We start from the raw sequence: 54,922 nt of genomic DNA, 5'->3' as shown, positions 1-54,922 counted from the left end.
GATGAACAGGATGGAGGTGCCGGTGTCGGCCTGAAGCCGCCGCATCAGGTCGAGGATCTGCGCCTGGATGGTGACGTCGAGCGCGGTGGTCGGCTCGTCGGCGATCAGCAGGGTGGGGCGGCAGGCCAGCGCCATGGCGATTATCACCCGCTGGCGCATGCCGCCGGACATCTGGTGCGGGTATTCGTCGATCCGCCGGTCCGCCGCCGGGATGCCGACCATTTTCAGCATCGCCAAGGCCGCCGCGCGGGCGGCGGGCCGGTCGAGCTTCTGGTGCAGGCGCAGCGTTTCGCCGATCTGGTCGCCGACGGTGTAGACCGGGTTCAACGAGGTCATCGGCTCTTGAAAGATCATGCCGATCTCGTTGCCCCGGATTTTGCGCATCAGCGATTCCGGGGCCTTGGCCAGATCATGCACCGAGCCGTCGCGGCGGCGGAACAGGATCTCCCCTCCGGCGATCCGGCCCGGCGGCGATTGGATCAGCCGCATGGTCGACAGGCTGGTGACGGATTTGCCGCTGCCCGATTCACCGACCACGGCCAGGGTTTCGTTGCGGCGGACGGTGAAGGACACGCCGTCCACCGCCTTCGACACGCCCCGGTCGGTGGCGAAGTGGGTTTGCAGATTGCGGATGTCGAGCGTGACGTCGCTGTCGGTGAGCGTGGCCATCGGCGTGCCTTCCCTTGTCACTGGTCCTGGTCGCACGGTTCAGCGGGTGCAGCCGCGCGCGGCGACCGGCCATTCGCCGATCAACTCGCCGCCGCGCGTCACCGCCATGGCGTCGTGCAGGTTGGTGACGACGCAGACATGGTTCGGCAGGATGCGCACGCGGTCGCCGATGGCGGGCTTGACGGCGCAGCGCGACAGATCGACGACGGCGTGCTCCTCGTTCACGCGGGTGATGACGGCGTCGGGGTAATCGAGGATCAGGCCGAAGCCGTCGCCCACCGACGGGGCCACCCGGTCGCTCGACAGGGTTTTCGATCCGCTGTCGAGGATGGCGCGGTCGGGTGTGGGGCGGCTGACGACGGTGGCGCGCACATGCACGGCGCACTCGTCCAACGTCGCCACCCCGGCCCCGACGGTGGCGCGGTCCTGATAGATGTAGGTGCCGACGCGCAGTTCGGTCACGCCGGGCAGGCTGTGGGTGTCCCAGCAGCCGGGGGTTCCGCCGACCGACACGGTGGTGATCGGAATCGCCGCCTGCTCGAACAGGGTGCGGGCGGCGGTGACGAAGGGGACGGTCTGCGGGCCGCGCGGGTAGGTCATCAGGCCCCGGAAGGCGAGCGGGCCGTTGCCGTGGGCGCGGCGGGCCAGCGCCAGCGCCTCGTCCGGCGTCTGCACGCCGCAGCGGCCATCGCCGCTGTCAAATTCGATGAGGATGCCGATCTCCACCCCGGCCTGATGGGCGGCGGCGGCCACGGTGTCGAGCGCCACGGCGTTGTCCAACGACACGGTCAACCGGGTCTTGCGCGCCAGTTCGGCCAGCGGGGCGATCTTGGACGCGCCGACGATGGGGTAGGTGATCAGGATGTCGGCGCACCCGGCCTCGGCCATCACCAGGGCTTCGGAAATCTTCTGGCAGGTGATGCCGGCGGCCCCCAACTCGATCTGGCGGCGGGCGAATTGCGGCAGCTTGTGGGTCTTGATGTGCGGGCGCAGCGCCAACCCGTGCTGGTCGCAATAGCGCTGCATCTTGGTGAGGTTGTGCTCCACCCGGTCGAGGTCGATGACGGGAACGGGGGTGTCGAGATCGTCAACGCGCATGGCGGGCGGCTCCGGGGATCGGGGAAAAAGCCCCCCTCGCAAAGGGGATCTGGGAACCGCGAGGGGGGTGGAGGAGTGGAGATGTTACGCCGACGGCAGCACGGCGACGCAGTCGATTTCGACCTGGATGCCGTTCAGCACGCAGCCGATGGTGGTGCGGGCGGGCGGAGCGTCCGGGAAAAACTCGGTGTAGAGGGCGTTGTATTCCTGGAACCGCCCGAGATCGCTGAGGTAGCTGTTGACCTTGACGACGTGCGCCAGATCGGTCCCGGCGGCCTTCAGGATGATCTCCAGATTGCGCAGGGTCTGGCGGACCTCCTCGGCGAAGGTCGGCGGCAACTCACCGGTCTCCGGGTGGTGCGGCCCCTGGCCCGAGACATAGACGAAGCCGTTGGCGATGATGGCGTGGCTGTATTGGCCGGCGGGCTTGGCACCCTTTTCGGCGAAAATCGGCTGACGGTTGGTCATGAATCCTCACAGGTGAAAAAACGGTGAAGGGGTTGAGCGCTGACGGGATCAGCGGGCGGCGCGCGTCAGCGTCTTGCCGGGGCGCGCGCCGGTCGGTGCGCCGTTGCGCCGGACAAAGGTTCCGGCGACGAGCACGTCGGTGACGCCGTGGGGCGGCTGCGTCGGGTCCTGGAAGGTCGCGCGGTCGCAGACGTCGGCGGTGAACAGGGTCAGGTCGGCGGTCAGGCCGGGGCGCAGCAGTCCGCGCGTGGACAGGCCAAAGCGTTGGGCTGGAACGGCGGTCATGTGCCGCACCGCCTCCTCCAGCCGCAAGCCGCCCTCGCCCCGCTGGGCGCGGGCGAGGTAGCGCGGGAAGCTGCCGAAGGCGCGCGGGTGCGGTTTGCCGGTCTCGCGCGGCAGCCCGTCCGACCCCAGCATGTGCAGCGGGTGCGACAGGGCGGCGTCGAGGTCGCCGGTGTCGAGCTGGAACATGACGATGTTGGTCTGGCCCCGGTCGGCGGCGATCAGCCAGGCCAGCGCGTCGAACGCGGCGGTGCGGCGGTCGTCGGCGATCTCGGCCAGCGAACGACCCTCCAGCGGGCGCAGATCCTCCGCACCGACGCCACCGATCCGCACATTTTCCCAACCGATCAGGCGGATCTTGGATTCCCAACCGGGATCGGCCGGGGCGTCGCCCTCCTCGACCGCGCGGCGCAGGGCGGCGCGGTTGTCGGCGTCGGCCAGCCGGGCGAGCAGCGCCTCCACCCCACCCGCCAAGGCCGAGGGCGGCAGCAGTTGCAGGATGGTGCTGGACCCGGCGGGGTAGGGGTACATGTCGAAGCTGACGTCCACCCCGCCCTTGCGGGCGATCTCCAACCGGTCGATGGCGCGCGGCAGGCTGCCCCAATAGGGCCGCCCGGCGGCCTGAAGATGGGACAGCAGGCCGCTGGCCTTGCCGCTGGTCAGCAGATCGACGAACTCGTCCACCGAGGCGATCAACCCGCCCTCGTAGGAGCGGACATGCGCGGTCAGCAGCGCGCCGTGGGCGGCGACCACCTCGGTCAGGCGCAGCAGCTCCGCCCGGTCGGCCCAGGCGCTGGGCGGATAGACCAACCCCAGCGACAGGCCATGCGCACCCTGCGCCAACTGGTCGGCCAGCAGGGCGGCCATCGCCTCCCGCTCCTCCGCCGTGGCCGGGCGGTTCTGCCAGCCCATCACCGCCAGACGCAGGGCGGCGTGGCCGACCAGCGAAATCAGGTTGATGGCGACCCCGCGCCCGTCCACCGCCGCGCGGTAGGCGGCGAAATCGGCGAAGCTTTCCTCCGGGGCGACCCGACCCAGCAGGTTGCCGAAATGCTCGCGCAGGGCGTCGGCGCTGGCCGGGCGCTGCGGGTACAGCCCGAAGGAGCAGTTGCCGACCACCACCCCGGTCACGCCCTGCGCCACCTTTTCCGGGCGGTCAGGCTGGCGCAGATAAACGAGGTCGTCGTGGGCGTGGGCGTCGATGAAGCCGGGGGCGAGATAACGCTCGTCGGCGTCGATCACCTCGGCGTCGCCCGCCTCCAGGTTGGGGCCGATGGCGGCGATGCGGTCGCCCTCGGTCAACAGGTCGGCGCGAAACCAGGGCGCGCCGGTCCCGTCGATCACGCGGGCGTTGCGGATCAGGATGGGGCGCATCACGACACCTTTTGCAGGCGGGGGTCGAGCGCGTCGCGCAGCCCGTCGCCGACGATCTGGAGCGCCAGCACCGTCAGCACGATGGCCAGACCGGGGAACAGCACCAGCCAATCGGCCTGTTGGAAATACTGCTGCGCCCCGGCGATCATGTTGCCCCAGGTCGGCGTCGTCGGCGGCACGCCCACGCCCAGGAAGGACAGGGCGGCTTCGGTCAGGATGGCGTAGGCGAAAATGAAGGTCGCCTGGACGATGATCGGCGAGATCAGGTTGGGCAGGATGTGGCCGAAGACGATGCGCGGGGTGGAGGCCCCCAGCGCGGTGGCCGCCTCGACATAGGGCATCTCGCGCACCACCAGGGCGGCGGCGCGGACGACGCGGGCCACGCGCGGGGTGTAGACAATGCCCAGCGCCAACACGACGTTGTAGAGCGACGGCCCCAGTCCGGCCATGAAGGCGATGGCGAGCAGAATGTCGGGGAACGCCATCAGCGCGTCGGTCAGCCGCATCACCGCGCCATCCAGCGCGCGGACATAGCCCGCCATCAGCCCCATCAGCGTGCCGAGCGTCACCGCGACCACCACCACCAGCAGCCCGACCAGCAGCGACAGTTGCGCCCCCTGCATGATGCGGGACAGCACGTCGCGCCCGAATTCGTCGGTGCCGAACAGGTGCCCGGCGGCGGGCGGCTTCATCCGGTTGAGGATGTCCATCTTCATCGGGTCGTAGGGCACCAGCCACGGGGCCAGCGCGGCGATGGCCAGGATCGCGGCGAGGATGGCGAGGGCGACGACCACCAGCGGGCGGCGCAGCAGTTGGCGCAGCAGCAGCGCCATCGGCGACCGGCCTTGCGCGGAGGATCCACCGCCAACGGCGGGGGCGGCGCTGGGAAGGCTTGCCATGACGGCCCCCTTTCTCAGTAACGGACGCGCGGATCGACCACCGCGTAAAGCAGATCGACCGACAGGTTGATGAGGACGTAGATGCCCGAGACGACCAGCAAGGCCCCCTGGATCACCGGGTAATCCCGGCGCAGCACGGCGGACACGATCAGGTTGCCGACACCGGGCAGGCCGAAGACGGTTTCCGTCACGATGGCCCCGGCGATCATCACGGCGGCGGTCAGGCCGATCACGGTCAGGATCGGGATCATCGCGTTGCGCAGCGCGTGTTTCAGCACCACGACCAGCGGCGACAACCCCTTGGCCCGCGCGGTCCGCACGTAATCGTCGCTCAGGACATCCAGCATGCTGGTGCGGGTGAAGCGCAGGATCAGGGCGGAGTTGGGGATGCCCAGCGCCACGGCGGGCAGCACCAGATGGCGCAGCCGTTCCCCCAGGCTGGCGTCGGGCGGGCCGTAACCGGCGACCGGAAACCACGGCAGATCGACGGCCAGATACTTGATGAGCGTCAGGCCGATCCAGAAGCTGGGCACGCTGGCGGCCAGCATGGCGATGCCGATGGCGGTCTGATCGACCCAGCGCCCGCGCATCGCCGCCGACAGGATGCCCACCGGCACGCCGATGGCCACGGCGATGCTGACCGACATCAGCGTCAGCAGGGCGGTCAGCTCCGACCGTTCGGCCAGCGCCTGGGCGACCGGGCGGTTGAGGAAGATCGACTCACCCAGATCGAAATGGGCGATCTGGCCGAGATAAATGAGGAATTGGCTGTAGAGCGGCTGATCCAGCCCCAAACGCCCGCGCAGGGCGGCGATGTCGTCCGGGGTGGCCGACGATCCCAGCATGACGGCGGCCGGATCGCCCGGCACGACGCGGGCGATCACGAAGACCACCGCCGCGACGATCAGCATGACCAGCATCATGCCGGCAAGCCGGCGTGCGACGTAAACAAACATGGCTGTGGTCCCGTCTGTGCGCCGCCCCCTGACCACCGAAGCGGACGGGGGGCGGCAGGGCGTGAAGAAAACGGCCCTCAGTTCGACAGTTCGGCGTTCCAGAAGAACGGCCAGGGGGCCGGGGTGTAGCCCTTCAGCTTGTCGGTGGCGGCGGCGAGGTTGTAGAAATCGCCGACCTTGATGCTCGGCACTTCGGTGTAGAAGCGGTTCTGCAAGGCCACCCACTTGTCCTTGCGGGCGTTCGCGTCGGTTTCGCGGTTGAAGGCGGCGAGCGCGTCGCGCTTCTCCGCGCTGTCCCACCAGCCGGGGTAGCTGGGGTTCAGGACGGTGATGAGCGAGGGTTCCGGCACGAAGGTGTGATAGGTGAAGAAGGCGTCCCACGCCTTTTCATCGCCGCGCTTCTGCAGCAGCGTCGCCCAATCCAACACCTGCAAATCCACGGTGAAGCCCGCCGCCTGCAACTGGGCCTGGGCGACCAGGCTCATCTTGTAGAGGAAGTCATACTGGGTGGAGGTCATGATGCGGATCGGCTCGCCCTTGTACCCCGCCGTCTTGCGCAGTTCGGCGGCCTTCTTCGGGCTGCCCTCGCGGTAGGGCTTGGCGCTGGCCGCATCGTAATAGGGCGTGCCCTGGCTGTAGATCGAGCCTTCGGCGGCGAAGAAGGCCGGATCGCCGAAGCCCGCCAGCATCATGTCGCCGGGGCCGACCGCCGCCAACACCGCCTGGCGCAGCGTCTGGTTGGCCATGACGCCGGTCTTGGTGTTCATGATCATCAGCGGGAAGCCGAAGGGCTTGACGATCACCGGCTTGACGCTGGTCGAGGTCTTGAAGCGGCCCAGCATTTCGGCGGGCAGGCTGTCGGCGAACTGGTATTGACCGGCCAGCATTCCGGCGACGCGGGTGGCGGCGTTGGGGACCGGGACGAAGCGCACCTCGCCGATCTTGGCCGCGCGCGCGCCGCCATAGCCGCTCGCCGGGCCGGTGGGGGAGGCGTAGCCGTCGAAACGAACCAAACGGATGTGCTGGTCGGGCTTGTGCTCCAACAGCTTGTAGGGGCCGGTGCCGACGAACTGCTTCAGGGGCGCGGCCCCATCGATGACGCTGCGCGGCACGATGGCGGCGGCCCCGTTGCTCATCGCCAGCAGCGACAGCAGCGGGGTGTAGGGATCCTTCAACGTCAGGGTGACGGTGGTCGGGTTGGTGACGGTGATGGCCTCGATCATCGGCGCGACGCTCTTGCCGCGCGGCGACAGCTTGGTCCAGCGCTCCAGCGACGCGGCCACATCCTCGGCGGTCATGGCGCTGCCGTCGTGGAAGGTCACGCCGCTGCGCAACGGAAAGGCGTAGCTCTTGCCGTCCGCGCCGATGGTCGGCAGGGCGGAGGCCAGCAGCGGCGTCACCTTCCAATCGGCGTCGAAGGTGTAGAGCGTCTCGAACACATGCTGGGTGATGATGCTGACCAGATCGGAGGTGACGCCGACGGGGTCGAGCGTGGGCGGTTCGCCAATCGTCGCCACCGTGACGACGGAGGACGGCTGTTGCGCCAGCGCGACGCCGACCGGTGTGGCAAAGGCGCTGGCCAGCAGCGTGGCCCCCAGCAAGGTGGTGTGCAGGCTACGGGTGAACGGCTTCATCGAGACTCCCCTCCGCGTGATGGACCGGCGCTTGAGGCGCGGTGTGCGTGCCGTCCGGCGCTTCCCTGGTCGTCCGTTTCGGTCTTGCCGCCCCGCTGGAGCGATAATCCGATATTTCGGACATTGATCTTGTATTCCGGACAAGCAGACGGTATATCGGACAAAGAGCGCTCGCAAGCCGAAAATGCGCGTGCTAAGCAATAAGCGTCAGCGTCCCGTCACAGCCGGGACGGGGCGGCGGATTCACGGGTGGCCAGCGGGACGGGTGGCATGACGGCGGAACGGGTGATGGACAAGGCAGCCGGGCAGGCAATGGGGCAGGCAACCGCGACCGGGCGTGCGCGCGGCATCGACCGGGTGATCGCGTTGATGGAGCATCTGCACCGGCTGCGCGCGCCCGCCCGCATCGCCGACATCGCGCGGGACACCGGCACGCCGCGTTCCACCGTCTATGAGCTGGTGAACACGCTGGTGGAGGCGCGCTGGCTGGAAACCCGGGACGAGGACGGGACGGTGTTTTTCGGTCCGGCCATGCATTATTACGGCAGCGACTACCTCAACAGCGTCGATCTGATCCGCAAGGCCCGGCGCGAGGTGAACCATCTGGCCGAGGTGATCGGCGAGACGGCGCAATTCTGCATGTTGGACGGGAACAAGTATCTGGTCGTGCTGAACGAGCCGGGGCGGCGGATGTTCCGCATCAGCTCCGACATCGGCATCAAGGTGCCGATCCCCTGGACGGCGTCGGGCCGCCTGCTGGTCGATCACATGGGGCCGGACGAAATCCGCGCCTTCATCCCGACCGAGGATTTCACCCTGCCCGACGGCCGCCGCATCGTGGAGGAGGAGTTCCTGCGCGACATGGCCGCCGCGCGCGAGGCGGGCTATGTCCGCACCACCGGGCTGGTGGACCGCTTCACCACCTGCATGGCGGCCCCGGTGCGCGACACCCAGGGCCGATGCATCGCCACCATCTGCTTTGTCGTTCCCGCCGACACCGACGCCGACCAGCAAAACGCGATGATCGACGCGCTGAAGGACAGCGCCGGCAAGCTGTCGATGGCGCGGTGAGGGGGCAAGGGTGAGGGGGCGCAGGATGAGCAACCACCACCGCTTTTGGCGGGATCCGGCGCTGCCGCATCTGGAGGCGCGCTTCATCGACGGTGGGCAGGGTGTTTGTTACGGTTGGCACAGCCACCCCAGCTTTTCCATTGGGTTGGTCTGCGGCGGCGTCAGCGAGTTCCGCATCGACTCGAAGTGCCACAGTGTCTCGTGTGGCTCCACCGTGCTGATGAATCCGGAGGAGGCCCATGCCTGCAACCCGCTGGACGGGCAGGCGTGGTCCTATCGGATGCTGTACGCCGATCCGGCGTGGCTGGCGGCGGTGGAAGGGGAGGCGCGGTTCCGGCCCTTCGCGCCCGCCTTGAGCCGGGATCCGGCGCTGGCCGACGCGCTCGCCCGGCTGTTCATCCGGCTGTTCGATCCAACGTTGAGCAGCGCCGACAAGGACGCGGCGGCGCGATCCTTCTTCGGCGGATTGCGGGACAGGTTGGGCGGGGGCCTGGACCATGAACCGCAGGGTGGCGACCATGCGGCGTTGGCGCGGGCGGCGGATTTCATCTCCGCCCGTTGCACCCAGCCTCTGCGGCTGGCCGACATCGCGGCGCATTGCGGTCTGTCGCCCTCCTATCTGGTGCGGGCCTTCAAGGCGCGCTACGGCATGACCCCGCACGCCTACCAGATCAACCGGCGCATCCAGTTCGGCAAACAGGAGTTGCGGCGCGGCCGCTCCATCGTCGATGTGGCGTTGGAGGCCGGATTCGCCGATCAGGCCCATTTCCAGCGCGCCTTCAAACGGCATGTCGCCGCCACGCCCGGCCAATATCTGCGTCGGGCGTGACGGCGGCGAACCGGACAGCGCGGATCAGACGGCCAGCCCGATGGGAATGGCGCTCGCCGCGAGCAGGCTGGCCATGACGCGGTTGAACAGGCGCATCCGTCGCGCATCGGCCAACAGCGGGCGCAATCGGGCACCGGCATAGGCCCAGACACCGATGGACAGACCGCAGACAACGGCATAGACCGCCGCCAGACTCCAGAGCCGCGCCGCATCGTCCCCGGCGTACACTCCGGCTCCGGCCAACGCGGCAACCCAGGCTTTCGGGTTCAGCCACTGCATGGCGGCTCCCTGCCAGGCGGACGGGGCGGGCGGTGGATGCCCCGCCGCCACCCCGCCGCCGCTGGTCCACAATGCCCAACCCATCCACAGCAGGAATCCGACTCCCGCCCAGCGGGTGAAGGTGGCGACGAGAGGCCACCCGCGCAGCAACTCGGCAAGCCCCATTCCGGCCAGAACCAGCAGCAGGACAAATCCCAGCGTGGAACCGGCGACCAGTGGCAAGGTGGCGCGCAGGCCGTGGGCGGTGCCGCTGGACAGCGCCATCACATTGACCGGGCCGGGCGAGATCGAGGTGGCCAGGGCAAAACCGGCCATCGACAGATACAGCGTCATCATCACCGCCGCCCTCACGTCAGCAACGGCAGCGAACCGGTCAGCGAGCGCACCAGCGTCGCCGGTCCGTGCAGGCAGAGGCCGCGATACCGCAGATCCCCCCGCCGGGTGGCGGCAAGCCGTTGGCGGTACTCGTCGTAGTTCTTGGCGCGCTGGGCAACATCGGTCATGCCGATCACGCCCAACCCATCGCCCTCCCGCTCCGCCGCCAGCTGCCGAAGCGCGCGCAGCCCCTCGGCGTCGGAAACCAGGATCGGCATCACGATGGTGGTCAGGCCGGGATGGCCGGTTCCATCGGCGTCCCGCAGATCGCATTCCACCAGATCGGGACGCGCTTTTCCAAGCGACATCGCCAGCGCGGCGGCGGTGTTGGCGATCAGGCCGGGGGGCAGGGTGTGGTCAATGATGAAGGCGCAGCGCGTCACGTCCGGCTTCCTGTGTTGAACAAGGGGGCATGCCGGTCAGTGTCGCTGGGCGCAGGTCAGCGGTATTGAAGGAAATTACCCCGAACCAGCGGAACGGTGCCGGACCAGGATGGGGATCCGAATCATGGTTTGGCGGCCTTGGGAACGCCTTTCCGTGAGTCAGCGGTTTTGCCCGCCGGTATGAGTCAGCTTCACCTCAGACTGGCATCACGCCCTCAGACGTGCCCTCAAAGGTGAATGAACACGGACAAGGTGGTTCTTGATCCGTGTTCATTCGCGAGTCGGGTGCGTGATGGGCGTGACGCGTGCGCGTCGATCGCGGCGCGTTATTGAACGACGATGCGCGGCGCGGCGCGACCGCCGCCGCTGATCTTGTCCCACAGGCGGGCGGCGATCCGGCGGTAGGATTGGGCGTGCTCCGACTCCGGTTGCGACACCACGATCGGTTGACCCTGGTCGGAGGTTTCGCGGATCGACAGGTGCAGCGGGATTTCGCCCAGGAACTCCATGCCCAGATCGTCGGCTTCCTTGCGGGCGCCGCCGTGGCTGAAGATGTCGGTGCGGTGGCCGCAGTTGGGGCAGCAGAAATAGCTCATGTTCTCGATGATGCCCAACACCGGCACATCGACGCGGCGGAACATGTTCAGGCCCTTGCGGGCGTCCAGCAGGGCGATGTCCTGCGGGGTGGAGACGATGACCGCCCCGGCCAGCGGCACTTGCTGGGCCATGGTCAATTGCGCGTCGCCGGTGCCGGGCGGCATGTCGACCACCAGCACGTCCAGATCGCCCCAATTCACGTCGCGCAGCATCTGCTGCAGCGCGCTCATCACCATCGGGCCGCGCCAGATCATCGGCGTGTCTTCGGCGACCAGGAAGCCCATCGACATCACCTTGATGCCGTAATTCTCCATCGGCTCCAGCCGCTTGCCGTCGGGGCTGCTGGGGCGGCCGGAAATGCCCATCATGCGCGGCATCGACGGGCCATAGATGTCGGCGTCGAGCAGCCCGACCTTGCGCCCGTTGGCGGCCAGCGCGAGCGCCAGATTGACCGAGGTGGTGGATTTGCCGACCCCGCCCTTGCCCGACGCCACGGCGACGATGTGCTTGACGCCGGGAACCAGCGCCTTTTGTCCCTGGGGACCGCCTTGGGGGGCACCTTGGGGGCCGCCCTGCGAACCATGGCTGTGGCCGCCCGGCCCGTGGCTGTGGCCGTGATGGCCGCCTTGGCTTTGCGCGGCGGCCTGGGGGGCGGCGCGGTGGGCGGTGAGCATGGCGGTGACGGACAGCACGCCGGGCAGCGCCTCCACCGCCTTTTCGGCGGCGTGACGCACCGGTTCGGCCTGCGCCCCGCGTTTGGGATCGACCTCGATGGAGAAGGCGACGTGGCCGTCGCGCACCACCAGACCCGACAACATGCCCAGGCTGACGATGTCGCCGCCCCGGTCCGGGTCGATGATGGTCTTCAGCGCCGCCAGAACTTGCGCTTCGCCGATCTGCGCCATGGTTGAAAACTCCGCTGGGTTCCCGATATTTGGCAGGACATCCGATGGTGGACGCGCCGATCCGAGAGGGGAGCGGCACTATAGGACCGTCGGACAAGAATGGTAAAGAGATCGGCGGACGCCGAGCTTTCCGCAGCGAGAGCGCCACAACAGGGGAATGACGCGTATGCCGTGGAACAATCAGGGCGGTGGTGGGCAGGGCGGGGGCGGTGGCCCCTGGGGCACGCCTCCCGGCAACAACGGATCCAACAACGGCGGCTCCAACAATGGCGGGCCGGGCAACCCGTGGGGTCGTCCGTCCGGCGGCGGTGGCGGCGGTGGGCCGCAGCCGCCCGACCTGGAGGATTTGCTGCGCCGTGGCCAGGACCGCCTGCGCCGCGTGATGCCCGGCGGGTTCGGATCGGGCCGTGGGGTCGGCATCGGCGTCGGCATTCTGGCGCTGATCTGGTTGGCCAGCGGCATTCACCGCGTGGAGGCGGACGAGCAGGGCGTGGTCATGCGCTTTGGCGAATGGGTGCGCACCGAAGATCCGGGCCTGCGTTACCGCCTGCCGTCGCCGATTGAAACGGTGCTGCTGCCCAAGGTGACGCGCGTCAACCGCATCGAGGTCGGCTATCGTTCAGCCGGTGACACCCGGCGCGCCGACCGCGACGTGCCCGACGAATCGCTGATGCTGACCGGCGACGAAAACATCATCGACATCGATTTCACGGTGTTCTGGGTCATCAAGGACGCCAAGAACTTCCTGTTCAAGATCCGCGAGCCGGAAATCACGGTGAAGAAGGCCGCCGAAAGCGCGATGCGCGAGGTGATCGGCCGCACCGAACTGCAACCGGCCCTGACCGAAGCGCGCCAGCAGATCGAAAACGCCACCCGCAAGCTGCTCCAGACCATGCTGGACGAGTATCAGGCGGGCATCGAAATCACCCAGGTGCAGTTGCAGAAGGCCGACCCGCCCGCCCCGGTGATCGACGCGTTCAACGATGTGCAGCGCGCCCGCGCCGACCGCGAACGCGCCCGCAACGAGGCCGAAGCCTACCGCAACGACATCATCCCCCGCGCGCGCGGCGAGGTGGAACGCCTGGTGCAGGAGGCATCGGCCTACCGCGAGCAGGTGGTCAGCCTGGCCCAGGGTGACGCCGAACGTTTCCGCAAGGTCTATGAGGCCTACGCCCTGTCCAAGGACGTGACCGCCAAGCGGATGTATCTGGAAACGATGGAAGAGATTCTGCGGGGCCGGAACAAGATCATCGTCGATGGGGCCAACCAGGGCGTCATCCCTTATCTGCCGCTGAACCAACTGTCGCCGCACGTCGCCCCCGCGCCGCGCCCGGCGGCCCAGAACGGTCAGGGGGCCACGGCGTCGCCCGGCACCCAGACCCAACCGGCCAGCCGCTGAGGAGGAACGCATCATGAGTCGCTCGCTCGCCGCCATCGGCTTCGGCATCGCCGCCCTCGGCATCATCGGGTCCGCCTCGCTCTTCACCGTCAACGAGGCGCAACAGGCGTTGGTCCTCCAGTTTGGTGAACCGCGCCGCGTCATTTCCGAACCCGGCCTGAAATTCAAGCTGCCCTTTGTCCAGGAGGTCCGCATCCTGGACCGCCGCGTTCTGGATCTCGACCCGCCGGTCGAACAGGTCATTCTCGCCGACCAGAAGCGGTTGGACGTGGACGCGTTCGCCCGTTACCGCATCCACGACCCGCTGCGCTTCTACCAGACGGCGGGGACGGAGGCGGTGGCGGAAACCCGCATGAACGCCACCGTCAATTCCGCGCTGCGCCGCGTGCTGGGCAATGTCACCGTCATGACCGTGCTGTCGGAAGACCGCGCCAAGATCATGTCGGACATCAAGACCCAGGTGAACGCGGAGGCCCAGCGCTTCGGCATCGAGATCGTCGATGTCCGCATCCGCCGCGCCGACCTGCCGCAGGAAACCAGCCAGTCGATCTTCGCCCGCATGCGCTCCGAACGCGAGCGCGAGGCGTCGGAGGCCCGCGCCCAGGGTCAGGAACAGGCCCAGCAAATCCGCGCCCGCGCCGAACGCGAACGCACGGTTCTGGTGGCCGAGGCCCAGCGCGACGCCCAGATCCTGCGCGGCGAAGGCGACAACACGGCCCTGAAGCTGATCGCCGAGGCGACATCCAAGGATCCGGATTTCTACGGCTTCTACCGGTCGCTGGAAGCCTACCGCAAGGCGTTGAACAAGGACGACACCACCATGGTGCTGTCGCCGAACAGCGAGTTCTTCCGCTATTTCGGCAAGCCCACGCCGTAACCGGCCATGGTCTCCGCCCCCGTGTTCGGCGACGCCGGAACGCGGGGGCGCGTCTTTGTGTGATGTTTCTGGTTCCGCATGACTTTTCTGGACCGTTCCGCCCTGTTGCGGCCATACTCCTGGCCCAACATGGGGCCGACATCGTCGGAACGGTTCGTCATTCCGTTCATGAATTGGCCGGACGTCTGGCAGGGAGAGCAGAGTTGAGTCGCACACCGATATCCGAACGCCGTGGCCTGAAGGCGGGCGTTTTCCCGGCAGCCGCCGCTCTCCTGCTGGCGTTTTCCGCCGTGGTCGCTGCCCCCGCCGTCAGCGCGGCCCAAACCACCGTTGCGCCCTCGCGCGCCGCTGCGGTCGGCAGCTTCGCCGATCTGGCGGAAAAGCTGCTGCCGGCGGTGGTGAACATCTCCACCACCCAATCGGCACCGCAGCGCCAGCCGGGCCAGCGACCGGAGGTCCCGCAATTCCCGCCCGGCTCGCCGTTCGAGGATTTCTTCCGCGATTTCTTTGATCGCCAGCAGCAGCAGGACCAGCCGCAGCGCAAGGCGACCTCGCTCGGCTCCGGCTTCATCATCGACGCCAAGAACGGCTATGTGGTGACGAACAACCACGTCGTGCAGGACGCCGACGAGATCACCGTCATCCTGCAGGACGACACCAACATCAAGGCGGAGCTGGTCGGCAAGGACAGCAAGACCGACGTCGCCCTGCTGAAGATCAAGACCAGCCATCCGCTGGTCGCCGTGCCGTTCGGCGACAGCGACGCCATGCGCGTGGGCGATTGGGTGCTGGCCATCGGCAACCCGTTCGGCCTGGGCGGGTCGGTGACGGCGGGCATCATCTCCGCCCGCCAGCGCAACATCGACGCCGGTCCCTACGACGATTTCCTGCAAACCGATGCGTCGATCAACCGGGGCAACTCCGGCGGGCCGATGTTCAACCTGAACGGCGAGGTCATCGGCATCAACACCGCGATCTTTTCGCCGTCGGGCGGGTCGGTCGGCATCGGCTTCGCCATCCCGTCCAACCTCGCCAAGCAGGTGGTCGCCCAGCTCAAGGAGTATGGCAAGACCCGGCGCGGCTGGCTGGGCGTGCGCATCCAGGCGGTGACGCCGGAGATCGCCGAAAGCCTGGGCATGCCAGCGCCCAAGGGCGCGCTGGTCGCCTCGCTGACGCCGGACGGTCCGGCGGCCAAGGCGGGCGTGCAGGCGGGCGACATCGTGACCAAGTTCGACGGCAAGGACATCGGCGAGATGCGCCGCCTGCCGCGTGTGGTCGCCGAAACCGGCATCGACAAGGCCGTGCCGATCGAGGTGTGGCGCAAGGGCAAGCCGGTCACGCTTCAGGTCAAGGTCGGCGAACTCGAAGCCGCCGAGGAGCAGGGCCTGCTCGCCGCCAACGAGGACAAGGGCGGCAAGGACAAGGCCCCGGCGCAGAAGGCCACCGAATCGCTGGGTCTGAAATTCACCACCATCACCCCGGAACTGCGCCAGCAGTACGAGATCAAGCCCGACATGAAGGGCGTGGTCGTGACCGAGGTGCAGGCCAATTCGGCGGCGGCGGAAAAGGGCCTGAAGGCCGGTGACGTCATCATCGAGGTCGGCCAGGAAGAGGTCCGCAAGCCGGAGGACGTGACCAGCCGCGTCCAGAAGGCCAAGGAGCAGAGCAAGAAATCCATCCTGCTGCTGGTGGACCGCAAGGGCGACCTGCGCTTTGTCGCCATCCCGCTGAGCTGAGCGGGTTGACTGTGTGAAAAGGGGCACCGGCGGGAGATCGCCGGTGCCCCTTTCGTTTGGGCGGTGTTTTTGGCGGGCCGGGCGGGCTTTTACAGATAGCCCGAGCGCCGACGGCCCGAGGCCTTTTCCCACGCCCATTCGACGATCACGCTCATCAGCCGTTCCAGCGACGGGCGGACCTGCGCGGTCAGGTCGGGACGGAAGCCGTAAGGCGGCTCTTCGTCCATGTAGGTGGCCTGGGTCAATTCCAACTGGATGGCGTGGATGTTGTCGGCCGGGTTGCCATAGGTCCGGGTGATGTAGCCGCCCTTGAACCGGCCGTTCAGCGTGGCGGAGTAGCGCTCCGACGCGGTCAGCACGTTCATCAGGCGTCCGACCAGCGCCGGGGCGGCGGTCTGGCCGTCGGCGGTTCCCAAGCTGAAATCGGGCAGGGTCCCTTCGAAAAAGCGGGGAACCTGACGGCGCACCGAATGGGCGTCGAACAGGATGGCCACGCCGTAGCGCTCCTTCAGGGCCAGCAATTCGCGGCGGAGCTGTTCGTGGTAGGGCCGCCAGTAAGCGCCGATGCGCCGTTCGATCTCGGCGGCGTCCGGCTCCTGGCCGGGCTTGTGGATCGGGGCGTTGTCGAAGGTGGTCAGCGGACAGATTTCGGTGTTGCTGGCCCCGGGATAGAGCGGCTGCCCGGTGGGGTCGCGGTTCACATCGACGACGTAGCGCGAACAGAGCGGCGTCATGAAGCCGATGCCCAGCGCCGGGGCGAAGTGATACAGGCGGTCCAGATGCCGGTCGGCGTCGGGTTGGGCCAGCCCCGCGTCGGTCATGGTCGCCGCAATGTCCGGGGGGATCATCGTCCCGACATGCGGAATGCTCAGCAACACCGGGGTTTCACCCGGCTGGAAGCGAAAGGATTCCATGGCTCGTCTCGTGACCGGAAGGCGTCCGCGCGCCCGTTTCCGGTGCAGCGCAGCATCGGGCGGAACTATGGTCTGTGGACTTGCCGCGCGTCAAACATATTGCGTTTTTGCGAAGCGAGCGCGTCGCGCGCAGGCAGCTTGGCGCAAATTTGTGCGTTGACCGCACAGGAGGAGTGCAAGAGACTTCGCCGCAACCGTTGCAACTGGGGAGACGCGCCGCCATGACGACACGCCGCCACATCCTCGCACCCCTGGCCCTGCTTCCCGTCGCCGCCTGGGCGGTGTGGGCGTCCGGCACGGTGGAGGCCCCCAGCCACGCCAGCGGCCCCTTTCATCTGCCGCTGGACGACTCGACCGCGCTGTGGCGCGATCTGGCCCAGGTCCGCTTGGGCGGGCCGACCGGCAGCCCGCAATTTCCCGACCGGGTCAGCGCCTTGAACGGCCAGAGCGTGGCGGTGCGCGGCTTCATGCTGCCGCTGGAGGATGGCACGGCGCACAAGCGTTTCATCCTGTCGGCCAACCCGGTGAGCTGCCCGGCCTGCCAACGCCCCAGCCCGGCCAGCATGATCCAGGTGCACAGCCTCGCCCCGCTGCCGGAAACGGCGGAACCGGTCCTGTTGACCGGCTCCCTGCGCCTGCGCCCGCAGGATGGGCTGTTTTACCGGTTGGAGCGGGCGGCGGTCCGGCTGGCCTGACCGCCCTCCACCCACACCGGCGCATCCATCAATCGAACAGCAGGCTGTGGCCTGAGTTGAGCGGCTCCGGCCCGGCGATGGAGGCGACCAACTCGCCCCGGCTGACGAAACGCAGGTTGTTGCGGGCCATGATGATGCCGCCGCCCGGCGTGCGCAGCGGCGTGCGGGCCTGATCGGGGTCGGCGGCGGTCGGATCGACGATGTCGGCGATCAGGTCGCCCGCCTCCACCCGGTCGCCGACGGCGCGGTGAAAGGCGATGACGCCCGACACCGGGGAGACGACGCGGGCCAGCCCGGTCAGGGGTGTGGCCTCGCACTGGGGCGGCGGCAGATCGGGCGGGGTTCCAGCGACGATGCCCCGGCGGATCAACGCGCCAAGGATGGCCTGGGCGTCGGCGTCGGCCTGGGCGTCGTCCACGTCGGCCTTGCCGCGCAGCTCGATGGTGGTCGACACGCAGGCCGCCGGGATCGGGCCGTCGGCGGCAAAGCGCGCGGCCAGCGTCCACCAGGGGACCGAGCAGGCCTCGTCAAACGGCTTGCCCCCGGCGTCGGGCGACAGCAGGACCGCCTTCACCCCCAGCAGGGCGGCCAGATCGGCCAGCTCCGGCCACAACGGATCCCCGGCGTAGAGGTGGGGAACCGATTCCTGGTCGCAATGAAGGTCCAGCACTATGTCGGCGTCAAACGCCATGCCCATCAGGGTGTGGCGCAGGGCGGCGACCTCGCTGTCGGGGGCGGGCAGCGCCTCGAAGGTGGCGCGCAGGGCGGCGCGGACGGCCTGGATGTTGGCCTGCGGATCAGGACCGATCCGGCCGACCAGCCGCTCGGCGGCTCCGGCGATCAGGTCGGGGAAGTGGCGGTTGAAGTTGCCCGACCCGTCGAGCGCGTAACGCCCGACATGCACGCCCTCGACGATCTGGGCGATGCCGGTGGGGTTGGCCATCGGCACGACGATGATTTCGCCGGACACGGTGGCGCTGCGCAAACGGCGAATCAGATGGTGGGCGACCAGCAGGCCGGGGGTTTCATCGGCGTGCAAGGCGGCCTGGATGTAAACCTTCGGGCGCGCGCCGGGCGTGCCGAAGCGGTGAACCGTCAGCGACCGGCGCGTGCCGAGCCGGTCGGTGAGCAACGGCACCTCCTCGACACGGTGCTGCGAAGGGGGAAAGCTCACGGTGGTGTATCCTTGCGGTGAATGATCGGGCCAGTGTGCCGGTTTGGCATCGGGGCGACAAGCGACGGCTGTGTGACGGTTGTGGGCGGCGGCGGATGGCGATGATGATGATGGGGGCGGAGCGGGGCTGGATCGGGCGGTGGGGTGGCGGGGCGGCGCTGTGCGTGGCGTTGGCGCTCTATGGGGCCTACAGCGTGCCCGCCCCGCCCGCCATCCGCGCGGCGGAGGCCGCCATCGGCGTGTTGCTGCTGCTGGCCGCCGGGTGGCGGGCGCCGCTGTTCGCCGTCACCGGCCACGCCCTGCGCCGCCCCGACCTGCCGCTGTGGGAGGCGCTGGCCCTTCCCGCGCTGGCGTGGCTGCTGTGGGTCCCGCTGCTGCGCGGGGTGGGGCTGGGCTGGGACGGGGCCGATGTGGCGCGCGACGTGATCCCGCTGCTGTTCCTGTTCGCGCCGGTCGCGCTGGTTCCGGCGCTGCGCGGCTGCGGGCCGTGGGCGGTGCGGGGGCTGGGGGCGGGGCTGATCCTGGCCGGGCTGCTGTTCACCCTGCGTTGGTGGAAGGACGCGCATTGGGGCTTTGGCGCGGTCGGGCTGCGGGCGATGAGCGACGGCGGCGTCTATTACCTCAACGCGCCGTCGGTGCTGTTCGCGGCGGTCGCCCTGCCGACCCTGGCGTTGGCGGCGCTGGCGCGCGGCGGGCTGTGGCGCTGGCTGGCGGCCCCGCTCTGCGCGCTGGGCGGGGCGCTCTGTCTGGCCGCCTTGGCCGGGGCGGTGCACCGCAGCGCGTTGGGGTTGGCGGCGCTGTCGGGCGTGGCGGTGGCGCTGTGGTGGGGGTGGCGGTCGCCCTGGCTGTGGCCGCTGCTGGTGGGGGTGGCGCTGCTGGCCGTTGGCGTGGCGGGGGAGGCGCTGGTCGGGGCCTGGGGGCAGGCGGCGGAAAAGACCCGCCTGACCGGCGTCAACGCCCGCTGGGACGAGGCGGCGGCGGTGGTCAGCCACATCGCCGAGTCGCCCTGGTCGCTGCTGTTCGGCGATGGGTGGGGCGCGCGGATGGAAAACCCGGCGGTCGGCGGCTGGCGGGTGTCCTACACGCACACGCTGGCCACCTACGCGCTGCTGAAGGGCGGCGCGCTGGGCGTGCTGGCGTTGGCGGCCTATCTGGGCGGGCTGGCTCCGGTCCTGTGGCGGCGGTTGCGCGACGATCCGCCCCTGGGGTGGGCGGTGCTGCCGCCGCTGGCGATGGCGCTGGGCGCGCACACAAGTTTCAAGTATCTCGACACAGGATTGCTGTTGACGCTTCTTCTGTTATCCGACGAGAAACGGAGGGGGTTGTCAGACCCTTGAAGGTTGTGCATACTTTCGCGTGCAATTCCCGCGAGGGTGCGTCGTGCCGCAAGCTTCCCCATCCATCCTGTTCGTCAATCGGGTGTTTCCACCCGACCATGGCGCGACCGGGCGCTGTCTGGCCGATCTGGCCGAACGGCTGGCGGTGCGCGGCTGGCGGGTGGGGGTGGTGGCCGACGGCACGGGTGGGGAGGCAGAGGCCGCAAGCGTCGGCGTCGTGTTGCGCCGCACCGGGCGGGCGGTGCCAAGCGCGGAACGGCCCGACGCGCGGTCCTACCTGCACGCGCTGGTGCGTTTGACCGGGGCGGCGCTGCGGGCGCGGCGGACGGATGTGGTGGTGACGATGACCGATCCGCCGCTGCTGGGGCGGGTCGGGCCGTTGCTGGCCGCGCGGCACGGCGCGGTGTCGATCCATTGGAGCCAAGATATGTTCCCGGCCCTGCTGCCGGTGCTGGGGGTGCGGTTGCCGCCGCCGCTGATGGGGTTCCTGGAACGGTCGATGGCGGGCGCGCTGGCGCGGCACGACGCGGTGCTGGCGGTTGGCGATTGCATGGCGGCGCGGCTGCGGGCGATGGGCGTGCCCGCCGACCGCGTCGGGCGGCTGCCCAATTGGGCCGATCCCCGCGTTCATCCGGTTCCCCATGCGGAAAACCCGGCGCGGGCGGCGCTGGTGGGGGACGGGCGCTTTGTCGTTGCCTATTCCGGCACGCTGGGGCTGGCCCATCCGATGGCGGGGATTCTCGACGCGGCGGACCGCCTGCGGGCGCGCGATCCGGCGATCCGCTTCGCCATCATCGGCGAAGGGCGGGGATGCGCGGCGCTGGCCGAGGCGGTGCGGGCGCGCGGCCTGTCCAACGTCGGGCTGTGGCCCTGGCAACCGGACGAGCGGCTGGCTGGGAGCCTGTCCGCCGCCGATTTGCATCTGGTGACGCTGCACCCGGCGGCGGCCGGGCTGATGGTTCCGTCCAAGCTGGCCAGCGCGCAGGCGGCGGGGCGGCCAACCCTGTTTCTCGGCCCGACCGACAGCGAGGCTGGGCGGGCGGTGGCGGCGGCGCGCTGCGGCGCGGTTCTCGATCCGCAGGACGGCGCGGCGCTGGCCGACGCCATCACGGCCTACGCCGCCGACCCGGCCCGCTGCGCGCGGGAGGGGATGGCGGCGCAACGGGCGGCGGCCACCTGGCGGGCGGACGACGCGGCGGCGCGTTTTGACAGGCTGGCGCGGGAGCTGTTGGCGCGGCAAACGCGTGGGCGGCCCACGGGTGTGAGGTCCGGCCTGGTGGGCTGGCGGGTTTCGGTGGGGAGGGGTTCGGGGAGGGTGCCCGATGCCTGATGGGGGGGGGATCCGCCATCCGCCGGGCGCGTCGGCGCGCGACGCGCGGTCGGGCTTGCGCGATCTGGTGGACACGCTGCGGACGGGCTAGCGGGTGATTGCGGGCGCGGCGCTGGGTGCGGTGGCGCTGGCGGTGGCGGCGCTGTGGCTGGTTCCGGCGGAGCACACGGCGGTGATGATCGTCGGGCCGACAGCGCGGTTCGGGTCGGCGGCGATGGGCGCGCGGGTCCCGGTGATCGTGGGGCGGGAAACGCCGCTGGCGGCGGCGGAACCGGGGGCGGGTGACGAATCGCTGTCCGACTTCGCGCGCTATCTGGAGCTGTTCGGCAGCGGCGCGGTGGCGGAACGGCTGGCGGCCGATCCGGCCTTTCTGCGCACTCTCTACCCCGAGCGATGGGGGGCGGAAACGCCGGGAGAGGCACCGGGCTGGCGACCGCCGCCGGGCTTGGTCCCGGCGGTGAAACGCGGGCTTCTGGCGCTGGTCGGGCGGCAGGATTGGGTGGAGCCGGACACCGAACGGGTGGGGCGGACCCTGCGCGAGCGGCTGGTGATCGACATGGTGCGCACCGGACCGATGCGGCGGATCAGCCTGCGCCACCGCGACCGGGCGACGGCGCTGGCGCTGCTGGGCCGGGTGGCGGCGGCGACCGACGCGCATCTGCGGGCCGAGGCGTCGCGGCGCAGCGTGGCCCAGATCGCCCACATCAAGGCGCGTCTGGCCAGCGTCACGGTGATGGAGCACCGCCGCGCGCTGAGCGATCTTTTGTCCGATCAGGAGCGGGTGGCGATGATGATCGAGGTCGATTTGCCCTTTGCCGCCGACGTCATCCAGGCCCCGACCGCGCCCGCCTTGCCCGACTGGCCGAACCCGGCGGCGCTGGTCCCGCTGGCCGGTCTGGCCGGGCTGCTGGCCGGATGCGTCGCGCTGTCGGCGCGCAGCGCGTGGCGGGAGGCGGCGGCGTGACGGCTGGCGTTGGATCGGATGGTGATCGTGCTGCTGGCCGGTCTGCTGGCCGGGATGATGGGTGCGCGGGACGGATTCCGGTGTCGATGGTGGTGATGACTCGCAACGAGGCGATCAATCTGCCGCGCTGCCTGTCGGTGGCGGACCGCTTTTCCGAGTGTTTCGTGGTGGACAGCGCCAGCACCGACGGGACCCCGGCGCTGGCGCGGGCGCTGGGCGCGCGGGTGGTCCCGTTTGTCTGGAACGGCCGCTATCCCAAGAAAAAGCAATGGTGCCTGGACCATCTGCCGCTGTCGCAGGATTGGGTCCTGTTCGTCGACGCCGACGAGCGCCCCACCCCCGGTTTGCTCGACGAACTCGCCCGGCTGTTCGCCCAAGGGCCACGGCACGCCGCCTATTGGATCGATGGTCGCCCGGTGCTGCACGGTCGCCCGCTGCGCTTTGGCTGCTGGAACCGCAAGCTGGCGCTGCTCGACCGCCGCCGCGCCGTGTTTCCGGTGGTGGCGGATCTGGACGTGGCGACGATGTGGGAGGTGGAGGGGCATTACCAGCCCAGCGTCGCCGGATCGTTGGGGCGGCTGCGTCATCCGATGGACCATGCCGACGGGAAACCGCTGTCGGCGTGGTTCGACCGGCACAACCGCTATTCAGACTGGGAAGCGGCGTTGCGGGCCGATGGGCGGATGGACCGCCTCATCGACGGCGAGCGGAGCGGACGGCGCTGGCTGAAGCGGCTGTTCCAGCGCGCGCCCTTGCGCCCATGGCTGGCCTTCCTGCACGCCTATCTCTGGCGTTTGGGCGTGTTGGATGGCCGCGCGGGTCTGGACCACGCGCTGTTCAGGGCGTTTTACTATTGGCAGATCGGGGTGAAAGCGCGCTCGCTTCACTCGTCCGACAGCGTGAGCTTGTCGCCGCCCAACGCCTTCAACAGATCGAAGGTGCGCTTGCGCACGCCGGGGTCGTCGATGCGGTAATAGGCGCGGACCAACTCCAGCGTTTCGCGGCGGGCCATCGATTCAAACTCGTCGGTTTCCGACGGCAGGGACGGCGTGGCTTCGGCCAGATCGCTTTCGGGGGAGGGCGGCATGTCGTCGAAGAAGTAGCTGACCGGCACGCCCAGCACCTGGGACAGGTTGTAGAGGCGGCTGGCGCTGATGCGGTTCGACCCGCGCTCGTACTTCTGCAATTGCTGGAACGTGATGCCCACGGCCTCGCCCAACTTCTCCTGGCTCAAGCCCAGCAGCGTGCGGCGCAGGCGCAGGCGTGCGCCAACATGGATGTCGATGGGGTTCGGACCTTCGCCTCGGCGCGACAGGGTGTGGGCGGGGGCGAGTTTGGCTTTGGTCGCGCTCATAAGTCGTACCTCAGGAGAGAAGCTACAGGGAAGGCACCGCAGGAATGCTTAGTTCAGAAAGTAAATCCTATGCAACCATTTGTGCGCATCACTCCGATGGTGTTTCAGGGGGTGTTTTGGCGCGAAGATGGAAATAAAATTTCTTTCTTCGAAAACGAAAAAACTCATAAACCGCCGGTGCACGGATTCGCAAGGCGGATGCGGCCCATTGCGCGCTTGACACGAGCGTTTCAAGCGCCAATCCATGCCCAAAAAACAGGCGTCGGATCTGGGATTGCTCCCGGCGGCCCTGTTCGATTTTCTGTTGAGACAATCCACCGCGCGCAAAAACACAGACCGGAAAGGGCAGACGCGTTGCGGCACCGCGCCTTAGGGTTGTTAGGGTGAACCCGTAGTCGGCGGCGATTTCGAAAGAGGGATCGAATCGAAGCCCCTCGATCCCGGCGATCCGATAGATCATCGCCTGATGATGGGTGAACATTCCAAGAGTGGCCAAGCGGTGAGAGCGCGCCACTTTCAGAAGAAGGCGGTCGTCGTCTGTGCGTTCAAGCGCGTCTCCATAGAGAAGAACCGCATCCGGTGCGTGTTGCATGGCGCGGCGAAGGCGAAGAAGCGTATCCGCCTCGGCCAGACTGTCTCCGGCGTTGAGAAACAGCGCGTGCGTGCAATTCAGGGCGCGCGCGGCGTCCAGGGCGTCGTTCATCCCGCCATAAGGGCCGCCATCCGGGGCGGACCGCCACCAGGCCAGCGCACCGGTGTGGTCGGTCAACCACGCCACGGTTCCGTCCGTCGATCCGCCATCGGCGACCAGCCAGTGGAAATCCCGCACACTCTGCCGCTTGAGGCTGGCGTGGGTGTCCAGGAGGCCGGGCAGATTGTCCCGCGTCACGGTCAGGATCGCCAGACGCACCGGCGGACCTGCGATCGGGGGAACGGCGGGGGCGGCCGTCATCGCGCGATCACCGACACGGAGGCGGCGGTGATCGCCAATTGGCCGAGGATGCTGCCGATGGATTTGGTGAATTCCAGCCCGTCGAACGGTTTGGGATCGCGCGGAACCACCAGCGTCGCCCCCGGCGGGATGGCGGTGATCCGGTGGGTCCAGGGGGAGGTGACCAGCGGTTGCGCCCGACCATCGGGCAGAATGAGGAAGCTGCGGTCGGTGTCGGCGTTGCGGGTCGTTCCGCCCGCTTCGCCGATGTAGTGGTCGGCGCTTTTGCCGCTGACGAATTGGGCGGCGGTGGGGTGCAAAACCTCTCCGGCCACCGCCACCGTCAGCGGGCGCTTGGGGATGGTGATGCGGTCATCGGGCTCCAGCAGCGGATCGAGTTCGGGGCGGCGGCGCAGGGTGGCGGGGTCTGCCTCGACCACGATCCGGCCGATCGGTTCGGCCCCGCGCAGTTGGCTGGCGAGTTGGCGGGCCAGCGCGACGTTTTCCGCCTTCACCGGTTCGCCCTTTTCGATCTCCAGGGTCAGGCCGCGTTCCAACTCCCGCGCTTGCTGGAGAAACTGCTCCTTCTCCCGCCGCCGTTCGCTTTCGCGGGTGAAGACCGCGCCCGCCGGATAGGCGTCGTCGGTCAACCCGCCCGCCCGTGCGATCAGCGAGGACAGGGTTTCGCCCCGCCCGATGTCGTAGCTGCCCGGTCGCTGCACCGCCCCCTGGATGACGACGGCGCGGGCCTCCAGCGCTTGGGCGCGCGGGTTGACGCGCACGGCGTCGCCGGGGCCGATGGCGCGCGCGGCGTCGGCGGTGCGCCCCAGATCCAGGGCGGTGCGGGCACCGCTGGCGCTGGTCCATTCCACCGCTTGCGGGTCGGCGTCGCCGCTCAGGCCACCCGCCACCGCCAGCAGCGCGGACAGGGGCGTGGCGTCGGCCACCGGATAGCCGCCGGGTTGGCGCACGGCCCCGCGCAGTTGTACCGTCCGTTCGGCGATCAGGTCCGCGATGGCGGGATCGGGGGCGTCGTCGCCTGTGTCTGCGTCGGTGCCGGGCTTCGTGGCGGCGCGGGGCGGTTTGGCGGGCAGGCTTGCGGCCTCCGGTCCGGACGTTGGAGCCGGGCGCAGGCGGGACGCCGCAAAGAGATGCACGCGATCGCCGGTCATCAGCACCCGGTTGCCGCGTCCGGTGGCGACCGCTTGCGGGGAAAAGGGGATGAGGCTGCGGGTCAGGGTCCGCCAATCGAACCGCTCGATCACCCCCATCAGCGGGTACACGTCGCGCTTGAAGGCGTCGCCGTTGCCCAGAGCGCCGCGCAAGGTGGTTCCGTCGGGCAAGGGGCGGCTGCCGGGGCGGCGCACATGCCCCACCAACTCGTAATAGGGTTGAACCGAATCAAAGACGGCACCGCCGCTCCCCACGCCGTCGGGGCTGTCGGGGCCGTCGCCGGGCACGCTGGAGGCTTCCCAACGGACGGTCTGTCCGCCGCCACCCGCCGCGCGGGCCAGGGCCGCGACGCTCTGGCGGGTGGCGCGTTCCGTTGTGGGGAAGAAGCCTGGGCGCGGCACCCCGCCCAACAGCAGAACGGAGCGTTGCAGCGCAAAGGTCAGCAGATCGGGAACCGCGTCGAACAGGGGCGGGCAGGGCTTGCGGGAACCGGTCAGACCGGCGGCGGCCCGCGCCTGCTGCCCGGAGGCGAGCGGGCCGTCGGGGGCCGCCGTCAAGGCACGGGCCAGCACGACCAGCCCCTGGCAGGCATCGGGCGGCGGGTTGCGGTCGCCGCGCAGCAGGGTGAGAACGGCCTCCGAGGTCAGGAAATCAACGTGGTCCGCGCCCATGATATACAGCGTGTCACCATCGTTCAGGCGCCGGTTGTCCCGGCCCGCCAGCGCGGCGGCCAGATGGATCGGGTGCAGGGTTCGTGCGCCGGTGGCCGGATCGACGGTCGCCAACACGGCAAAGGGCAAATACGGGTCGGGGCGAAGGTCGGCCCGCGTCACCAAGGCGGCCAGGCTGCGCGTCTGCGCCAGACCGCGCGGGCCGGGGCGGTGAACATGGCCTTCCAGCCGGACCTCGTTGCGGCGGTCCTCGCGCTGCGGGGCAAGCAGCAGCAGATCCCCGTCGCCAAACAGCCGCGCGTTGGCGTCGCCGATCTCCTCGGCGGTCTCCTCCCCGGCCAAACCAATGCCAAGGCGGGTGGCCCGGTGCGCGCCGGGGCGCAGCAACCCGCCCGCCAAGTGCCGCAAATCCGCTGCCGACACGCGCGTGGCGGGATCGGCAAGCTCATAAACGCCGGGGCGGCGCACCGGTCCGGCAACCCCGACCACCGCGCCGAGCGGCGGCACGAACAACCGGTCGCCATCGCGCAGGCGGCGCTCCGCCCCGTCGGGATCGGCCCATCCGTGCAGATGCAGCCCGTACAGATCGATCGGTCGGCCGTTCTCCGGACCACCGTTGCGGAACAGGCGGATGCGCCGCAGCGAGCCGGTGCGCGCCACCCCGCCCGCCGCCGTCAGGGCGTCCAACGCGGTGGAAAAAGCGCTGACCTCGTGGCGTCCGGGCCGCGCCACCGCTCCCGTCACCAGAACGCCGATGCGGCGGACGTCGGCCAGGGACACGAAGACATCCGTGTTGGGCAAGGTGGCGGCGACGGTCGCCGACAGTTCGTCGCGCAGCGCGGCCAGTGTCAGACCGACAGCGGCCACCGGGCGAAGGTCATCCACCACGAGGAGACCGTTGCGGTCGATGACGAAGCGCTTGCTGAAGGAGGTCTGGCCGCGCAGCGTGACCAGCAGTTCGTCCCCGCTGTTCAGCAGGTAATCAGCCTGAACCGCGCCAACCGGTGCGCGCGTGTCGGCGGATGCCGTGAACAGATCATAGCCGAATTGGCGCAGCGGCTCCCCGGCCCGGCTGGAAAAGGCGGCCTCCAAGGGGGAGGCGTCCGATGGCACAGCAGCCGATGGTACGGCAGCCAGTGTCAGGGCAACCGGCGGCGTCCGTGAAGGCTCCGCAGCCAACACGGCAAACGCCCACAGAAACAGTGCCGTCGACACTGATCGGGCGAATATTCTGCGCGCAGCAGCAAACATCGGATGTCCAAAAACCACACTCGACACCCGGCACGACGCCGAATGAAAAGGACGGAACACTATTGCGTGTATTTGTGGAAAACGCAATGGGTTGCCGGTCTGGCTCTTCGCGTGAACAGTCAAGAGCCTTTCTCGATCTGCGGCCGTTCCAGCGACCGCCTGTCCAGCGCTTGCGCCGGTGCCTCGCGCATTCGTGAACGGGGCAGGCGTTGCCGGACCACCGGATTCGGCTTAACTTGATGGTTCTGTGGAGTTGGCCGTGTGGGGGCGGCGGTGGTTGATGGTGTCTCGTCCATAGGATCGCCCTTTGGGGCCTATCGGTCGCTGGCGGCGGGAAACCAACGCGTCGGCGCGGGGGGGCAGGCTGACTCGACCGCCACGGCGACAGATGGCGCGGGGACGTCCGGCGCTGGGGCATCCGATGGGGCGACCACCCTGTCCCTGTCGCCTCAAGCCCAACAGCAGGTTCAAAAACTCAAACAGGTGGACGCCGAAGTCCGCCAGCACGAGGCCGCCCATCAGGCCGCCGGCGGCGGGCATGCGGGGGCCGCGTCCTTCACCTTCACCCGTGGACCGGATGGCAAAAGCTACGCCACGGCGGGTGAAGTTCCGATCGACATCAGTGCGGAAAGCACGCCGTCGGCCACCATCGCCAAGATGGAGCAGGTCAAGGCGGCGGCGTTGGCCCCCAGCGAGCCGTCGCCGCAGGATCAGCGGGTCGCCGCCCAGGCTGACGCCCTGTCGGCCAAGGCGCAAGCGGAGTTGCGCCAGCAGGGGGGAACGTCGGGGGACGGGGCGGGTGACGGAAACGGATCGACGGTGGAATCCGCCAACCAAACCGGCGCGTCGACGCGGACGTCAACCGCAAACCGATCATCCGACCCCAGCAACCGCGACGGAGCGTTGTCCGCCCTGTCGGCGCGTGGGGCCGCCGCCTATGGCAACGCGCAGGGGTTGGTCGGGTCGGCCTTCGGGGCCTCCCGTGGCGCAAGCTTTGTCGTCTGAGCCGAGGTTCCGTCAGAAACGCCGCACCGTCTCACCGTCCAGCGTCAGCAGCGCCCCATAAAGTTCGGGGCGGCGGTCGCGGAACACCCCCCAGGACGCCCGTTGCGCGGCGATCCGGTCCAGGTCGAAGCTTGCGGTCAGCACGGTTTCCGTGCTGCGGTCGGCTTGGGCGACAATCTCGCCCTGCGGTCCCGCGATGAAGGACGAGCCGTAAAAGGTGATGCCACAACTTTCGGCCTCCTCCCGACCGATGCGGTTGGAGGCAACCAGCGGCATCAGATTGGCCCCGGCGTGCCCCTGCATCACCCGTGTCCAATGGCCTTGGCTGTCGATGGACGCATCCTGCGGCTCGGACCCGATGGCGGTGGGGTAGAGCAGGATCTCCGCCCCCTTCAACGCCATGATGCGTGCGGTTTCGGGAAACCACTGGTCCCAGCAGATGGCGCAGCCGACGGTGGCGTATCGGGTTTTGAAGACGCCTATGCCGGTGTCGCCGGGAGAAAAATAGAATTTCTCCTGATAGCCGGGGCCATCGGGAATGTGTGACTTGCGATAGATGCCCAGCACCGACCCGTCGGCGTCGATCATGGCCACCGAGTTGTAGAAGACGCTGTTGGCCCGCTCGAAGAAGCTGACCGGGATCACCACCGCCAATTCGCGCGCCAGAGCGCTCATCCGCACAATGGCCGGGTGATCGGTGGCGGAGGCCGCCAGATCAAACAGCGCCTGTTTTTGGTCCTTGCAGAAGTAAGGGGTTTCAAACAACTCCTGCGGCAGGACGATGTGGGCACCACCGGCGGCGGCGCGGCGAATCAGCGCCTCCAGCCGATCCAGATTCGCGCCCCGATCCCAACCGCAGGCCATCTGGATGGCGGCGACGGTGATGCGGCGGTCGGTGCTGGGCATGGCGGGTCTCTGGGAATCGGGCGGTTGTCCGCAGGCTGGTCAGTTTGGCACGGGTGAGCACATTTCGCGACATGATCCGTGCGTTTTAGCGAATTCTCCACATCTGGTTCATTCCATCCCGCTGCGTTCTGAAAGTAAAAAGGAGGGTGTGCCGCTGTTGCGCACCAAAACATCATATCGGGATATGAGAGACTATCGCTTTCTGCCTAGGGTGATCGCACTAAAGGAAAGGATCGGTCGGATGTCTTTGTCTCTTTTGTCTGAATTCTCAGTCTATCATTGAATGGAGACTGACATATCATTGCATGCTCTGATGTGAGTTTTGCGCATTTGATTTGATCTTTGCCCGCGACACGTTATGATTGGGAAAATCTTGGGCGCACGCTCGCGCGCTGATGGCGCCGCCGGATGCGCATCGGCCGCCGGGCCGTTTGTGGTTTTCTCCAGGGAAGTGGGTTGGTATGTCGGTGTGTTTCAAAGAGTGGGAACCGGACACGGGCCATGCGGTCGTCGACGAGGAGTCGGTCGCTGGCAACGCCTTGTCGTTCCTGGTCCGCGATGTGAATCGTGCCTTCGCCCGCGCGCTGCAAAACCGCATTGCCCGTTCGGGCGTGAGCATGGGGCAGTGGTTCTTTCTCCGCGCCCTGTGGGAGGAGGACGGGTTGACCCAGCGGGAGTTGAGCCATCGCGTGGGCATGATGGAGCCGACCACGGTCACGGCGGTCAACATCATGGAAGGGCAGGGGTTGGTCCAGCGGGTTCGCAACGCGCAAGACCGCCGGAAAATGAACATCCATTTGACCGACAAGGGGCGCGCCCTGCGCGACAGCATGCTGCCGAACGCCGAAGCCATCGCTGAACTGGCGGTTGCCGGGATTCCGCCGGCCGATGTCGCGGCGGCGATGTCGGTGTTGCGTCAGATCAGCGCCAACCTCAACAGCGTCGTTCTTCAGGGGCGTGCCGAGGATGAGCGCGTGGACGAGGATGCTTATCTCTGATTCCGCAGGGTTTGTTGCGGAACCGGATCAAGTTCAGCCAACAGTGACGCTTTGGTTGCCGCATCCAGGCTGGTCCAGGGAATCCCCAACAGCGCGGCGTGCAACGCCCACAGGGCGTTCCGGCTGACCCGTTGCGGGGAGGTCATGCGCAGGCGGCGATAGGCCTCGACCGCTCCCAGGGCGCGCAGCGCGTCGGCGTTGGTGACGCCGATTTCAGCCAGCCAGCCGATCGTTTTCGGACCAAGGCCGGGAAGGGCGTGCAGACTGTTCGAATCCGGCTGAGGGGGCGCGTCAGTCATCGTCGGGCGGTGGCGGCAGGCTGGCCCCGGCCAGATTGGCTCCGGTGAAGCGGGTGTCGCGGATGTTGGCGTCGGTCAGGATGGCCCCGGTCAGATCGGCGTTGGTGAAATCGCATTCCGACAGATTGGCCCCGCGCAGATTGGTGCGGACGCAGGATGCGCCGGTCAGGTTGCTGCCGGTCAGATTGGCGGCCCACAGGCGGCCGGTCGGCTTGCCATCGCTGCCCTTCACATCGACCCAACCGATCCCGGCGCTGTCCAGGCGGGCTTCCTGCAAATTGGCACCGCGCAGGTTGGCCCCGTCCAGAATGGCCCCGGTGAAGTCCGTTCCGGTCAGGATGGCCCCGGAGATGTCGCACATGATCAGCAGGCATTCGCGCATCTTGGCCCCGGCCAGATTGGCGTTCTTCAGGCTGGCCCCGGACAGGTTGACGCCCGACAGGTCGATGTGGGCCATGTCCGCCCCGCTGAGGTCGGCGCGGGCACCCATGCTGCCGCCGGTGTTGATCCATGTGTAATGACTGTGCAGCGCCTGTTGGATCTGGACCGAGAAATTTTCCGCCGACCGCGCCAGATTGGCCCCGGTGGTGTCGGCTCCGGCCAGATCGGCCCCCTCCAGCTTCGCCCCCTGCAGATCGGCGTTGCGCAGGTTGGCCCCGGCCAGCATCGCGCCCGCCAGATTGGCGTTGCGGAGCACCGCCCCTTGCAGGTTGACGCCCGACAGGTTGCTGCCGCGCAGATCGGCGTTGGCGAGGTTGCAGCTTTTCATCACCGCGCGCATCAGCGTCGCCCCGGTCAACAGCGCCCCTTCGCAATCGGCCCCGTTCATCGTGGCGTCGGTCAGGTCGGCCCCGGACATGTTGGCGTTGTTCAGCGACGCGTCGTCGAAATCGCTGCCGGTCAGGTCGGACCGGATGAAATCGACGCCCTTGCCACCCTTGCCACCGCCGCCACCATAGAGCAGCGCCCCGCCGCGCAAATCCGCTTCCTTGAGGTTGGCGCGCTTGAGCTTCACCCCGCGCATGTGCGCGCCGCGCAGATCGGCGCGGTACAGGTTGCAGCCCGACAGATCGGCCTTGGTCAGGTGGGCGGCGAACAGATCGGCGTTGCTGAGGTTGGCGTTGGTGAGATCGCAATGGGACAGGTTGGCCCCCGACAGCTTCCCCTGCATCAGGTCCACACCCGACAGATTGGAGCCTTCCAGATTCACCATGGTCAGGTTGGCACGCGCGCCGCCCGTGCGTTTCTTCAACCAACGCTCGTGCTTTTCCAGAACGGCGACCAACTCGTGCGGCGTCATGGTGAACAATCCATCCTTAGGCGTCGTCCCTTAGGCGTCGTCCCTTAGGCGTCGTCAGGGTGCGACCATTGGCGTCGTTGCACAACTTTGCGTCGCCGGTGGGGTGACGCGTTGCGCAGGCGATAGACCAATCTCCTAAAATAATCTATGCCAAACGTTAAGATCCAGAGCGGGCGCGCGATTGTTGCACGCGCCGCCCGCGCGTCTGACGGGAAAGGGACATGACCATGGCCGGTGGGCACACGGTGGCGGCGTTCGATGCGGAATTGGCGGCCCTTCATGCGGCGGTCGACCGGATGGGTGCGTTGGTGGAACAGCAATTGGTGGGGGCGCTCGACTCCCTGGCCACCGCCGACGCCGAAAAGGCCACCCAAGTGATCGCGGGCGACGCCGCCATCGACCAGTTGGAAACGGAGGTGGAGGCGATGACCATCCGCCTGCTGGCGCTGCGTCAGCCGATGGCGAAGGATCTGCGCGACATCGTGGCGGCGCTGAAGATTGTTTCGAATTTGGAACGAATGGGGGATTTTGCCGGATCGGTCGCCAAACGGGCGGTGACGCTGGCCGGTTTGCCCAGCCTGCCGCCGTTGGGGTCGCTGGCTTGGATGGGGCGGTCGGTGGTGGCCATGGTCGCCGACATGCGCCGCGCCTACGCCGATCAGGATGCGACGCTCGCCGCCGCCATCCGTGACCGAGATGGTGAGGTCGATGCCGCCTACACCAGTCTGTTCCGTGAGTTCCTCACTTACATGATGGAAACGCCGTCGCAGATCACCGCCTGCACCCATCTTCTGTTCGCCGCCAAATCGATTGAGCGGATCGGCGACCACGCCACCAACGTGGCGGAGAACATCCTGTATCTGGTGGACGGTCGTTTGCCGTCGCAGGAGCGGAACAAGGAGGATCTCAGCAGCTTCGCCGTGGCGTTGCCATCCGTTCCCGAATCAGAACAAAACTGATGTTTCAAGACTGGTTACGCACCCGGAACAGTACCCGGAACAGTACCCGGAACAGTACCCGGAACATGATGTTCCGGATGCGTAACGGTTTCATGGGGTTATGACGTCTGGCGCAGGCGTTCCAGCAGCGCCTTGGTGGCGAAGCCGTCGGGGATGGCTCCGATGGAGGTCTGGAACCGGCGCACCGCGTTGCGGGTGTTGGCCCCGACGATGCCATCGGCCGCCCCCGGCTCCAGCCCCAGCGCGGCGAGACGCTGTTGCAGCTCCAGCCGTTCGTCGCGGCTCAGAGCCGGTTCCTGGCGCGGCCAGCTTCCGACCACCCCCGCGAGCCCGGCCATGCGGTCGGCCAGCAGCGCCACCGCCAGCGCGTAGCTGGTGGAGGGGTTGTAGCGCATGATGGCGCGGAAATTCTCCCGCACCAGGAAGGCCGGCCCCTGGTGGCCCGCCAGCACCAGAACCGCCGCCGGGGCGTCGCCGGTCAGCGCACCGCCATCGACCGCAACCACCCCCAACCGCGCCCACTCCGACAGCGGCTTGGTCACGGTCAGTTCGGCCTGATCATAGGGGAAGTCGGCGGGCAACCGGACCTCCTGGCCCCAGGCTTCGCCGGTGCGCCAGCCGTTGGCCTGAACGAACGTCGCGGTGGAGGCCAGCACATCGGGCATGCTGCCCCAGATGTCGCGGCGGCCATCGCCGTCCTCGTCCACCGCGTGTTTCAGGAAGATGGTGGGCATGAACTGAGTCTGCCCCATCGCCCCGGCCCACGAGCCGGACATGCGGTCAAAGCCGATGTCGCCGGAATCGAGGATGCGCAGCGCGGCCAGCAGCTCCGTGCGGAAATAGGCGGCGCGGCGGCCCTGGTAGGCCAGCGTCGCCAGCGCGTCGATCACCGGGAAACCGCCGGTGGATGCACCGAAATCGGTTTCGATGCCCCAGAAGGCGACCAGGATCTCCGCCGGAACGCCCGACCGCTGGCTGACCCGCGCCAGCAGGGCGGCGTGATCGCGCATCTTCTGCCGCCCGGTCTGCACCCGCTTGTCGTTCACCGCGCTGTCGAGATACTGCCAGACCTGCCGGGCGAATTCCGGCTGGCTCGAATCCAGCTCCCGCACCCGGTCGGACAGCTTCACGGACTGAAAGGCGCGGTCCACGGTCTGCCCCCGGATGCCCTGGCTCACCGCCTCGGCCCGCAGCGCCTTCACCCAGTCGGCGAAGCTCGGCTGTTGCTGAAGGGCGGCGGCGGTCGGCGTGGCGGGCGCGATGGCGGTTGGCGCGCCGACGCTGCCGGTGGTCTGGCACCCGGCCAGCATCACGGTGCCAAACAGCAGGCGGGCGAACGGGCGAAGGCGGGCGCGGGGCAGGGTGGGCATGGGAGTCATCGTGATCGCTGGGGACATGGTGGGTTGACCCTAGTGCGGATCGCGCCAAAGCGGAATCGATTTGCGCCATCGGTCGCGCGGTTGGGGTCTGCCCCGCTTGCTGGTCTGGTCGACCGGGCCATATCAGAGCATGATGAGCGGGGGCGCAGGCCCCGCCGACAGGGGCCGTGGGATCAGAAGGGTGACGCCACCATGAAGATCGTGATTCTCGGTTTGGAGGGCGCGCGGGACGGCGCGGGGCACAATGACAGCGCCCTGCGTTGGCGGGCGTTGATCCAGGCGCTGGCCCGGCGCGGTCATCGTGTGGTGGCGGTGGAGCGCGGCGCGGCGCTGGTCGCCCCTCCGGTCCCGCCCCCCGGTGTCGAGTGGTTGCGCTATGAGCAATGGGGTGAGGTGGCCGCCACCGCCGCCCGCCACGCCGACGAGGCCGGGTTGGTGCTGGCGCTGGCGCAAGGACCGGATGGCGTCGCGGCGGCGGTGCTGGCCCGCGAGTCGCGGGCGGAACGCCGGGCGCTGTATGATCCGGACGCGGCGGAGTCGCTTACGGCGCTGGTGCGGGGGGACGCGCCCGGCCATCTGCCCGGTGATGGCCAAGGCGGCGTCGATCTGGCGGGCTTTGATCTGGTGCTGGCCTCCGGCGGCGGTCCGGCGCTTGATCTCTACCGCCAACGGGCCAGGGCGGCGGCGGTGGCCCCGCTCTACCCCTGGATCGTGCCGGACCTTCACCATCCCGCCGACGCCAGAACCGCCTACCTCGCCGATCTGGCCTGCGTCGCCCCGCCGTTGGGCGCAGCGCAGGCCGGGATGGAGCGCTTTTTCCTGAGCGTGGCCCGGCGTTTGCCGCGTCGGCGCTTTCTGCTGTCGGGCGGTGATCCGCCCGACACGCTGGACGTGCCGCCCAACCTGCGGACGCTGCCCGCCCTGGACCACACCGAACGTGGGGCGATGCTGGCCTCGGCCACCCTGACGCTGGCGCTGGCGCGCGACGATGAGCGCGCGATCGGCTGGTTCCCATCGGATCGGTTGTTCGAGGCGGCGGCTTGTGGTGTGCCCATCGTCGCCGACCGGTGGGAGGGGCTGGACGCCTTTTTCGAGCCGGGGCGGGAAATCCTGGTGGCGAACGACACCGACGACGTGACCACCGGTCTGATGCTGCCGCGCGCCCATCTGGCCGAGCTGGGGCGGCGCGCGCGCCAACGCGTTCTGTCCGAACACAGCGCCGAACGCCGGGTGCAGGAGTTGCGGAGCCTGCTGGACTTGACCGGCGGCGGCGACGACTGAGCGGGCGGCGTTCGGCTTGGGTTGGCGTTGATCGGGGGGAGGCGGTCGGGCTATCGTCGCGGCCCTCTCCCGTCCGTCAGAAGGCGCGCCTTGATGCCGACCGTCACCATCCGCCCCGCCCGTGAGGCCGACAGCGCCACCATCATGCGGTTTGTCCGCGAATTGGCCGAGTTCGAGCGCGAACCCCATTCGGTCAAATCGAGCGAGGAGGATTTGCGCCGCGACGGCTGGGGCGACACGCCGATGTTCGAGGCGCTGATCGCGGAGGTGGACGGCGTGGCGGTCGGCTTCGCCCTGACCTCCCGCACCTATTCGACGTGGGAGGGGCGGCCCGGTCTGTTCGTCGAGGATCTCTACGTCACCCCCGACGCCCGCCAGTATGGCGTGGGCCGCAGGCTGCTGGCGGCCATCGCCCGCCGGGCGGTGGAGCGCGGCTATCGCCGGGTCGATCTGAACGTGCTGGATTGGAACCCGGCGCGCGGTTTTTACGACCGCCTCGGCTTCCGCCAGATGGCGGACTGGCTGCCCTACCGGTTGACCGGCCCCGCGCTGGCCGATCTGGCGGCGGATGACCGGGCGGCGGATGGCGCGGCGTAAGCGTCGGTCGCCTCAGGCCGCGCGGCGCGCGGCGCGTTGGGCCGCCAGATCGGCGGCGTCAGCGCGGGCGAGCGCACGCGTCACCAGCGCGTTGAACAGGGCACCGACCGGCTGGCCGCCGGTGTCGCCATCACCGTCGTTATCCCGGCCGAACGAAGCGGACCACCCGGCGGCGCGGCGGCGAAAGCGGTCGCCCAACGGTGGGCCTTCCATCCACACCGCCCCTTCCTCCGCCGGGCCGACCACACGCCAGCCGCAGCGCTTCAACTCCGCCACCCGGTTGCGGGCGATCAACGCGCGATCCTCGTCCAACGCCGTTCCGCTCATGCGACTCTCCCTGGATCAAACGGGGGAAACGTCAAAGGGGCATGGGAATAGGGTATGAGGGGTTGCGCGTTTGATCAAGAACAAAATAAGAACATTCGTGAGGGTTGGACCGTTGAAGCCGCTTGCGCTAGGCTGACCGTCGGTTCCATTCCACAGAAGCGCGGCACGATGAAAAAGCGTTCGGTGATGATCGCTGGTCATCCCACCAGCGTGTCACTGGAAGAAGAGTTCTGGGACGCCCTGAAGTCCATCGCGCAAGGCCGGGGTCTGTCGGTCAACGCGCTGATCGAGGACATCGACCGCAACCGCAGCGGCAACCTGTCGAGCGCCATCCGCGTGCATGTGCTGAACGCGCTGCTGGCGGGTGGGGGAACGGCTGGACAGGGACAGGATTGACCGGTAGACGGGCGTGGCGCGTCCAGCCCGTGTTGGTGTTGGTTTCCCCGTTCTGAAGTTTCTCCGTTCTGAAGAGTGCTGCCCCGTGCTGTTTGATCTGCCGCCGCTCGACCTCGCCGCTTTTGGCTGGTTTGTCGCCTCGTGGGTGGGATTCACCATCATCCAGGACCACATCGCGCGCGAACGCCAGGGGGTGAACCAGCATCTGAAGATCGTGCGCCGCCACTGGATGGCGCAGATGCTTCAGCGCGACAACCGCATCATGGATTCGCAGCTGTTCGGCCACACGATGCACAGCTGCACCTTTTTCGCCTCCACCAACATGCTGGTGTTGGCGGGGCTGGTCGGGTCGTTCGGCGCGATCGAGCACGCGCATGATCTGGTGCTGGGCCTGTCCTTCACCGTCAAGACCTCGCGTCAGATTTTCGAATACAAGCTGTTGGTTCTGGTGGGAATCTTCACCTTTGGCTTTTTCAAGTTCACCTGGGCGCTGCGGCAATACAATTACTGCTGCGCCCTGATCGGCTCCGCCCCGATGGCCCCCTTGCCCGACGATGTGGTGCGGGAGATGGCGGCGACGCTGGGCGACGCGCTGACGCTGGCCGTCACCGCGCTGAACGGCGGGATGCGGGCTTATTACTTCGCCCTGGCGGTGCTGGCCTGGGTGGTGGGGCCGGTGTCGTTCATGCTGGCGACCACGGGCATCATTGTTGTGCTGGCGCGGCGTCAGGTGTTCTCCGACACCGAGAAACTCATTCGGATTCAGACCGACCGCTTGGAACAAAATTCCTTAAAAAAACAACAATAATCGCTCAAATCCCCTCGATTCCCGAACGGACGGAGTATACCCTATGACCTATGGAATATAGGGTTATTCGGTCGGTCAGAGGGTGGCCCGCACGGGTGCAACCTGTGGCGATGGGGGATGAGATGATGAACACACACGCGCAATCGGCCTGGGAAGCCATAACCATTTTGGATGAAGCCGCCGACCTGCTGACGGCGCTGCGGCTTTACGACGGACGCACCAGCCGCGATTCCTTTGCGGAAAAGCAGGCGATCCTGAATCGCGCGCGTGAACGGCTGGATTCGGTCCGCGTCCTGGCCTGAAGCGTCAGCTTTTCCAGACCACTTTGCCGCCGCTGCGCACCTTAGACCAATCCTTGGCGAAATAGGCAAAATCGCGCGATGGGCGGCTGAACAGGAAGCCCTGCGCCAGCGGCACGTCCAGATCGACCAGCAATTGGGCGTGAACGGCCTCCTCCACCTGTTCCCCGATCAGGGTCAAGCCAAGCTGGCGGCACACGTCGGTCATCGAACGCAGCATCGCCATGTCGCGCGGGTTCTGCACCGCGCCGCGCACGAATTTCCCATCGATCTTGGCGTAATCGGCCTGGATGCCGTAGAGCGACTGGAATGAGGTCGATCCCGCCCCGACATCGTCCAGGCAGATGCGGTAGCCGACGCTGCGCAGCTTTTGCAGCACCTCGTTCAGCTTGGCGATGTCGGCGACCACAACGGTTTCCGTCACCTCGATCAGCAGCTTTTTGTAGAGGTCGCCATAGGGTTCGACCACCGTCTGGAACTGCTTGAGGAAGATCGGACTCATCAGGGTCTTGGCCGACAGGTTGATGGCGACGTCCGGCAGCTTCGGTTCCTTGCGGTACACCTTCAGCGTGTCCAAAACGGTCTGCGTCAGCAACAGGTCGAAGTCATAGATCAGCCCGACATCCTCGGCGAAGGTGATGAAATCGGCGGGGGAACTCATCCCCTCCACCCGCGTCAACGCCTCCAGATGGTGGACCGCCTGGGTTTCCAGGTCGATGATCGGCTGATAGACGACGAAGAAGTCCTTTTTCTCGATGGTGGCGCGCAAACGCGCGATCCGTTCCACCGCGTCGGACATCATGCGGTTGGCCCCATCCTCCAGGCTGGAGATGGTGAAATCCCCGCCCTGGGCCGAGGCAAAGGCCTGGACGGTGTAGACCAGGGCGCGGGCGGCGTCGGCGGCCCCCAGCGTGTCGTCGGTCATGTCCACGGTCCAGGAGCGGATGCCGCCGGGCAAGGCCCCGCCCGCCGCCTGGATGATCTGGGCGATGTGGCCCTGCACCTCGCGCCCGTCGATGTCGGCGGCGTGGACGATGCCGTAACGGTCGCCGCTCAACTGTCCGGCGCTGTCGCCGTCGGCGGAGATGCCGCGCAGATAGGCGTCGATCCCCTCCTTGATCTCCTCCGCCGCGCCTTCGGGCAGCGCCTCCACCATCGACTGCAAGCCTTCGACCAGCAGCAGGGTCAGGCCGTGGTCCAACCCCTTTTCCCGTGCGTTGACGATGCGCTCTTCCAGGATGTTGCTGAAATGGTGGGCGTCCATCAGTTCGCCCACCGGTGCCACCCCGCTGACGCTGCTGCTCGGCCCGGTGGTCAGCAGCACGGTGAGGAAGAGGGAGCCGGGGCAGGAATCCAGGCGGCAACCGCCCAGCAGGGCCGGGAATTTCTGGCCGTCGATGGCCTGGAAGATCACGCGGGCCGGTTTGATCCGCGCCTTTTCCTGGATGCGGTCGAACAGCACATGGACGTATTTGCGGTCGCTGGGGGCCACCACGTCGAGGATGTTGGTGCCGACCAGCCCGCCGACGTCGCCCTTGGTCAGGCGGCAGCGGGCACCGGCGGAAAACAGGATGGTTCCCATGCTGTCGGTTTCGATCAGCAGATCGGCGGCGGCGAAGGCGAAACCGACGAAACGGTCGCGGTCGCGGCTGGACTGGGGGCGGCGTTCCCCGGCGGTGCCAGCCGGGGTTTTCCGAATCGCCATGTCCTGCGCGAGTGTCATCGGGACCTTAACTTAAAATTTGAAATAAAGTTTAGCAGGTTTGCGCATTTTCCATCAAAGAGTAACGGAGAACGGCAACGGTTGAAAGCCGCATGATACCGCGAGGTCATCCGTCAAAGGTCATGGATGGGTCTGCGCCCGCCGATGGGCCTTTGGATTATCCGGCTCGCAAATCGGAAAGCGACAGGCGGGTGGTGCGTCGTTCCACACCCTGGACATCGGCCACCGCCAACGCCACCGATTCCGCCGCCCAGTCAATGGTGATGCGCCCGACATTCGCCCCGATCCAGCGGTCGCCCAAGCGATTCGGCCCGGCCTCGCCCCGTTTGGCCGACGTCACCCGGTTGATGCCGCTGGAGGTCAGTTCGGTCAGCGGGTAGGGGTGGCCGTCGGTTTCGCGGTAGAGCGCACCGAAATGGCGGTCGCCGGACAGCAGCACCACGCCGTTCGTCCGCCCGATCAGGTCCAACAGGCGCTGGCGCTCGCGCGGCAGGTTGCCCCAGCGCTCCCACCCATGCCCCTCGGCCAGGATTTGGATGGAGGACAGCAGCAGGCGCAATTCGGCGGGCTGGCGGAACTGCTCCTCCAGCCACGCCCATTGCGCCGGACCCAGCATGGTCTTGGCCGGGTCGTCGTCGGGAAGGTAACGCTCCCGCCCCGGCGCGCCGCGCGAATCGGTCTTGCGCAACGGCGAGCGGAAGGAGCGGGTGTCGAGCATCACCACCTGAACCCGCCGACCGGGCGGGCCGAAGACGCGGGCGGTGTAAACCCCCTCGCGCGCCCAACGCGGGTCGTCGGGCGGCAAGGCCCAATGCTCGGCGAACAGCCGTTGCGCGGCGCGGCGGTGGGGGTAGCTGGCCCCGCCGTCGTTGCGGCCCATGTCGTGGTCGTCCCACACCGCCATCACCGGCACGGCGGCGCGCAGACGGGCCAACCCCTCGACCGCGTTGGCCTGGGCGTAGGCGGCGCGCAGTTCGGTCAGGTCGGGGCCGGGCGAATCACCGTAAACGTTGTCACCGCCGAACAGGAACAGCTCCGGCGGGTCGGCCAGCACGGACTCCCAGATCGGTTGCGGTTGGGTCTGGTCGGCGCAGGAGCCGAAGGCGATGCGGGTCAGCGGTTGGGTTGCGGCCCGTGCGGCCAGCGCGTTCAAGGTTGGATGCGCTGAGGCGGGTGACGCTCCGGCGCTGCTGGGCAGGGTCAAGGCCGCCAGCGCCCCCAGCAGAACCGCGCGGCGCGGGGGTGCGGGGGGCGTGCCGGTCATGTCGCGCGGCTCACGCGGTCTTGGGGAACAGGCGGTTGACGTGGCCCATCTTGCGACCGGGCCGCGCCTCCGCCTTGCCATACAGGTGCAGGCGGACGCCGGGGTCGGCCATCAGCGTCGGCCAGGCCAGCGCGTCGTCGCCGATCAGGTTGGTCATCTCGGCGTCGGCCACCCGCTCCACCGATCCCAGCGGCAGGCCGCAGACGGCGCGGACGAGCTGTTCGAACTGGCAGGAGGCGCAGGCGTCCATCGTCCAATGGCCGGAATTGTGCGGGCGCGGGGCCATTTCGTTGACCAGCACGCTGCCGTCGGGGGTGACGAACATTTCAACCGCCAGCACGCCGACCAGATCCAGCGCCTCCGCGATCCGGCGGGCGACGCGTTCGGCCTCGGCGGCGGTGTCCGGCGCGACGCGGGCCGGGGCGATGGTGACGTCGAGGATGCCGTTCTTGTGGCGGTTTTCCACCGCCGGATAGGCGACCATCGCGCCGTCGCCGCCGCGCGCCACGATCACCGACACCTCGCAGGCGAAGGTGACGAAGCCCTCGACAATGGCGGCGTCGGTCTTGATCGAGTCCCACGCGGCGGTGATGGCGTCGGCGCTGTCGGTCGCGGCGTCGATGCGCGCCTGACCCTTGCCGTCATAGCCCAGACGGGTGGATTTCAGGACGCAGCGCGGCCCGATCGCCGCCACCGCCGCCGCCACATCGGCGGCGCTGTGGGCGGCGCGCCAGGGGGCGGTTCCGATGCCCAGCCCGTTGACGAAGGATTTCTCCGCCACCCGGTCCTGCGCCACCGCCAGCACGTTCGGCCCCGGATTGACCGTGGTGAAGCGGCGCAGATGCTCCACCGTGGCGACCGGCACGTTTTCCCATTCCAGCGTCACCGCGTCCACCGACCGGGCGAAGCGTTCCAACGCCGCCCAATCGTCCCAATCGGCCACGGTCGCGGCGGCGCTGACCTGGGCCGCCGGGCTGTCGGCGGCGTCGGGGGCGTAGACGTGGGTGCGGTAGCCCAGACGAGCCGCCGCCATGGCCGTCATCCGGCCAAGCTGACCGGCACCCAGCATGCCGATGGTGGCACCGGGGGCCAGGGTGGGGATGCGGCTCATCGTCGTGGCTTTCTGTGCAGGCCGTGGCTGTGGAGGCGGGGGCCGTGTTGGGACTTGGGCGGTTGCGGTCAGGCGGCGGGGCTGTCCACCGGCACCTCGGCCACCGCGTCGGTCTGGCGGGCGCGCCAGGCGTCCAGCGCGTCTTCGATGTCGGGATCGTTCAGCGCCAGGATGGAGGCGGCGAGCAGCGCGGCATTGATCGCCCCGGCCTTGCCGATGGCCAGCGTGCCGACGGGAATCCCGCCCGGCATCTGCACGATCGACATCAGGCTGTCCATGCCCTTCATCGCGTGGCTTTCCACCGGCACGCCCAGCACCGGCAGCAGCGTCATCGACGCGACCATGCCGGGCAGATGGGCGGCCCCGCCAGCCCCGGCGATCACCACCTTCAGCCCGCGCGACTGCGCGGTGGTGGCGTATTCGACCATGCGGGCGGGGGTGCGGTGGGCCGAGACGATGCGGGTTTCGTGCGGCACGCCCAGCGCGGTCAGCGTGTCGGACGCGTGCTTCATCGTGGTCCAGTCGGATTGACTGCCCATGATGATGCCGACCAGCGGCGAACCGTTCGGGGTGCTGTTCTGGGAATCGGCGGTCACGGCGGCTGACTTTCCATAGGGGCCGGAAAGCGGCGCATTATAGAAAGAGACGGGCCAGAGTCCAGAGCATCGCGGCGTGGAGAACGCACCACGCCGCGCAATTCGCGCTATGGGCCGGGGGCTGCGGGCGTCAGCGATTTCAGGAAGGCGATCAGGTGGCGGGTCTCATCCTCCCGCTTCAGCCCGACGAAGGCCATGTTGGTGCCGGGCACGACGCCGCCGGGGTCGGCGAGAAAGCGGGCCAGCAGCGCGTCGTCCCATGTCTTGCCATCGGCGCCAAAGGCGCGCAGGGCGGCGGAAAAATCGAAATTCGGTGCGGCGGCCACACGACGGCCAAACACGTCCGTCAGATCCAGCCCGGTCTGTGCCCCGCCCGCCGCCCCCGCGCTGTGGCAGATGGCGCATTTGTTGAAGACCTTGAGGCCTTTGGCGGGATCGCCATCGGCACGCGCGTGCCCACCGCCCACCAAAGACCCAAACAGGATGACGGACAGCGACAGGACCAAGGTGAGGGAGGAGCGCATCGTCAGGCACCGGGGGAAAACAGGGCAGGGGGAACGGGCGGCGGATCGCCACCCAGCGAGCCAATCGGCTGAATCACGGGGTTGCCGCGCCCGTCGCGCAGAATCTCCACGGACGCGCCATAGGTATCGGCGATCAGCGCCGCGCTGATGAGATCGGTCGGTGCGCCCATGATCGCCGACGCGCCGGGGCGCATCACGATCAGCCGGTCGGCGTATTGGCAGGCAAGGTTGAGATCGTGCAGGACAACGACGGTCGCCAGATCGCGCTTGCGGGTTTCCAGCCGCACCAGATCGAGCAGGCGAATCTGATGGCGCAGGTCCAGCGCGCTGACCGGTTCGTCCAACAGCATGACGCGCGGCTCCCGCATCATCACCTGTGCGAACAGCACCATTTGGCGCTGGCCGCCGCTCAACGTGCCGATGTCGCGGTCGGCCAGATGCAGCACCCCGGCGGCGTCCAGGCGCTGGGTGGCCAACTCCAGGGTTTCGTCGTCGATGTGCAGCCCCAAACGCCCCAGACGCCCGACCACCACCACCTCCAGCGCGGTGAGCGCGATGTCGAGATGGGTGTCCTGGGGCATGTAGGCGAAGTGGCTGCGCCACGCCTGCCCCCGCCCCAGTCGGCTGTTCGGGCGCAACGCCTGATCGCCGATGCGGATGCCCCCCCGGCTGATGGGCAGATCGCCGAACAGCGCGCGGATCAGCGTGGTCTTGCCGGTCCCGTTGGGGCCGATGACGACGTGAACCAGCCCGGGGGTGAGCGACAGAGTCAGGTCCTGAATGATGCAGGCGGTGCCGCGCCGGACTTCGACCTGTTCGAGAGCGATCATGACAGTCCGGGTCTCCTGAAAATCAACCAGAGGAGAAAGGGAACCCCCACCAGCGCCGTGACGATGCCGATTGGAAACAGCGATCCCGGCACGATGGTCTTGGACAGGACCGACGCCGCCGACAGCATCAGCGCGCCGGCGGCCATCGATGCGGGCAGGTGAAAGCGTTGATCCTCGCCCACCGCCATGCGGGCGATGTGCGGCGCGATCAGGCCGATGAAGCCGATCACGCCGACGAAGCTGGTGGCCGTCGCCGTCATGATGGCGACGATCGCCAGCACCTCCACCCGCAGCGCGCGGACGTTGACGCCAAGGCTGGCCGCCCGCAACTCGCCCATCGCCAGGGCGGCAAGACGCCAGGACAGGCGAAAGAGCAGGCCGCAGCACAGCGTGGTCACACCGGCGGTGATCGACAGCGTCAGCCAGGTTGCCTTGGTCAGGCTGCCGAACAGCCAGAACAGGATTTGCTGCGACAGTTCGGGCGCGGACATGAACTGGATCAGCGACACCAGCGACTGAAACAGGAACAGCAGCGCGATCCCGCCCAGAATGATGGTGTCCCCACCCCGCCGCCGCAAAGACGCCAGCGCGAGCAGGAAACCCGCCGCCAGCATGGAAAAGACGAAGGCCCCCAGCGGCACGGCGACCAGAACCGGCAAACCGAAGCCGCCAAAGGCCAGGGTGGCCGCCGCGCCAAACCCGGCCGCCGCCGCCATGCCCAGGGTGTAGGGGCTGGCCATGGGGTTGGCGAGCAGAAGCTGCATTTGCGCCCCACCGGCCCCCAACGCCGCGCCGACGACCAGCGCCATCAGCGCCATCGGCAACCGCAGGTCCCAGACGATGGCGTCGGTCATCGCCGACCGCCCCTCCCATCCGAACAGGGAGCGGACCACCTCGCCGGGCGACAGCAGCGAGGGGCCGGTGGCCACGTCGAGAACCAACGACGCCAGGGACAGGCCGACATAGGTCAACAGCATCCACAGACGCCGCTGTTCACGGTGCCTGTGGCGCTGGATGGCCGTTTGTCCGGCCGGATGGGGGGCTGGCATGGTGGGAACCGAATGGCTGCGGCGTGCGCTGGCGGTGGTCCGGAGGCGGAAGGATGGCCCCCGGACCATGCAGCGCAGGCTCAGGGCTTTTTCCAGGAGACGACGAAGGTTCCGGCCGGGCGGACCGGCAGGTATTTTTCGTAATAGGCGAGGTAGTTCTTCAGCGGATCCACATCGGCGAACTGCTCCGGGTACAGTTGCTTGGCGATGAACTGGGCCATGGCGAAATCCGACAGGGTGCGCGATGCCCCCTGGTAGACGCCGAACAGCTTGCCGTTCTTGATGGCCGTCACCTGCGACCAGCCGGGGCGGTTGGCGAAGGCCGCGAGTTTGCGCTCGGCGTCGGCCGCATCGACCTTCTGGCCCATGGTCATCGCGGTTTCGTTCTTGTTGTTCTCGCGCCCGGAGATGAAAATCGCGTCCGGGTTGGCGGCCAGCACCTTTTCAGGGTTGATCGGACCCCACCACTCCACAAAGGGGGCGGCGATGTTGTCGCCACCGGCGGCGGTCGCCATCGCCCCCCACATGTTCTTGCCGTATGTGAAGGAGTGTTCCGCCGGTCCCTTGTTGCCGAACTCGACATACACTTTCGGCTTGGGCTTGCCCGCCTTGGCGATCCGCGCGGCGACGTCCTTCATCGCAGTCTGATAGAGGTCGGCGATCTCGGCGGCGCGGGCCGCTTGGCCGGTGGCCTCGCCCAGCACACGGGCAGACGCGAGGTGACGCTCCAGCGTTTGGGCGTTGAAATCAACCACCAGAATCGGAATGCCGCTCTCTTCGATCCGGTCGGCGTCCAGGCCAAGCGCCTTGTATTGCCAATCCGCCAGCACGACCAGATCGGGTTTCAGCGCCAGAACCTTTTCCACCGAGAAGGTTTGCGCTTCGACCTCGCCCACATCCGCGATTGTGTCCAGGGACGGGCGCGCGGCCACATGCATGGCCCAGTTGGCGGGAACCCAACCGGCCCAGGCGTCGCGCGAAATCCCCACGACCGAATCAAAGGCGTTGGGGCCGCCCACCGCCATGAAGTCTTCAAAATAGAAGCCCAGCAGGACACGCTTGGCCGGAAGGTCCGCCTTTACGGTGCGACCGATCACGTCGGTGACGGTCTTGACCTCGGCGTGCAGTGGGGTGGCGGGCGAGGCCAGCAGACAGGCCAGCAGGCCGAGGGTGCAGCGAATGGCGGACGTCATACCAGGAATCCCTAAGATTTCAGCAACATATCCCAAGGCGGCGCGCCAGGGTTATGATATTAAGAGTTATTATCAGTTGGATGGGTGCGGATCAAGCCGCGTTCTCGTTCATCGGATCAAAGGGGCTTTGCGGAAGGGGGGCGTTGCGGGTGGGGGAGAATGACCAAGTCCGGCGCTGCGACAATCCGGTCCTTTCGCCAGCCCCGCCGCGCGCCTATGCTGCGGGCCGTTGCCCTGCACCATTGCCGTTGCGAAAGCCCCGATCATGACCACCCACGCCGCCCCCCTGTCGAACCCCCATGGCTCCGATGCCCATGCGCCCGAAGGGCATGAGCAAACGGTGGAGGAGCGCCGTGACATCCGCACGGCGATGGCGCAGGAGCGGATGGCGGCGGTCGGCATCGACGAGGCGGGGATTGAACGGCTGGTCCGCCGTTTCTACGGCAAGATCATGACCGACGACCTGCTTGGCCCGATCTTTGGCCGCATCATCACCGATTGGGAACCGCATCTGCGCAAGATGATGGATTTCTGGTCGTCCATCGCGCTGCTGACCCAGCGTTACGACGGGCGTCCGATGCCGGTCCACATCCAGCTCGGCTTGGAGCCGCCGCATTTCGAACGCTGGTTGTCCCTGTTCCGCGAAACGGCGCACGAGCTGTTTCCCGCCGACGGGGCCGAATTCCTGATCGGCAAGGCCGAGAACATCGCCCGCAGCTTCCAGATGGGCATCCAGTTCTTCACCGTGCCGAAAAAGCCGTAAGCGGCGACAGTGGCAAAGGGAGAGCCGCCGCGCCCGCGTCAGGCGATGATGTCGGGCAGCAGGCGGCTTTCCAGCAGCATGATCTGGTCCTTCAGCATCAGTTTGCGCTTTTTCATGCGCTGCAACTGGAGCTGGTCGTAGGGCGCGCGTTCCACCAGCCGGGCGATCACGTCGTCCAAATCGCGGTGTTCGCTGCGCAAGGTCGCCAGCTTGTCCTTTAAGATCTCTTGCTCGCTCATTGCGTCCGTTGCGGAAGCTCCTGGGGGTGCGGCGGCATACGGACATCGCCCGGCCCCGGCGCGCGGGACTATAGCAGAAATCCGCCAAAGCGGCAGCGCGAAACGGTCAGTCCTGTCCGCCGGTTATGCGACGATGTGGGGCCTTGCGGTTGCCCCTTCGCCGTTTGCGGAAAAGACCGGTTCCGCTACCATAAGGCAACCGACAGAACCAACCGGAATGGGATGGAACCCCCTATGAGCGCCACCACGACAGCCGGAAAGCGCATCGGCATTCTCACCAGCGGCGGCGATTGCGCCGGGTTGAACGCGGTCATCCGCGCGGCGGTCCACCGGGCCACCGGCTATGGCTGGGAGGTGGTGGGCATTCGCGAGGGCACGCAGGGGCTGTTGCATCGCCCGGTGCAATATGTGCCGCTGAACCTGTCCAACGTCGATGGCGCGATGATGCGTCAGGGCGGAACCGTTCTGGGAACCACCAACCGGGGCGACCCCTTTGCCTACCCGATGGCCGACGGCACGCTGAAGGACCGGTCGGACGAGATCATCGGCGGCTATCACGAATTGGGGCTGGACGCGCTGATCGGCATCGGCGGCGACGGCAGTTTCGCCATCCTGCACAAGCTGGCGCAGAAGGGCGGCTTCCCGATGGTGGGCGTGCCCAAGACCATCGACAACGATCTGGGCATGACCGAGGTGTCGGTCGGCTACGACACCGCCGTTGCCGTGGCGGTGGAGGCGTTGGACCGCCTGCAACCGACCGCCGCCAGCCACCAGCGCGTGATGGTGCTGGAGGTGATGGGCCGCGACGCCGGGCACATCGCCTTGGCCGCCGGAATCGCGGGCGGGGCGGATGTCGTGCTGATTCCCGAGATTCCCTATTCCATCGAACGCATCGCCGCGAAGATTCAGGAGGTTCGGGCGTCGGGCCGGAATTTCGCCCTGGTCGTGGTGTCGGAAGCGGTCAAGACCCTGGAAGGGACCGGGGTGAAGAAGCTGTTGCAGGGTGGGGAGAAGCGTTACGGCGGCATTGGCGACTACATCGGCGAGAAGATCGCCGACGCCACCGGGGCCGAAACCCGCGTCACCGTGCTGGGCCATGTCCAGCGCGGCAGCATGCCCAGCCCGCGCGACCGGCTGATCGCCTCGGCCTTCGGCGTTCACGCCGTCGATCTGATCGCGGAGGGCAAGTTCGACCGCATGGTGGCCTGGTCCAACCGGGGGGTCATCGACGTGCCGATCACCGACGCCATCGCCCGCTATTCCTGCGTCGAGCTGGACAGCGCCCTGGTGCGCACGGCGCGCGGCCTCAACATCAGCTTCGGTGATTGATGACGGAGGCGCTACCCAACCCGTTCTGGACCTTTTCCCTGGCCGTCTACGCGCGGCCGGGGGTTCCCCCCGCGTGCCTGGTGTTGCAGGACCGGCGGGGCATCGACGTCAATCTGCTGCTGTTCGCCGCCTGGGCCGGGATCGGCTGCGGGGTGGCGCTGACGGCGGAACGGCTGGCGGCGCTGGACGCGGCGGTGGCCGGGTGGCGGCGCGACATGGTGCAGCCGCTGCGGGCGATCCGCCGCCGGGCCAAGGGCGAGGATGAGGCGCTGTACCGCCGGATGAAGGCGGCGGAATTGGAAGCCGAACGGGTTCAGCAGGACCGTCTGTTCGCCGCGTCGGGCCTGGTGCCCGGTGGGGACACGGGCGCGGATCGCAGGGGATTGGCCGCCGCCAACATGGCGTTGCTGATTCCGGGGGGCGATCCGGCGCTGGACGCGCTGGTGGCGGCGCTGGAGGACGGGAACGGGGCCTGATCCGCGCCGGTCAGCGGTTCAGGATCAGCATCTCGGCGTCGCGTTCGATGTCCGACACGACAAAGGGCTTGCCGACGTAAAAGGCGCTGCACCGCTTGCCGCTGACCAGGCGGGTCAGCGACGCTTCCCATTCCCGTCCCTTCGGGCCGATGATGCGCAGCTTCATTTCCTCGATCAACGGGTAGATCTTGTAGGGATCCATCAGGATGGGTTCGCCGGGCGGTGTGGCGAACATCGCCTGATTGAGCGTCATCGTCTTGCCGTTGATCTCCACCGTGACGTCCTGCGCCCACGGGCAGCCGTTGGGTTTGGCCCCCTCGTTGGCGTGGGCCGGGGTGGTGAGCAGGGACAGACCAACAAGGCCAAGAGGAAAGAAGGACACAAAAGCAACCAGCGCCGACCGAAAATGTCGCGCAAAGGTCAAAATCGTACCCTGCCAAGTCCTATGTGTGTGAATAACCATGACTCGCCGATCCATCTCGTGGTCGGATATTAGCGCTTGGGTGCCAAGTCCGACCACTCAGGGCTGCTCCGAACCGGCAAACTAGACGGTTCACGCTTGAGGGAGGCATGACGGTTTCCCAGGACTGCCTCAACAATCCTGCAAGTCGATGCGATGGATGGCGTGGCAGTGTGTGGTTGTGCGATGGACGCCGAAACGGGGGCGTCGCCGCCGATCAGTCCATCAGTTCAAACAGCCGGGAGGTCGTGTTCAGGCCCCACAGTTCGCCGGTTCCCAGATCGAACCACCAGCCATGCAAGGTCAGGGTCCCTTGTTCCACCCGTTCGCGCACAAAGGGGAAGGTCATCAGATTGTCGACGGAGGTGCGAACCACCGCGCGTTCGGCCACCCCCGGCCAGCCATCGGGCCGCGCCCCGCTGCTCAGATCGCCCGTCTTGGCGTCGATGTAGGGATCGAGCGCCGACGCGGCGATCGACACCCAGGGCGACACGAAATCGTCCTTCGCCTCTTCGCCGCTGCGCAGGCGGATCAGGCCCTGCACGCCGCCGCACTGGGAATGACCGATCACGATGACCTCGGACACCTGCAACACGCGCACGGCGTATTCGATGGCGGCGGAGGTGCCGTGGTAATTGCCGTCGGGCTGGTAGGGTGGAACCAGATTGGCGACGTTGCGGACCATGAACAGTTCGCCCGGTTCGGACATGGTCAACAGGGCGGGATCGACCCGGCTGTCCGAACAGCCGATCATCAGGATTTCCGGGTGTTGCCCGTCCTTGACCAACTGCGTCATGCTGCCGGGGCGACGTTCGTAGTAGCGGGCGCGGAATCCTTTGACCCCCGCCAGCATCTGCCGGATCACCGGGCTTTTTTCACGAAACGGCATGATCGGTCTGCCCCTTGTCCTGTGTGGATCGGAGTCGCTGCGGATCGGCGCGACCGCTGGATCGCCCGGCCTTCTATAGCCGCATTCGCACGCGCGTCAAAGCCGACTGTTGCTGTGCGGCATTGGGGAAGGGCTGAGGTGGATCAATCGGTTGCCGTGGGTGGGGATGGCTCACCCCAACGGCGCAGATTGCCCGCCTCCAGACCGAACAGATCCAGGACCCGTCCAACCGAATGGTCAATCAGATCGTCGATGCTGGTGGGTTTGGCGTAAAAGGCCGGAACCGGCGGGGCGATCACCGCGCCCATTTCGGCCAGCGCCGTCATGGTGCGCAAATGGCCCAGATGCAGCGGGGTCTCCCGCACCATCAGCACCAGCCGCCGCCGCTCCTTCAGCGTGACATCGGCCGCGCGGGTCAGCAGGGTGGAGGTGACGCCGCTGGCGATCTCGCTCATCGTGCGGACCGAGCAGGGGGCGACCACCATGCCCAGCGTGCGGAAACTGCCGCTGGAAATCGCCGCACCGATGTCGGCGGCGGCGTAATGAACGTCGGCCAGCGCCCGCAGCTCCGCCACCTTCATCGAGGTTTCGTGGGCGAGCGTGACCTCCGCCGACCGGCTGATGACCAGATGGGATTCAACCCCCAGACGGCGCAGCGTGGTCAGCGTGCGGATTCCATACACCACACCCGACGCGCCGCTGATGCCGACGACCAGACGTTGGGGGGCGGCGCTGGCCGGGGCAGGGCCGGGAGAAGGCGGATTGCGGGTCACAGGCCGGTGCTCCCAACAAAACCCCCCGTTCCGATGGGGCGGAAACAGGGGGCTTGTGTGTCATCAGGATGGCGTCAGGCTCAATCCTCGGACGGGTCCCGGTAGGGGCCGGGATCCTCGTCCTCATACTCCTCGGTCGGCTCCTGCGGGGGCAGGGGGGTGCCGCCGCGACGGATGGCCAGCGCCAGCGCCTCTTCCAACTCGCGCTGGGTGCACAGGCCCAGCAGGACCGGGTTGCGCGTCTTGATGTTGGCGGCGTTCCAGTGGGTGCGGTCGCGCACCGACGCGATGGTCGGCTTGGTCGTGCCGATCAGGCGGCAAATCTGCGCGTCCGACAGCTCCGGGTGGTGCTTCAGCAGCCAGGCGATGGCGTCGGGCTTGTCGCCGCGCTTGGTGATCGGGGTGTAGCGCGGACCCTTGGAACGGGCGGCGACCTGCGGCAGATCGGCGACCAGAAGCTTGAGGCGCAGCGCCTCGTTCTTCTCGCAGCGTTCGATCTCGGTCTTGGTCAACTGGCCGTTGGCGACGGGATCAAGGCCGACCATGCCGACCGCCACCTCGCCATCGGCGATCGCCTGGACTTCCAGCGAATGCAGGCCGCAGAAGGCGGCGATCTGCTCGAAGGACAAGGACGTGTTCTCAACCAACCAGACGGCGGTCGCTTTCGGCATCAAGGGCAGTGCCATCATCCCTCCTGACAACTCATGTCCAGACGCGCCCGCTGGCGGGTGGCGCGATCCATCATTCTCACTGGGTCAATCTCGCCGGACGCTTTCACGACCGGAGCCACGCCGGGGACCGGCCTAGCCATTGATCATGCCAGCCTGCGGCAACGTGCAAGCACGCTTACGCAGGCTCACCGGGGGTGCCCGGTCGCCCACACCCCTCTGCTACCCTGTCTTGCCCGGTCAAGGCAAGCCCATCCAGGGCGTGCGGCGTCACAAAGTGGCAAAAAACAGATCACGGCGCGACGGTCAGCACGATTTTGCCAATGTGCGCGCTGCTTTCCATCAGCCGGTGGGCGTCTTCGGCCTGCTCCAACGGGAAGGTGGCGTGGATCAGCGGCTTGATCACCCCCTGGTCCAGCAGCGGCCAGACCGACGCGCGCAGGGCGCTGGCAATCCGTCCCTTTTCCGCCACCGGGCGGGCGCGCAGGGTTGATCCGGTCAGCGTCAGCCGCTTCATCATGACCGGGGCCATGTTCAGCGTGACCTTGGGGCCGTTCAGGAAGGCGATGGAAACGTGCCGCCCATCCATCGCCAGGATGTCGATGTCCCGCGCGATGTAATCGCCGCCCACCATGTCCAGCACCACGTCCACGCCGCGCCCGCCGGTGGCTTCGCGGATCACGGCGACGAAATCCTCGGTCTTGTAGTTGATGGCGCGGTCGGCCCCCAGGGCGACGCAGGCGGCGCATTTGTCGGTGTTGCCCGCCGTGACATAGACGGTGGCCCCGAACGCTTTGGCAAGCTGGATCGCCGTGGTTCCGATGCCGCTCGACCCGCCATGGATCAGCAGGCTTTCACCGGGCTTCAACCCCCCGCGTTCGAACACGTTGGTCCAGACGGTGAAAAAGGTCTCCGGCAGGGCGGCGGCCTCCGCCAGCGACAGCCCCGTTGGAATCGGCAACGCCTGGACCGCCGGGACCACACAGTATTCGGCGTATCCACCCCCGGCGACCAGGGCGCAGACGCGATCCCCGACCGTCCACCCCTCCACCTCCGGCCCGACGGCCACGATGGTTCCGGCGATTTCCAGACCCGGCAGGTCGCTGGCACCGGGGGGCGGGTCGTACCGGCCCTGGCGCTGCAAGGTGTCGGGCCGGTTCACCCCGGCGGCGGCCACCGCGACCAGCAAGTCGCCGGGGCCGGGGGCGGGCAGCGGGCGGTCGGCGAGGCGCAGCACCTCCGGCCCACCGGGGGCGGTGATGGTGACGCAGCGCATGCGGTCGGGCAGGGCGTGGCTCATGCGGTTTCCCCGGTTTGCATTGGTGAAGGGGATAGGTAGAGTCGCGGCCACCGTCTGACAAGGCGGGCGACTGAATGGGAGGACCGGACGCATGACCCTGAAGGACGATTTCGCCGATCTGGAGCCGCGCGCTGCCAAGCCGACGCCCAAGGACCTGACCGTGCTGGGTGTGGCGGAGATCGAAGCCTACATCGCCGGGCTGGAGGCGGAAATCACCCGCGCCCGGGCGGCCATCGCCGCCAAGCAGGCGCAGAAATCCGCCGCCGAGGCGTTCTTCAAGACGCCATGAGAGGCCGTGGAACGCCGATCAAGAAAAAGCCCTTCTCCCGGTTGGGACGAAGGGCTTTTCCGTAAGGAATCAGTGCCGTGGGGGGAGGCGGCAACGGTTATGGCGCTGTGGTGCGGAACCGGTAAATGTGAGAAGGCGGCCGGGGCGGGTGGTCAGGGCCGTTGACCGACCAGATCGCGGTAGCAGTGCCAGGAGGCGTGACCGATCAATGGCAGGGCCAGAGCCAGACCCAGGAAACCCGTGACCATCCCCGCCGAGGTGAACAGCGCGACCAGGAAGGCCCACACCATCATCGGACGGATGTTTTCACGGACCACGGCGATGCTGGTGGCCATCGCGGTGAACAGGTCGGTCTCGCGGTCCAGCAGCATCGGGATCGACACGACGGAGATGGCGAACACACCCGCCGCGATCACCGCACCGAACACGGTCCCGGTCAGCAGGAAGGGGATGGTTTCCGCCGAGAAGAAGATGCGATCCACCAATTGGTCGAAGGCGGGCGGTTCGGACGAGAAGAACAGCGCGAAGATCAGGAAGGCCACGCGGATCCAGGCCAGCAACGCCATCATCAGGACCATACCGATGCTGCTGATCTGCGTGGCGTTGCGCTGGTAAGCCTGCGCAACCTTCCACAGGGTGGGCTTTTCCCCCATCTCCAGCAGGCGGCTGGTCTCGTACAGGCCGACAGCGAAGAGCGGCCCCAGCAGCATGAAGCCTGCGGCCATCGGCAGAATGAGATACTCCAACTCCTTCATCGCCAGACCGGCGACCAGGATGAAGCTGGAAAGCACGGCGAGCGCGCCAAAGCCGAAGCTGATCGCCGGTGCGGCCATCATGTCGCGCCATGCGGCGGTGAGCCACAGCCACGGGCGATCATCCTCAACCGCCCGAATCGGTGGCAGGAAGGCGGTGGTTTGCGACTGCTGAACCGAACCGCGAAACGACGTCATGTCCACCATCAGCCCGATCCTTCCCCGATTGCCCGGCGGTCCCCCGCGATACGAACGGGGACACTCACCCTCAAACTGTCACACGAGTTCGGCAAATGTGGCAAGGGCCAATTGTTCAGGGAGTCAATTGTCTTAGAAAAACCAGGGTTAATCTGAGCCTGTGGCTTGGTTTTTATGACCTTCGGATGGGGGTGGCCCCAGTCGGAGCGGATAGATGCCCGGACTCGGCTTAGGAGCCGATTCAAAATAGATGAATCGGCTTGGCTTGTGGTGCGGTCGGGGATTTTCAGCGGGAGTCGCTGCGGGTAGACTCGACG

The 54,922-nt window shown here is 67.7% G+C and carries 57 protein-coding genes (1 of these 57 cut by a window edge); 22 read left to right on the top strand and 35 right to left on the bottom strand.

Translation table 11 applies throughout. The features are described 5' to 3' along the window. From EJ903_RS20360 to EJ903_RS20330, 7 genes are all read right to left on the bottom strand, one after another. Positions 1–669, bottom strand: partial view of an ABC transporter ATP-binding protein gene (locus tag EJ903_RS20360; RefSeq protein ID WP_126618871.1) — the 5' portion only. It extends 348 nt beyond the left edge of the window; only the first 669 of its 1,017 coding nucleotides appear in the window; the start codon lies at positions 667–669; its stop codon lies off the left edge, out of view. A gap of 39 nt (positions 670–708) precedes the next feature. After that, positions 709–1,767, bottom strand: coding sequence for a D-TA family PLP-dependent enzyme (locus EJ903_RS20355; protein ID WP_126618869.1), 1,059 nt, complete (start codon positions 1,765–1,767; stop codon positions 709–711). Positions 1,768–1,851: 84 nt separating this feature from the next. After that, the gene (locus EJ903_RS20350; protein WP_126618867.1) at positions 1,852–2,235 is read right to left on the bottom strand and encodes a RidA family protein; all 384 of its coding nucleotides are present in this window, start codon (positions 2,233–2,235) and stop codon (positions 1,852–1,854) included. Between the two features lie 48 nt (positions 2,236–2,283). Beyond that, on the bottom strand, positions 2,284–3,891 hold the full coding sequence (locus EJ903_RS20345; protein ID WP_246015798.1) for an N-acyl-D-amino-acid deacylase family protein: 1,608 nt from the start codon (positions 3,889–3,891) through the stop codon (positions 2,284–2,286). Then, positions 3,891–4,790: an ABC transporter permease gene (locus EJ903_RS20340; protein ID WP_126618859.1), complete on the bottom strand. Its 900-nt coding sequence runs from the start codon at positions 4,788–4,790 to the stop codon at positions 3,891–3,893. The genes EJ903_RS20345 and EJ903_RS20340 overlap by 1 nt, the downstream gene beginning before the upstream one ends. A gap of 14 nt (positions 4,791–4,804) precedes the next feature. Continuing rightward, on the bottom strand, positions 4,805–5,746 hold the full coding sequence (locus EJ903_RS20335; protein WP_126618857.1) for an ABC transporter permease: 942 nt from the start codon (positions 5,744–5,746) through the stop codon (positions 4,805–4,807). Between the two features lie 77 nt (positions 5,747–5,823). Continuing rightward, on the bottom strand, positions 5,824–7,380 hold the full coding sequence (locus EJ903_RS20330) for an ABC transporter substrate-binding protein (protein ID WP_126618856.1): 1,557 nt from the start codon (positions 7,378–7,380) through the stop codon (positions 5,824–5,826). Between the two features lie 249 nt (positions 7,381–7,629). Here EJ903_RS20330 and EJ903_RS20325 point away from each other — a divergent pair, with 249 nt between their 5' ends. Next, on the top strand, positions 7,630–8,451 hold the full coding sequence (locus EJ903_RS20325) for an IclR family transcriptional regulator (RefSeq protein ID WP_246015796.1): 822 nt from the start codon (positions 7,630–7,632) through the stop codon (positions 8,449–8,451). 25 nt (positions 8,452–8,476) lie between these two features. Continuing rightward, positions 8,477–9,280: an AraC family transcriptional regulator gene (locus EJ903_RS20320; RefSeq protein ID WP_126618854.1), complete on the top strand. Its 804-nt coding sequence runs from the start codon at positions 8,477–8,479 to the stop codon at positions 9,278–9,280. A gap of 24 nt (positions 9,281–9,304) precedes the next feature. On the opposite strand, the gene EJ903_RS20315 is transcribed toward EJ903_RS20320, so the two are convergent. The 3 genes from EJ903_RS20315 to apbC all read right to left on the bottom strand — a co-directional run bounded on the left by EJ903_RS20315 (position 9,305) and on the right by apbC (position 11,819). Then, a complete protein-coding gene (locus tag EJ903_RS20315) occupies positions 9,305–9,895 on the bottom strand; it encodes a LysE family translocator (protein WP_210211492.1) in 591 nt (196 codons plus the stop codon). A gap of 11 nt (positions 9,896–9,906) precedes the next feature. Then, on the bottom strand, positions 9,907–10,317 hold the full coding sequence (locus EJ903_RS20310; RefSeq protein WP_126618852.1) for a DUF2000 domain-containing protein: 411 nt from the start codon (positions 10,315–10,317) through the stop codon (positions 9,907–9,909). A 326-nt stretch (positions 10,318–10,643) separates the two neighbouring features. Continuing rightward, positions 10,644–11,819: an iron-sulfur cluster carrier protein ApbC gene (apbC, locus tag EJ903_RS20305; protein ID WP_126618850.1), complete on the bottom strand. Its 1,176-nt coding sequence runs from the start codon at positions 11,817–11,819 to the stop codon at positions 10,644–10,646. Between the two features lie 166 nt (positions 11,820–11,985). On the opposite strand from apbC, the gene hflK reads away from it, so the two are divergent. The 3 genes from hflK to EJ903_RS20290 all read left to right on the top strand — a co-directional run bounded on the left by hflK (position 11,986) and on the right by EJ903_RS20290 (position 15,831). Then, positions 11,986–13,218, top strand: coding sequence for an FtsH protease activity modulator HflK (hflK, locus tag EJ903_RS20300; RefSeq protein WP_126618848.1), 1,233 nt, complete (start codon positions 11,986–11,988; stop codon positions 13,216–13,218). A 13-nt stretch (positions 13,219–13,231) separates the two neighbouring features. Then, positions 13,232–14,095, top strand: a complete 864-nt coding sequence (gene hflC, locus EJ903_RS20295; protein WP_126618846.1) for a protease modulator HflC — start codon at positions 13,232–13,234, stop codon at positions 14,093–14,095. Positions 14,096–14,298: 203 nt separating this feature from the next. After that, positions 14,299–15,831, top strand: a complete 1,533-nt coding sequence (locus EJ903_RS20290; protein ID WP_246015794.1) for a DegQ family serine endoprotease — start codon at positions 14,299–14,301, stop codon at positions 15,829–15,831. A gap of 89 nt (positions 15,832–15,920) precedes the next feature. On the opposite strand, the gene hutG is transcribed toward EJ903_RS20290, so the two are convergent. Beyond that, positions 15,921–16,745 carry an N-formylglutamate deformylase gene (hutG, locus tag EJ903_RS20285; RefSeq protein ID WP_126618844.1) on the bottom strand — a complete coding sequence of 275 codons (825 nt, stop codon included), beginning with the start codon at positions 16,743–16,745 and terminating at the stop codon, positions 15,921–15,923. 221 nt (positions 16,746–16,966) lie between these two features. Between hutG and EJ903_RS20280 the strand changes: the two genes are divergently transcribed. Continuing rightward, positions 16,967–17,440: a hypothetical protein gene (locus EJ903_RS20280; RefSeq protein ID WP_126618843.1), complete on the top strand. Its 474-nt coding sequence runs from the start codon at positions 16,967–16,969 to the stop codon at positions 17,438–17,440. 28 nt (positions 17,441–17,468) lie between these two features. On the opposite strand, the gene EJ903_RS20275 is transcribed toward EJ903_RS20280, so the two are convergent. Continuing rightward, entirely contained in the window at positions 17,469–18,614 is a 1,146-nt protein-coding gene (locus tag EJ903_RS20275) for a succinylglutamate desuccinylase/aspartoacylase family protein (protein ID WP_126618841.1), read from the bottom strand. A gap of 95 nt (positions 18,615–18,709) precedes the next feature. On the opposite strand from EJ903_RS20275, the gene EJ903_RS20270 reads away from it, so the two are divergent. From EJ903_RS20270 to EJ903_RS20255, 4 genes are all read left to right on the top strand, one after another. Then, the gene (locus tag EJ903_RS20270) at positions 18,710–19,951 is read left to right on the top strand and encodes a hypothetical protein (protein ID WP_246015792.1); all 1,242 of its coding nucleotides are present in this window, start codon (positions 18,710–18,712) and stop codon (positions 19,949–19,951) included. Positions 19,952–19,994: 43 nt separating this feature from the next. Continuing rightward, a complete protein-coding gene (locus EJ903_RS20265) occupies positions 19,995–21,281 on the top strand; it encodes a glycosyltransferase family 4 protein (protein WP_126618839.1) in 1,287 nt (428 codons plus the stop codon). A gap of 94 nt (positions 21,282–21,375) precedes the next feature. After that, entirely contained in the window at positions 21,376–22,245 is an 870-nt protein-coding gene (locus EJ903_RS20260; protein ID WP_246015790.1) for a hypothetical protein, read from the top strand. An 86-nt stretch (positions 22,246–22,331) separates the two neighbouring features. Then, complete coding sequence (locus tag EJ903_RS20255; protein WP_126618838.1) at positions 22,332–23,219, top strand: glycosyltransferase family 2 protein; 888 nt, start codon at positions 22,332–22,334, stop codon at positions 23,217–23,219. Here EJ903_RS20255 and EJ903_RS20250 read toward each other — a convergent pair. From EJ903_RS20250 to EJ903_RS20240, 3 genes are all read right to left on the bottom strand, one after another. Then, entirely contained in the window at positions 23,129–23,599 is a 471-nt protein-coding gene (locus tag EJ903_RS20250; RefSeq protein WP_126618836.1) for a helix-turn-helix domain-containing protein, read from the bottom strand. The genes EJ903_RS20255 and EJ903_RS20250 overlap by 91 nt on opposite strands. A gap of 88 nt (positions 23,600–23,687) precedes the next feature. After that, positions 23,688–24,551, bottom strand: a complete 864-nt coding sequence (locus EJ903_RS20245) for a glycosyltransferase (protein ID WP_126618834.1) — start codon at positions 24,549–24,551, stop codon at positions 23,688–23,690. Next, positions 24,548–27,466, bottom strand: coding sequence for an SLBB domain-containing protein (locus EJ903_RS20240; RefSeq protein ID WP_246015788.1), 2,919 nt, complete (start codon positions 27,464–27,466; stop codon positions 24,548–24,550). The genes EJ903_RS20245 and EJ903_RS20240 overlap by 4 nt, the downstream gene beginning before the upstream one ends. A 432-nt stretch (positions 27,467–27,898) precedes the next feature. Between EJ903_RS20240 and EJ903_RS20235 the strand changes: the two genes are divergently transcribed. Next, positions 27,899–28,630, top strand: a complete 732-nt coding sequence (locus tag EJ903_RS20235; protein ID WP_246015786.1) for a putative metalloprotease CJM1_0395 family protein — start codon at positions 27,899–27,901, stop codon at positions 28,628–28,630. 12 nt (positions 28,631–28,642) lie between these two features. Here the strand turns inward: EJ903_RS20235 and aguB are convergent, their stop codons facing one another. Next, on the bottom strand, positions 28,643–29,536 hold the full coding sequence (gene aguB, locus EJ903_RS20230; protein ID WP_126618830.1) for an N-carbamoylputrescine amidase: 894 nt from the start codon (positions 29,534–29,536) through the stop codon (positions 28,643–28,645). Between the two features lie 461 nt (positions 29,537–29,997). Between aguB and EJ903_RS20225 the strand changes: the two genes are divergently transcribed. Next, positions 29,998–30,534 carry a MarR family winged helix-turn-helix transcriptional regulator gene (locus tag EJ903_RS20225; protein WP_126618828.1) on the top strand — a complete coding sequence of 179 codons (537 nt, stop codon included), beginning with the start codon at positions 29,998–30,000 and terminating at the stop codon, positions 30,532–30,534. Here EJ903_RS20225 and EJ903_RS20220 read toward each other — a convergent pair. Together EJ903_RS20220 and EJ903_RS20215 are read right to left on the bottom strand one after the other, a co-directional pair. After that, positions 30,525–30,833, bottom strand: a complete 309-nt coding sequence (locus tag EJ903_RS20220; RefSeq protein ID WP_126618826.1) for a TfoX/Sxy family DNA transformation protein — start codon at positions 30,831–30,833, stop codon at positions 30,525–30,527. The genes EJ903_RS20225 and EJ903_RS20220 overlap by 10 nt on opposite strands. Next, complete coding sequence (locus EJ903_RS20215) at positions 30,826–32,133, bottom strand: pentapeptide repeat-containing protein (protein WP_126618824.1); 1,308 nt, start codon at positions 32,131–32,133, stop codon at positions 30,826–30,828. The genes EJ903_RS20220 and EJ903_RS20215 overlap by 8 nt, the downstream gene beginning before the upstream one ends. 221 nt (positions 32,134–32,354) lie before the next feature. On the opposite strand from EJ903_RS20215, the gene phoU reads away from it, so the two are divergent. Beyond that, complete coding sequence (gene phoU / locus EJ903_RS20210; protein WP_342772185.1) at positions 32,355–33,092, top strand: phosphate signaling complex protein PhoU; 738 nt, start codon at positions 32,355–32,357, stop codon at positions 33,090–33,092. Between the two features lie 98 nt (positions 33,093–33,190). Here phoU and EJ903_RS20205 read toward each other — a convergent pair whose 3' ends face one another. Further along, positions 33,191–34,462, bottom strand: a complete 1,272-nt coding sequence (locus tag EJ903_RS20205; RefSeq protein WP_126618822.1) for a lytic murein transglycosylase — start codon at positions 34,460–34,462, stop codon at positions 33,191–33,193. Between the two features lie 201 nt (positions 34,463–34,663). Here EJ903_RS20205 and EJ903_RS20200 point away from each other — a divergent pair, with 201 nt between their 5' ends. Next, positions 34,664–35,752 carry a glycosyltransferase family protein gene (locus EJ903_RS20200; protein WP_126618820.1) on the top strand — a complete coding sequence of 363 codons (1,089 nt, stop codon included), beginning with the start codon at positions 34,664–34,666 and terminating at the stop codon, positions 35,750–35,752. 93 nt (positions 35,753–35,845) lie between these two features. Beyond that, a complete protein-coding gene (locus EJ903_RS20195; RefSeq protein ID WP_126618819.1) occupies positions 35,846–36,349 on the top strand; it encodes a GNAT family N-acetyltransferase in 504 nt (167 codons plus the stop codon). 12 nt (positions 36,350–36,361) lie between these two features. Here EJ903_RS20195 and EJ903_RS20190 read toward each other — a convergent pair whose 3' ends face one another. After that, positions 36,362–36,676 carry a hypothetical protein gene (locus tag EJ903_RS20190; RefSeq protein WP_126618817.1) on the bottom strand — a complete coding sequence of 105 codons (315 nt, stop codon included), beginning with the start codon at positions 36,674–36,676 and terminating at the stop codon, positions 36,362–36,364. A gap of 168 nt (positions 36,677–36,844) precedes the next feature. Between EJ903_RS20190 and EJ903_RS20185 the strand changes: the two genes are divergently transcribed. The 3 genes from EJ903_RS20185 to EJ903_RS20175 all read left to right on the top strand — a co-directional run bounded on the left by EJ903_RS20185 (position 36,845) and on the right by EJ903_RS20175 (position 38,182). After that, a complete protein-coding gene (locus EJ903_RS20185) occupies positions 36,845–37,072 on the top strand; it encodes a ribbon-helix-helix domain-containing protein (RefSeq protein WP_126618816.1) in 228 nt (75 codons plus the stop codon). Positions 37,073–37,157: 85 nt separating this feature from the next. Then, on the top strand, positions 37,158–37,880 hold the full coding sequence (locus EJ903_RS20180) for a DUF599 domain-containing protein (protein ID WP_126618814.1): 723 nt from the start codon (positions 37,158–37,160) through the stop codon (positions 37,878–37,880). Positions 37,881–38,002: 122 nt separating this feature from the next. Further along, entirely contained in the window at positions 38,003–38,182 is a 180-nt protein-coding gene (locus EJ903_RS20175; RefSeq protein ID WP_126618812.1) for a hypothetical protein, read from the top strand. A 4-nt stretch (positions 38,183–38,186) separates the two neighbouring features. Here EJ903_RS20175 and EJ903_RS20170 read toward each other — a convergent pair whose 3' ends face one another. The 8 genes from EJ903_RS20170 to EJ903_RS20135 all read right to left on the bottom strand — a co-directional run bounded on the left by EJ903_RS20170 (position 38,187) and on the right by EJ903_RS20135 (position 46,469). Continuing rightward, entirely contained in the window at positions 38,187–39,902 is a 1,716-nt protein-coding gene (locus EJ903_RS20170) for an EAL domain-containing protein (RefSeq protein ID WP_246015784.1), read from the bottom strand. Positions 39,903–40,059: 157 nt separating this feature from the next. Beyond that, entirely contained in the window at positions 40,060–41,166 is a 1,107-nt protein-coding gene (locus tag EJ903_RS20165) for an alkaline phosphatase D family protein (RefSeq protein ID WP_158627959.1), read from the bottom strand. Between the two features lie 10 nt (positions 41,167–41,176). Further along, positions 41,177–42,277 carry a 5-(carboxyamino)imidazole ribonucleotide synthase gene (locus EJ903_RS20160; RefSeq protein ID WP_126618809.1) on the bottom strand — a complete coding sequence of 367 codons (1,101 nt, stop codon included), beginning with the start codon at positions 42,275–42,277 and terminating at the stop codon, positions 41,177–41,179. A gap of 68 nt (positions 42,278–42,345) precedes the next feature. Then, positions 42,346–42,816, bottom strand: a complete 471-nt coding sequence (gene purE / locus EJ903_RS20155; protein WP_126618927.1) for a 5-(carboxyamino)imidazole ribonucleotide mutase — start codon at positions 42,814–42,816, stop codon at positions 42,346–42,348. 164 nt (positions 42,817–42,980) lie between these two features. Next, entirely contained in the window at positions 42,981–43,397 is a 417-nt protein-coding gene (locus tag EJ903_RS20150) for a c-type cytochrome (RefSeq protein WP_126618807.1), read from the bottom strand. Positions 43,398–43,399: 2 nt separating this feature from the next. Next, entirely contained in the window at positions 43,400–44,227 is an 828-nt protein-coding gene (locus tag EJ903_RS20145) for an ABC transporter ATP-binding protein (protein WP_126618805.1), read from the bottom strand. Further along, on the bottom strand, positions 44,224–45,204 hold the full coding sequence (locus tag EJ903_RS20140) for a FecCD family ABC transporter permease (protein ID WP_210211491.1): 981 nt from the start codon (positions 45,202–45,204) through the stop codon (positions 44,224–44,226). Before EJ903_RS20140 ends, EJ903_RS20145 begins: the two co-directional genes overlap by 4 nt. Before the next feature lie 152 nt (positions 45,205–45,356). Continuing rightward, positions 45,357–46,469 (bottom strand): ABC transporter substrate-binding protein, encoded by a 1,113-nt coding sequence (locus tag EJ903_RS20135; protein ID WP_126618801.1) that lies wholly within the window; start codon positions 46,467–46,469, stop codon positions 45,357–45,359. A 265-nt stretch (positions 46,470–46,734) separates the two neighbouring features. Here EJ903_RS20135 and EJ903_RS20130 point away from each other — a divergent pair, with 265 nt between their 5' ends. Then, positions 46,735–47,232, top strand: a complete 498-nt coding sequence (locus tag EJ903_RS20130; RefSeq protein ID WP_246015782.1) for a group III truncated hemoglobin — start codon at positions 46,735–46,737, stop codon at positions 47,230–47,232. A 38-nt stretch (positions 47,233–47,270) separates the two neighbouring features. Here EJ903_RS20130 and EJ903_RS20125 read toward each other — a convergent pair whose 3' ends face one another. Further along, complete coding sequence (locus EJ903_RS20125; RefSeq protein ID WP_126618800.1) at positions 47,271–47,471, bottom strand: YdcH family protein; 201 nt, start codon at positions 47,469–47,471, stop codon at positions 47,271–47,273. Positions 47,472–47,705: 234 nt separating this feature from the next. Here EJ903_RS20125 and EJ903_RS20120 point away from each other — a divergent pair, with 234 nt between their 5' ends. Both EJ903_RS20120 and EJ903_RS20115 read left to right on the top strand, forming a co-directional pair. Next, positions 47,706–48,800 carry an ATP-dependent 6-phosphofructokinase gene (locus EJ903_RS20120; RefSeq protein WP_126618798.1) on the top strand — a complete coding sequence of 365 codons (1,095 nt, stop codon included), beginning with the start codon at positions 47,706–47,708 and terminating at the stop codon, positions 48,798–48,800. Beyond that, positions 48,800–49,276 (top strand): TIGR02444 family protein, encoded by a 477-nt coding sequence (locus EJ903_RS20115; RefSeq protein ID WP_126618797.1) that lies wholly within the window; start codon positions 48,800–48,802, stop codon positions 49,274–49,276. The genes EJ903_RS20120 and EJ903_RS20115 overlap by 1 nt, the downstream gene beginning before the upstream one ends. A 10-nt stretch (positions 49,277–49,286) precedes the next feature. Here the strand turns inward: EJ903_RS20115 and EJ903_RS20110 are convergent, their stop codons facing one another. The 5 genes from EJ903_RS20110 to EJ903_RS20090 form a co-directional block, all read right to left on the bottom strand. Then, positions 49,287–49,658, bottom strand: a complete 372-nt coding sequence (locus tag EJ903_RS20110; protein WP_210211490.1) for a hypothetical protein — start codon at positions 49,656–49,658, stop codon at positions 49,287–49,289. A 295-nt stretch (positions 49,659–49,953) separates the two neighbouring features. Then, a complete protein-coding gene (locus tag EJ903_RS20105; protein WP_126618795.1) occupies positions 49,954–50,625 on the bottom strand; it encodes a carbonic anhydrase in 672 nt (223 codons plus the stop codon). Between the two features lie 143 nt (positions 50,626–50,768). Continuing rightward, positions 50,769–51,398 (bottom strand): UbiX family flavin prenyltransferase, encoded by a 630-nt coding sequence (locus EJ903_RS20100; RefSeq protein WP_174237336.1) that lies wholly within the window; start codon positions 51,396–51,398, stop codon positions 50,769–50,771. An 80-nt stretch (positions 51,399–51,478) separates the two neighbouring features. After that, positions 51,479–52,084, bottom strand: coding sequence for a DUF1013 domain-containing protein (locus EJ903_RS20095; RefSeq protein WP_126618793.1), 606 nt, complete (start codon positions 52,082–52,084; stop codon positions 51,479–51,481). A gap of 274 nt (positions 52,085–52,358) precedes the next feature. Further along, entirely contained in the window at positions 52,359–53,366 is a 1,008-nt protein-coding gene (locus EJ903_RS20090; protein ID WP_126618791.1) for an NAD(P)H-quinone oxidoreductase, read from the bottom strand. A 91-nt stretch (positions 53,367–53,457) separates the two neighbouring features. Between EJ903_RS20090 and EJ903_RS20085 the strand changes: the two genes are divergently transcribed. Next, complete coding sequence (locus EJ903_RS20085) at positions 53,458–53,655, top strand: DUF1192 family protein (RefSeq protein ID WP_126618790.1); 198 nt, start codon at positions 53,458–53,460, stop codon at positions 53,653–53,655. Positions 53,656–53,807: 152 nt separating this feature from the next. On the opposite strand, the gene EJ903_RS20080 is transcribed toward EJ903_RS20085, so the two are convergent. After that, a complete protein-coding gene (locus EJ903_RS20080; protein ID WP_126618788.1) occupies positions 53,808–54,614 on the bottom strand; it encodes a DUF2189 domain-containing protein in 807 nt (268 codons plus the stop codon). Positions 54,615–54,922: the final 308 nt, after the last annotated feature.

It is taken from the genome of Azospirillum griseum, assembly GCF_003966125.1.
In the GTDB taxonomy this organism is placed as follows: domain Bacteria; phylum Pseudomonadota; class Alphaproteobacteria; order Azospirillales; family Azospirillaceae; genus Azospirillum; species Azospirillum griseum.
The sequence above is the reverse complement of the archived record's forward strand: the minus strand, read 5'-3'. Positions and strand labels throughout refer to the sequence as shown.

Coding starts and splice junctions, on each gene's coding strand:
- EJ903_RS20115 (WP_126618797.1), top strand. CDS start 48,800: ATGACGGAGGCGCTACCCAACCCGTTCTGGACCTTTTCCCTGGCCGTC.
- EJ903_RS20130 (WP_246015782.1), top strand. CDS start 46,735: ATGACCACCCACGCCGCCCCCCTGTCGAACCCCCATGGCTCCGATGCC.
- EJ903_RS20135 (WP_126618801.1), bottom strand. CDS start 46,469: ATGACGTCCGCCATTCGCTGCACCCTCGGCCTGCTGGCCTGTCTGCTG.
- EJ903_RS20125 (WP_126618800.1), bottom strand. CDS start 47,471: ATGAGCGAGCAAGAGATCTTAAAGGACAAGCTGGCGACCTTGCGCAGC.
- EJ903_RS20255 (WP_126618838.1), top strand. CDS start 22,332: ATGGTGGTGATGACTCGCAACGAGGCGATCAATCTGCCGCGCTGCCTG.
- EJ903_RS20095 (WP_126618793.1), bottom strand. CDS start 52,084: ATGGCACTGCCCTTGATGCCGAAAGCGACCGCCGTCTGGTTGGTTGAG.
- EJ903_RS20350 (WP_126618867.1), bottom strand. CDS start 2,235: ATGACCAACCGTCAGCCGATTTTCGCCGAAAAGGGTGCCAAGCCCGCC.
- EJ903_RS20185 (WP_126618816.1), top strand. CDS start 36,845: ATGAAAAAGCGTTCGGTGATGATCGCTGGTCATCCCACCAGCGTGTCA.
- hutG (WP_126618844.1), bottom strand. CDS start 16,745: ATGGAATCCTTTCGCTTCCAGCCGGGTGAAACCCCGGTGTTGCTGAGC.
- EJ903_RS20085 (WP_126618790.1), top strand. CDS start 53,458: ATGACCCTGAAGGACGATTTCGCCGATCTGGAGCCGCGCGCTGCCAAG.
- EJ903_RS20280 (WP_126618843.1), top strand. CDS start 16,967: ATGACGACACGCCGCCACATCCTCGCACCCCTGGCCCTGCTTCCCGTC.
- aguB (WP_126618830.1), bottom strand. CDS start 29,536: ATGCCCAGCACCGACCGCCGCATCACCGTCGCCGCCATCCAGATGGCC.
- EJ903_RS20335 (WP_126618857.1), bottom strand. CDS start 5,746: ATGTTTGTTTACGTCGCACGCCGGCTTGCCGGCATGATGCTGGTCATG.
- phoU (WP_342772185.1), top strand. CDS start 32,355: ATGACCATGGCCGGTGGGCACACGGTGGCGGCGTTCGATGCGGAATTG.
- EJ903_RS20160 (WP_126618809.1), bottom strand. CDS start 42,277: ATGAGCCGCATCCCCACCCTGGCCCCCGGTGCCACCATCGGCATGCTG.
- EJ903_RS20200 (WP_126618820.1), top strand. CDS start 34,664: ATGAAGATCGTGATTCTCGGTTTGGAGGGCGCGCGGGACGGCGCGGGG.
- EJ903_RS20120 (WP_126618798.1), top strand. CDS start 47,706: ATGAGCGCCACCACGACAGCCGGAAAGCGCATCGGCATTCTCACCAGC.
- EJ903_RS20165 (WP_158627959.1), bottom strand. CDS start 41,166: ATGACCGGCACGCCCCCCGCACCCCCGCGCCGCGCGGTTCTGCTGGGG.
- hflC (WP_126618846.1), top strand. CDS start 13,232: ATGAGTCGCTCGCTCGCCGCCATCGGCTTCGGCATCGCCGCCCTCGGC.
- EJ903_RS20090 (WP_126618791.1), bottom strand. CDS start 53,366: ATGAGCCACGCCCTGCCCGACCGCATGCGCTGCGTCACCATCACCGCC.
- EJ903_RS20190 (WP_126618817.1), bottom strand. CDS start 36,676: ATGAGCGGAACGGCGTTGGACGAGGATCGCGCGTTGATCGCCCGCAAC.
- EJ903_RS20340 (WP_126618859.1), bottom strand. CDS start 4,790: ATGGCAAGCCTTCCCAGCGCCGCCCCCGCCGTTGGCGGTGGATCCTCC.
- EJ903_RS20195 (WP_126618819.1), top strand. CDS start 35,846: ATGCCGACCGTCACCATCCGCCCCGCCCGTGAGGCCGACAGCGCCACC.
- EJ903_RS20345 (WP_246015798.1), bottom strand. CDS start 3,891: ATGCGCCCCATCCTGATCCGCAACGCCCGCGTGATCGACGGGACCGGC.
- EJ903_RS20170 (WP_246015784.1), bottom strand. CDS start 39,902: ATGACACTCGCGCAGGACATGGCGATTCGGAAAACCCCGGCTGGCACC.
- EJ903_RS20215 (WP_126618824.1), bottom strand. CDS start 32,133: ATGACGCCGCACGAGTTGGTCGCCGTTCTGGAAAAGCACGAGCGTTGG.
- EJ903_RS20315 (WP_210211492.1), bottom strand. CDS start 9,895: ATGATGACGCTGTATCTGTCGATGGCCGGTTTTGCCCTGGCCACCTCG.
- hflK (WP_126618848.1), top strand. CDS start 11,986: ATGCCGTGGAACAATCAGGGCGGTGGTGGGCAGGGCGGGGGCGGTGGC.
- EJ903_RS20270 (WP_246015792.1), top strand. CDS start 18,710: ATGGCGATGATGATGATGGGGGCGGAGCGGGGCTGGATCGGGCGGTGG.
- EJ903_RS20150 (WP_126618807.1), bottom strand. CDS start 43,397: ATGCGCTCCTCCCTCACCTTGGTCCTGTCGCTGTCCGTCATCCTGTTT.
- EJ903_RS20175 (WP_126618812.1), top strand. CDS start 38,003: ATGATGAACACACACGCGCAATCGGCCTGGGAAGCCATAACCATTTTG.
- EJ903_RS20105 (WP_126618795.1), bottom strand. CDS start 50,625: ATGCCGTTTCGTGAAAAAAGCCCGGTGATCCGGCAGATGCTGGCGGGG.
- apbC (WP_126618850.1), bottom strand. CDS start 11,819: ATGGCGCAGATCGGCGAAGCGCAAGTTCTGGCGGCGCTGAAGACCATC.
- EJ903_RS20140 (WP_210211491.1), bottom strand. CDS start 45,204: ATGCTGTTGACCTATGTCGGCCTGTCCCTGGCGTCGTTGGTTCTCGAC.
- EJ903_RS20220 (WP_126618826.1), bottom strand. CDS start 30,833: ATGACTGACGCGCCCCCTCAGCCGGATTCGAACAGTCTGCACGCCCTT.
- EJ903_RS20245 (WP_126618834.1), bottom strand. CDS start 24,551: ATGACGGCCGCCCCCGCCGTTCCCCCGATCGCAGGTCCGCCGGTGCGT.
- EJ903_RS20145 (WP_126618805.1), bottom strand. CDS start 44,227: ATGATCGCTCTCGAACAGGTCGAAGTCCGGCGCGGCACCGCCTGCATC.
- EJ903_RS20320 (WP_126618854.1), top strand. CDS start 8,477: ATGAGCAACCACCACCGCTTTTGGCGGGATCCGGCGCTGCCGCATCTG.
- purE (WP_126618927.1), bottom strand. CDS start 42,816: ATGGGCAGTCAATCCGACTGGACCACGATGAAGCACGCGTCCGACACG.
- EJ903_RS20250 (WP_126618836.1), bottom strand. CDS start 23,599: ATGAGCGCGACCAAAGCCAAACTCGCCCCCGCCCACACCCTGTCGCGC.
- EJ903_RS20205 (WP_126618822.1), bottom strand. CDS start 34,462: ATGCCCACCCTGCCCCGCGCCCGCCTTCGCCCGTTCGCCCGCCTGCTG.
- EJ903_RS20355 (WP_126618869.1), bottom strand. CDS start 1,767: ATGCGCGTTGACGATCTCGACACCCCCGTTCCCGTCATCGACCTCGAC.
- EJ903_RS20080 (WP_126618788.1), bottom strand. CDS start 54,614: ATGGTGGACATGACGTCGTTTCGCGGTTCGGTTCAGCAGTCGCAAACC.
- EJ903_RS20225 (WP_126618828.1), top strand. CDS start 29,998: ATGTCGGTGTGTTTCAAAGAGTGGGAACCGGACACGGGCCATGCGGTC.
- EJ903_RS20330 (WP_126618856.1), bottom strand. CDS start 7,380: ATGAAGCCGTTCACCCGTAGCCTGCACACCACCTTGCTGGGGGCCACG.